The sequence below is a fragment of the Phenylobacterium sp. genome (assembly GCF_030645195.1).
In the GTDB taxonomy this organism is placed as follows: Bacteria; Pseudomonadota; Alphaproteobacteria; order Caulobacterales; family Caulobacteraceae; genus Phenylobacterium.
In genome coordinates this window covers 1-45,631 of record NZ_JAUSLW010000186.1, presented here as the reverse complement: position 1 = coordinate 45,631, position 45,631 = coordinate 1, and the positions used below count along the sequence as shown (strand labels likewise).

Annotated in this window: 42 protein-coding genes, 1 tRNA gene and 2 pseudogenes; 22 read left to right on the top strand and 23 right to left on the bottom strand. The window is 69.1% G+C overall.

What is annotated here, in order from left to right; genetic code table 11:
• Positions 1–255, bottom strand: a pseudogene (locus Q7T09_RS15795) (hypothetical protein); the annotation flags it as partial.
• A 342-nt stretch (positions 256–597) separates the two neighbouring features.
• Here Q7T09_RS15795 and Q7T09_RS15790 point away from each other — a divergent pair.
• Positions 598–2,292, top strand: a complete 1,695-nt coding sequence (locus Q7T09_RS15790) for an ATP-binding protein (RefSeq protein ID WP_304700959.1) — start codon at positions 598–600, stop codon at positions 2,290–2,292.
• Between the two features lie 63 nt (positions 2,293–2,355).
• Entirely contained in the window at positions 2,356–3,180 is an 825-nt protein-coding gene (locus Q7T09_RS15785) for a transglycosylase SLT domain-containing protein (protein WP_304700958.1), read from the top strand.
• Positions 3,181–3,280: 100 nt separating this feature from the next.
• On the opposite strand, the gene Q7T09_RS15780 is transcribed toward Q7T09_RS15785, so the two are convergent.
• The 3 genes from Q7T09_RS15780 to Q7T09_RS15770 form a co-directional block, all read right to left on the bottom strand.
• Complete coding sequence (locus tag Q7T09_RS15780) at positions 3,281–3,487, bottom strand: hypothetical protein (protein WP_304700957.1); 207 nt, start codon at positions 3,485–3,487, stop codon at positions 3,281–3,283.
• 103 nt (positions 3,488–3,590) lie between these two features.
• Positions 3,591–4,787 (bottom strand): CaiB/BaiF CoA-transferase family protein, encoded by a 1,197-nt coding sequence (locus Q7T09_RS15775; protein WP_304700956.1) that lies wholly within the window; start codon positions 4,785–4,787, stop codon positions 3,591–3,593.
• A gap of 55 nt (positions 4,788–4,842) precedes the next feature.
• Positions 4,843–6,657: an ATP-binding protein gene (locus tag Q7T09_RS15770; RefSeq protein WP_304700954.1), complete on the bottom strand. Its 1,815-nt coding sequence runs from the start codon at positions 6,655–6,657 to the stop codon at positions 4,843–4,845.
• 179 nt (positions 6,658–6,836) lie between these two features.
• Here Q7T09_RS15770 and Q7T09_RS15765 point away from each other — a divergent pair, with 179 nt between their 5' ends.
• Together Q7T09_RS15765 and Q7T09_RS15760 are read left to right on the top strand one after the other, a co-directional pair.
• Complete coding sequence (locus Q7T09_RS15765; RefSeq protein WP_304700952.1) at positions 6,837–7,985, top strand: DUF2336 domain-containing protein; 1,149 nt, start codon at positions 6,837–6,839, stop codon at positions 7,983–7,985.
• A gap of 44 nt (positions 7,986–8,029) precedes the next feature.
• The gene (locus Q7T09_RS15760) at positions 8,030–8,815 is read left to right on the top strand and encodes an NUDIX domain-containing protein (RefSeq protein ID WP_304700951.1); all 786 of its coding nucleotides are present in this window, start codon (positions 8,030–8,032) and stop codon (positions 8,813–8,815) included.
• Positions 8,816–8,938: 123 nt separating this feature from the next.
• Here Q7T09_RS15760 and Q7T09_RS15755 read toward each other — a convergent pair whose 3' ends face one another.
• From Q7T09_RS15755 to Q7T09_RS15745, 3 genes are all read right to left on the bottom strand, one after another.
• Positions 8,939–9,421: an Hpt domain-containing protein gene (locus tag Q7T09_RS15755; RefSeq protein ID WP_304700950.1), complete on the bottom strand. Its 483-nt coding sequence runs from the start codon at positions 9,419–9,421 to the stop codon at positions 8,939–8,941.
• Positions 9,422–9,498: 77 nt separating this feature from the next.
• Positions 9,499–10,281, bottom strand: a complete 783-nt coding sequence (locus Q7T09_RS15750) for an NAD kinase (protein WP_304700949.1) — start codon at positions 10,279–10,281, stop codon at positions 9,499–9,501.
• A 31-nt stretch (positions 10,282–10,312) separates the two neighbouring features.
• Complete coding sequence (locus Q7T09_RS15745) at positions 10,313–11,437, bottom strand: DUF2336 domain-containing protein (RefSeq protein ID WP_304700947.1); 1,125 nt, start codon at positions 11,435–11,437, stop codon at positions 10,313–10,315.
• 121 nt (positions 11,438–11,558) lie between these two features.
• Between Q7T09_RS15745 and glpK the strand changes: the two genes are divergently transcribed.
• On the top strand, positions 11,559–13,058 hold the full coding sequence (gene glpK, locus Q7T09_RS15740) for a glycerol kinase GlpK (RefSeq protein ID WP_304700945.1): 1,500 nt from the start codon (positions 11,559–11,561) through the stop codon (positions 13,056–13,058).
• Here glpK and Q7T09_RS15735 read toward each other — a convergent pair.
• The 3 genes from Q7T09_RS15735 to Q7T09_RS15725 are packed head-to-tail and all read right to left on the bottom strand — an operon-like array spanning position 13,055 to position 16,019.
• A complete protein-coding gene (locus tag Q7T09_RS15735; protein WP_304700944.1) occupies positions 13,055–13,831 on the bottom strand; it encodes a dienelactone hydrolase family protein in 777 nt (258 codons plus the stop codon). The genes glpK and Q7T09_RS15735 overlap by 4 nt on opposite strands.
• A 38-nt stretch (positions 13,832–13,869) precedes the next feature.
• Positions 13,870–15,264: an MmgE/PrpD family protein gene (locus tag Q7T09_RS15730; RefSeq protein WP_304700942.1), complete on the bottom strand. Its 1,395-nt coding sequence runs from the start codon at positions 15,262–15,264 to the stop codon at positions 13,870–13,872.
• Positions 15,261–16,019: an IclR family transcriptional regulator gene (locus tag Q7T09_RS15725; RefSeq protein WP_304700940.1), complete on the bottom strand. Its 759-nt coding sequence runs from the start codon at positions 16,017–16,019 to the stop codon at positions 15,261–15,263. The genes Q7T09_RS15730 and Q7T09_RS15725 overlap by 4 nt, the downstream gene beginning before the upstream one ends.
• 101 nt (positions 16,020–16,120) lie before the next feature.
• Between Q7T09_RS15725 and Q7T09_RS15720 the strand changes: the two genes are divergently transcribed.
• Entirely contained in the window at positions 16,121–17,704 is a 1,584-nt protein-coding gene (locus tag Q7T09_RS15720; protein ID WP_304700938.1) for a carboxylesterase/lipase family protein, read from the top strand.
• A gap of 31 nt (positions 17,705–17,735) precedes the next feature.
• Entirely contained in the window at positions 17,736–19,304 is a 1,569-nt protein-coding gene (locus Q7T09_RS15715; RefSeq protein WP_304700936.1) for a carboxylesterase/lipase family protein, read from the top strand.
• 32 nt (positions 19,305–19,336) lie between these two features.
• Here Q7T09_RS15715 and Q7T09_RS15710 read toward each other — a convergent pair whose 3' ends face one another.
• Positions 19,337–19,963: an HAD-IA family hydrolase gene (locus tag Q7T09_RS15710; RefSeq protein WP_304700935.1), complete on the bottom strand. Its 627-nt coding sequence runs from the start codon at positions 19,961–19,963 to the stop codon at positions 19,337–19,339.
• A 123-nt stretch (positions 19,964–20,086) separates the two neighbouring features.
• On the opposite strand from Q7T09_RS15710, the gene Q7T09_RS15705 reads away from it, so the two are divergent.
• The 3 genes from Q7T09_RS15705 (at position 20,087) to Q7T09_RS15695 (ending at position 25,528) form a co-directional block, all read left to right on the top strand.
• A complete protein-coding gene (locus Q7T09_RS15705; protein ID WP_304700934.1) occupies positions 20,087–20,857 on the top strand; it encodes a class II aldolase/adducin family protein in 771 nt (256 codons plus the stop codon).
• A 259-nt stretch (positions 20,858–21,116) separates the two neighbouring features.
• Positions 21,117–22,298, top strand: coding sequence for an efflux RND transporter periplasmic adaptor subunit (locus Q7T09_RS15700; protein ID WP_304700932.1), 1,182 nt, complete (start codon positions 21,117–21,119; stop codon positions 22,296–22,298).
• Positions 22,298–25,528, top strand: a complete 3,231-nt coding sequence (locus tag Q7T09_RS15695; RefSeq protein WP_304700962.1) for an efflux RND transporter permease subunit — start codon at positions 22,298–22,300, stop codon at positions 25,526–25,528. Before Q7T09_RS15700 ends, Q7T09_RS15695 begins: the two co-directional genes overlap by 1 nt.
• 481 nt (positions 25,529–26,009) lie before the next feature.
• Here Q7T09_RS15695 and Q7T09_RS15690 read toward each other — a convergent pair whose 3' ends face one another.
• Both Q7T09_RS15690 and Q7T09_RS15685 read right to left on the bottom strand, forming a co-directional pair.
• The gene (locus Q7T09_RS15690; protein WP_304700931.1) at positions 26,010–26,540 is read right to left on the bottom strand and encodes a cytochrome c family protein; all 531 of its coding nucleotides are present in this window, start codon (positions 26,538–26,540) and stop codon (positions 26,010–26,012) included.
• Between the two features lie 62 nt (positions 26,541–26,602).
• Positions 26,603–27,070, bottom strand: a complete 468-nt coding sequence (locus Q7T09_RS15685) for a YaiI/YqxD family protein (RefSeq protein ID WP_304700930.1) — start codon at positions 27,068–27,070, stop codon at positions 26,603–26,605.
• A gap of 155 nt (positions 27,071–27,225) precedes the next feature.
• Here Q7T09_RS15685 and Q7T09_RS15680 point away from each other — a divergent pair, with 155 nt between their 5' ends.
• Positions 27,226–27,414 carry a hypothetical protein gene (locus tag Q7T09_RS15680; protein WP_304700929.1) on the top strand — a complete coding sequence of 63 codons (189 nt, stop codon included), beginning with the start codon at positions 27,226–27,228 and terminating at the stop codon, positions 27,412–27,414.
• Between the two features lie 9 nt (positions 27,415–27,423).
• On the opposite strand, the gene Q7T09_RS15675 is transcribed toward Q7T09_RS15680, so the two are convergent.
• Both Q7T09_RS15675 and Q7T09_RS15670 read right to left on the bottom strand, forming a co-directional pair.
• Positions 27,424–27,762 carry a PilZ domain-containing protein gene (locus Q7T09_RS15675; protein WP_304700927.1) on the bottom strand — a complete coding sequence of 113 codons (339 nt, stop codon included), beginning with the start codon at positions 27,760–27,762 and terminating at the stop codon, positions 27,424–27,426.
• 105 nt (positions 27,763–27,867) lie between these two features.
• Positions 27,868–27,943 (bottom strand) — tRNA-Thr (locus Q7T09_RS15670).
• Between the two features lie 148 nt (positions 27,944–28,091).
• Here Q7T09_RS15670 and Q7T09_RS15665 point away from each other — a divergent pair.
• Both Q7T09_RS15665 and Q7T09_RS15660 read left to right on the top strand, forming a co-directional pair.
• On the top strand, positions 28,092–28,604 hold the full coding sequence (locus Q7T09_RS15665; RefSeq protein WP_304700925.1) for an SRPBCC family protein: 513 nt from the start codon (positions 28,092–28,094) through the stop codon (positions 28,602–28,604).
• Positions 28,605–29,071: 467 nt separating this feature from the next.
• The gene (locus tag Q7T09_RS15660; RefSeq protein ID WP_304700923.1) at positions 29,072–30,481 is read left to right on the top strand and encodes an amidase; all 1,410 of its coding nucleotides are present in this window, start codon (positions 29,072–29,074) and stop codon (positions 30,479–30,481) included.
• A 100-nt stretch (positions 30,482–30,581) separates the two neighbouring features.
• Here the strand turns inward: Q7T09_RS15660 and Q7T09_RS15655 are convergent, their stop codons facing one another.
• From Q7T09_RS15655 to Q7T09_RS15640, 4 genes are read right to left on the bottom strand one after another with little or no spacing between them, the layout of a single operon-like run.
• Entirely contained in the window at positions 30,582–31,373 is a 792-nt protein-coding gene (locus Q7T09_RS15655) for an ABC transporter permease (protein WP_304700922.1), read from the bottom strand.
• Positions 31,370–32,266 (bottom strand): ABC transporter permease, encoded by an 897-nt coding sequence (locus Q7T09_RS15650; protein WP_304700921.1) that lies wholly within the window; start codon positions 32,264–32,266, stop codon positions 31,370–31,372. The genes Q7T09_RS15655 and Q7T09_RS15650 overlap by 4 nt, the downstream gene beginning before the upstream one ends.
• Entirely contained in the window at positions 32,263–33,426 is a 1,164-nt protein-coding gene (locus Q7T09_RS15645; RefSeq protein WP_304700920.1) for an ABC transporter ATP-binding protein, read from the bottom strand. Before Q7T09_RS15645 ends, Q7T09_RS15650 begins: the two co-directional genes overlap by 4 nt.
• The gene (locus Q7T09_RS15640) at positions 33,423–34,526 is read right to left on the bottom strand and encodes a polyamine ABC transporter substrate-binding protein (RefSeq protein WP_304700919.1); all 1,104 of its coding nucleotides are present in this window, start codon (positions 34,524–34,526) and stop codon (positions 33,423–33,425) included. Before Q7T09_RS15640 ends, Q7T09_RS15645 begins: the two co-directional genes overlap by 4 nt.
• A 92-nt stretch (positions 34,527–34,618) precedes the next feature.
• On the opposite strand from Q7T09_RS15640, the gene Q7T09_RS15635 reads away from it, so the two are divergent.
• The 5 genes and pseudogenes from Q7T09_RS15635 to Q7T09_RS15615 all read left to right on the top strand — a co-directional run bounded on the left by Q7T09_RS15635 (position 34,619) and on the right by Q7T09_RS15615 (position 38,290).
• Positions 34,619–34,972: a DMT family protein gene (locus Q7T09_RS15635; RefSeq protein ID WP_304700917.1), complete on the top strand. Its 354-nt coding sequence runs from the start codon at positions 34,619–34,621 to the stop codon at positions 34,970–34,972.
• Complete coding sequence (locus tag Q7T09_RS15630; protein WP_304700915.1) at positions 34,973–36,112, top strand: aminotransferase class I/II-fold pyridoxal phosphate-dependent enzyme; 1,140 nt, start codon at positions 34,973–34,975, stop codon at positions 36,110–36,112. It begins immediately after the preceding gene.
• Positions 36,113–36,240: 128 nt separating this feature from the next.
• Positions 36,241–36,540 (top strand): annotated as a pseudogene (locus Q7T09_RS15625) (MerR family transcriptional regulator); the annotation flags it as partial.
• A gap of 111 nt (positions 36,541–36,651) precedes the next feature.
• Positions 36,652–37,614, top strand: a complete 963-nt coding sequence (locus tag Q7T09_RS15620; RefSeq protein ID WP_370689268.1) for a phosphoribosylaminoimidazolesuccinocarboxamide synthase — start codon at positions 36,652–36,654, stop codon at positions 37,612–37,614.
• A 10-nt stretch (positions 37,615–37,624) separates the two neighbouring features.
• On the top strand, positions 37,625–38,290 hold the full coding sequence (locus Q7T09_RS15615; RefSeq protein ID WP_304700914.1) for an HAD family phosphatase: 666 nt from the start codon (positions 37,625–37,627) through the stop codon (positions 38,288–38,290).
• A 16-nt stretch (positions 38,291–38,306) separates the two neighbouring features.
• Here the strand turns inward: Q7T09_RS15615 and Q7T09_RS15610 are convergent, their stop codons facing one another.
• Positions 38,307–38,729: a DUF1761 domain-containing protein gene (locus tag Q7T09_RS15610; protein ID WP_304700913.1), complete on the bottom strand. Its 423-nt coding sequence runs from the start codon at positions 38,727–38,729 to the stop codon at positions 38,307–38,309.
• 170 nt (positions 38,730–38,899) lie between these two features.
• On the opposite strand from Q7T09_RS15610, the gene metG reads away from it, so the two are divergent.
• Entirely contained in the window at positions 38,900–40,717 is a 1,818-nt protein-coding gene (gene metG / locus Q7T09_RS15605; RefSeq protein ID WP_304700912.1) for a methionine--tRNA ligase, read from the top strand.
• Positions 40,718–40,759: 42 nt separating this feature from the next.
• Here the strand turns inward: metG and Q7T09_RS15600 are convergent, their stop codons facing one another.
• Positions 40,760–41,860, bottom strand: coding sequence for a tetratricopeptide repeat protein (locus Q7T09_RS15600; protein ID WP_304700911.1), 1,101 nt, complete (start codon positions 41,858–41,860; stop codon positions 40,760–40,762).
• A gap of 61 nt (positions 41,861–41,921) precedes the next feature.
• The gene (locus Q7T09_RS15595) at positions 41,922–42,659 is read right to left on the bottom strand and encodes an EcsC family protein (RefSeq protein ID WP_304700909.1); all 738 of its coding nucleotides are present in this window, start codon (positions 42,657–42,659) and stop codon (positions 41,922–41,924) included.
• Positions 42,660–42,834: 175 nt separating this feature from the next.
• Here Q7T09_RS15595 and Q7T09_RS15590 point away from each other — a divergent pair, with 175 nt between their 5' ends.
• Positions 42,835–43,602: an SDR family NAD(P)-dependent oxidoreductase gene (locus Q7T09_RS15590; protein WP_304700908.1), complete on the top strand. Its 768-nt coding sequence runs from the start codon at positions 42,835–42,837 to the stop codon at positions 43,600–43,602.
• A 38-nt stretch (positions 43,603–43,640) separates the two neighbouring features.
• On the top strand, positions 43,641–43,937 hold the full coding sequence (locus tag Q7T09_RS15585; RefSeq protein ID WP_304700907.1) for a hypothetical protein: 297 nt from the start codon (positions 43,641–43,643) through the stop codon (positions 43,935–43,937).
• Here Q7T09_RS15585 and Q7T09_RS15580 read toward each other — a convergent pair.
• Positions 43,915–45,111, bottom strand: a complete 1,197-nt coding sequence (locus Q7T09_RS15580) for a TIGR03862 family flavoprotein (protein WP_304700905.1) — start codon at positions 45,109–45,111, stop codon at positions 43,915–43,917. The two genes, Q7T09_RS15585 and Q7T09_RS15580, sit on opposite strands and share 23 nt — an antisense overlap.
• Positions 45,112–45,209: 98 nt before the next feature.
• Here Q7T09_RS15580 and Q7T09_RS15575 point away from each other — a divergent pair, with 98 nt between their 5' ends.
• On the top strand, positions 45,210–45,347 hold the full coding sequence (locus tag Q7T09_RS15575) for a hypothetical protein (protein WP_304700904.1): 138 nt from the start codon (positions 45,210–45,212) through the stop codon (positions 45,345–45,347).
• Positions 45,348–45,631: the final 284 nt, after the last annotated feature.

The window sequence follows — 45,631 nt, the reverse complement described above, 5'->3', positions numbered from 1 at the left end:
GTGCAGATTGATCTCGGGCTTGGTCTCGACGACCGGCTTGGCGGGCGGGGTGTAGATCTCCACCTTGAAGCCCGGATCGGGGGCGACGACCGCCGGCTCCGGCGGGGCCTGGAACCGCTGGACCGCCAGGTAGGCCGCCAGCCCCAGATGGGCGGCGATGGAGACCCCGATGGCCGCCGTCATGGCCCGCGAGAGGTGGGGCTTGGCGTGCGGATCCCGCGGGTGTCCGGCGAGCAATGGGTGTTGGACGACCATGGCGACCTCCCTTGTTGTTCTTGTCACCGGCCCCAGGGTCGCGCGCCGATCGTGGCGGAGACTTGACCTTGGGGAAGCTAAACCGTGTCCGGCGGGAGGTGAGGTTGTGGCGCGGAACGGCTCGGCGCGCGACATAGTGTCGCAAGTATTCGAGACACACCATCTTGAGTATATCGCCCATTAACTTGAATTAAATCTCGCGTCGCCCATAGATGTGGGTCACGGCTGGGATTCGATCGGACAATGCTACTCAATAGCCGCCTGACGTTGCCGGCCTCGGAGCTTGCGTCAGTATATCGCCCGGTGGTTCGGGGATATCTACTTGCGGCCAGTGTCTATTATTTGATCATCTCCATCAGCCACCCGTTCTACGAGACGGGCTCGGCCTTGGTCACCCTGGTGGGGCTCGCGGCGGGGGCGTCGGCTTTCTGCCTGGCGGGCTATGCTTGGTGCAGCCGTCAGGATGTGAGCTATCTCAGCCTGGAAGGGCTGACCCTGGGCGCCAACCTGCTGATCATCGCCAATGTGGTGGCCTATCTCGCCCTGCATTTCGAGCCGCCCAAGCTGGTCTATTTCGTGATCATGGCCCTGGGCTTCGCCACTGTCGGCCCCAGCCGCCGCGTGCTCTACCCTTGCGTCGCCGCCGCCCTCGTCGCCCTGGTGGTGTTCGCCGGCGAGATCGGCCCCGGCGCGGCGGCGCAGTACGCCTTCGTCGGCCTGGCAGGCTGTTTCGGCGCCATCGGCCTGTCGACCATGACCCGCGGCGTGGTGTTCCGGGAGGTGCGCGCCAGGCTGGCGGCCGAGGCCCTGAACCGGCAGATCGAGCAGGAGCTGGCCACCAACGAGACCCTGCGCATCCAGGCCCAGCATCTGGTCCTGGTGGCCGAGGGCGCCAGCCGCAGCAAGACCGAGTTCCTGGCCACCGTGAGCCACGAGCTGCGCACGCCCCTGAATGGGGTGTTGGGCATGGCCCAGGCCATGGCCGGCGATCCCCTGTCCAAGTCGCAGCGTGCGCGACTGTCCATCATCCAGGACTCCGGCCGCGCCCTGCTGGGAATCATCAACGACGTCCTCGACGTGTCCAAGATCGAGGCCGGCCGCCTGGAGCTCTCGCCCTCCGCCTTCGATCTGGCGCGGTTCGCCGAGGACCTGGGCGCCCTCTATGGCGGCCTGGCCGGCGACCGGGGCCTGGCCTTCCACCTGGAGGTGACGCCGCCGGCGCAGGGCTGGCGATATGGCGACGAGGTTCGCCTGCGTCAGGTGATCTCCAACCTGCTGGCCAACGCGCTCAAATTCACCGAGGCGGGCTCGGTCACGGCCCGCATCGACGCCGAGGGGGACGTGCTCAAGGTCAGTGTCACCGACACCGGCCTGGGCATCGCCGCCGACCGCGCGCCGCGGCTGTTCGAGAAATTCGTCCAGGCAGACGCCTCCACGACGCGGCGCTTCGGCGGCACGGGCCTGGGCCTGGCCATCTGCCGCGACATCCTGGCCCTGATGGGCGGGGAGATCGACTTCACCAGCAGGCCGGGGGAGGGCTCCTGCTTCAGCTTCACCGTCCCGCTTCCCAGGACCGAGGCCCCCTCGGCCCTGGCGCCGGAGGAGGCCGATCCGCAGTTCGACGCCGCCCTGCGGGTGCTGGTGGCCGACGACAACCCCACCAACCGCCTGGTGATCCGCACCCTGCTGGAGCAGGTCGGCATCGAGATCGTCGCCGTCGATAGCGGCTCTTCGGCCATCGAGGCCTGGGAGACCGGCGCCTGGTCGGCGATCCTCATGGACATCCACATGCCGGGCATGGACGGTCTGGAGGCCACCCAGCGGATTCGCGCCCGGGAACAGGCGCTTGACCGGGCCCGCACCCCGATCATCGCGGTCACCGCCAGCGTGCTGTCCCACGAGACCGACGCCTATTTCGCCGCCGGCATGGACGACTTCATCGCCAAGCCCATCGAGCTCTCCCGTCTGCTGGCCATCCTCGCGGACTGTCTGAACAGAGGCGCCGGCGGCGGCCCGGCCCATGCCGCCGTGGCCTGACTGCGCGCCTGCGCCGCAGCATGGTTAGCGCGGCGTTAACCATGACGCGTCACACCAGGGACCATGGCGATCCAGGGTCTCAGGGGCGCGGTCGAAGCCGCCATCCAACGCGCGTCCAACGCGACGGGGGTCGACTTCACCTTCCTGATGAAGACCGCCAATCGCGAGAGCGGGTACAATCCCAAGGCCAAGGCCGCGTCGTCCTCGGCGGCGGGGCTGTTCCAGTTCGTCGAGCAGACCTGGCTCTCCACCCTCAAGCAGCACGGCTCGAAGTACGGCTACGCCCGCTACGCCGACCTGATCACCAAGGGCGCCGACGGCCGCTACGGCGTGAATGGGGCCGAGGCGCGCAAGGCGGTGATGGACCTGCGGCTTGATCCCCACGCCGCCTCCCTGATGGCCGGGGAACTGGCGTCGGACCACGCCTCCTATCTCAAGGGCCGCACGGGCCGCACGCCGACGGCGGGCGAGCTCTACGCCGCGCACTTCCTGGGCCCCCAGGGGTCGGCCCGGCTGATCGAGGCCGCCAACAGCCGCCCCGGCGCCTCGGCCGCCAGCCTGTTCCCCGACGCCGCCCAGGCCAACCGCTCGATCTTCTATCGCGACGGCCGCGCGGCGACCGTGGCCGAGGTCTATGCCAACCTCACCCGCACCGGCGGCATGGGGAAGGGCGTCGAGGCGCCCGCCGCGCCGGCCGATGACGGCTTCCTGCAATATGCCTCGGCCCGGCGCACCGAGCGGTTGAAGGAACAGGACGCCCTGGTGGACCTGATCCTGCGCGGTTCCCAGAGCCCCGACCGCGACGGCTCCAGCTCGCGCCTGACCGGCTCGATCTTCTCCAGCGAGATGCTGCGGGTGCTGTCGGACGCCCGCGACGGCAAGAGCTAGAGCTGACGCCCGGCCCTCGACCCTTATGGCTAACTGGGGCTCAGCTAGCCTCGTCAATCAGCGGACTCTCGGAAGGTCGCAGGCGGGTGGAGTGCGGACGTTACTTGAACAGCTTGAGAGATAGGTATTTCGCCGCGTTCAAAATGAGAGAAGAAGCGCCGACGATCGACAGGGAAACCAACGCGAACCGCTCAAAGCCGGACACATGCAGCTTGAGTTTCTCATTCATGCTGAAGGCAAAGACGACGTAACCAGCCCACAGCGCAATCGTCAGGGCGTATTTTCCGTACGCCAAAGCTACCTTCACGACTGCCCCTCATATCCTTGGTGCGCTTACTGTTGCGACTTTCCTCGATGACCGCAACGGGCCGGTTAGCGACCTTGACCTCCAGGCGTAACGGGAACGGGCGCTACCCCGCAGCCCCGCTCGCCATCATCGCGTCGATCTCGGCGTCGGAATAGCCGATCTCCCCCAGCACCACGCGGGTGTGTTCGCCGAGGCCCGGCGCCGCCGGACGCTGGGTCGCGGGCACGCCGGGGAACTGGGCCGGAGAGTTTGGCGAGCGGTAGGTTCCGCCGTGGCCGTCCTCCACCGCGATCAGGGCCCCGGCGGCTTCCACCTGCGGATCGGCGGCGACCTGCGCCGGGGTCTGGACAGGCGCCCAGACCAGGTCGGCCTCGTCCAGGCGTCGCGCGATCTCGGTGAAGTCGAAGGCGCCGAAGGCGGCCTCGAACTCGGCCACCAGGTCGCGGTTGTTGGCCTTGCGCGCCTTGCCGCCCATGAAGCGTTCGTCCTCCAGCAGCTCGGGCCGCCCGCAGGCCTTGGCCAGGGCCGGCCAGTCGGAGCCGCCGCCGCGCGGGTTCAGCACGAACCAGTGCTCGTCGCGGCTCTTGTAGAAGTTGGCCAGGGGATCGAAGGGGTCGGTGCGCGGACGGTTGGAGGCCAGCTTGCCGAACACCAGCTGCACCGCCAGGTCCGAGCCCACCACATAGGTTCCGGTGGCCAGCAGCGAGGTGGCCACCAGCCGGCCCTCGCCGGTCTTCTCGCGCTCATAAAGCGCCGCCAGGATCGCCGAGGTGGTGGCCAGCGAGGTGGTATGGTCACCCACCCCGGTGCGCAGGATGAAGGGGTCGGAGCCTTTGGGCGCGTGCATGCGCGCCACCCCGGCCCGCGACCAGAAGGCGGTGACGTCGAAGCCGGGCAGATGGGCGTCGGGCCCCTCCAGGCCATAGCCGGTGACCACGGCGTAGATCAGCCGGGGATTGGCCGCGCGCAGGGTCTGCTCATCCAGCCTGTACTTCTTCAGGGAGGCCGGCCGCACATTGGTCAGGAAGACGTCGGCCTCGGCCGCCAGGCGGGCCAGCGCGTCGCGCCCCTCTGGCTTGGCGATGTCCAGGACCACGGCGCGCTTGCCGCGGTTGTCCATGCCGAAGGTGGGATTGCCGGTCAGCTCGCTCTTGGCGTCGGCGAAGACGTGGCGCATCGGGTCGCCCTGCGGCCGCTCCACCTTGATCACCTCGGCGCCCCAGTCGGCCAGGATGCCTGCCGCGCCGGGCGCGGCGATGTAGGAGGCGAATTCGACGACCTTCAGACCCTTGAGCAGCACGCGCGTTCCCCACCTTGTTGGTTGGGGATCATAGTGGGGGAGGGCGGGCCGCCCCTCAAGCGGTGAGGCGCGCCTGCGAACCGTCCCGGCGGGTGACGGCGATGGCGTCGGCCACGGCGCGGGCCACGGCGGCCACGCTGACCGGCTTGCGCAGCACCGCGTCGGCGCCGGCGTCGACACATTCCTTGGCCTCGTCGGCGTCGCCGCCGATCACCGCCACGATGGGTACGCCGGACTTGGAGTCCCCGAGGCCGCGCACGGCCGCGATGGTGGCCGGGCCGTCCATGCCGGGCATGCGGCCGTCGATCATCAGCAGGTCGAAGTCGCAGATCTTGGCCAGGTCGAAGGCGCGGCGGCCGTCGACGGCGTGGACCACCTGGTGGCCCAGCTGTTCGATCACCGCGCGCAGCATGGCGGCGTTCAGCGCGTCGTCCTCGGCGATCAGCACCTTCAGGGTGCGGCGCTCGGCGGGGTCGGGCAGGGCGACCTCGGTGGTCTCGATCACCCGCTCGGCGGAGGCTTCGGGGTCATAGGGCAGTTCCAGGCGGAAGCAGCTGCCCACGCCCACGGCGCTGTGGGCCGTGAGGTCGCCGCCCATCAGCCGGGCCAGCTGGCGGGCGAGCGACAGGCCCAGGCCCGCGCCCGAGGTGCCGGCGCTGGTGCGCTCGATGCGGTGGAAGGGTTCGAAGGCGAGCTCCAGTTCGTCGGCCGCCAGACCCGGGCCGGTGTCGGCGATCTCGACGGCCAGCCGTCCGGCGGCGGTCAGCTCGACCCGGGCCTCGACCCGGCCGCGGACGGAGAACTTCACGGCGTTGCCGATCAGGTTGGCGATGATCTGGCGGGCGCGGTGGGCGTCGGCCAGGGCCGCGCCGGCCGATCCCTCGGCCAGCTCCGGGGCGATGTGCAGGGACAGCTCAAGCCCCTTGGCCGAGGCGTTGGGACGGTTGAGCAGCACCAGGTCGCGCAGCAGGGCCACGACGTCGAAGGGCCGGGCGTCCACCGACAGGCGGCCGGCCTCGGCGGTCTCGGAATCCAGGGTGGTGTTGAGCACCGAGATCAGGTCGTTGGCGGCGTCGAGGGCGGCGGTGAGTTGCTCGCGAGAGGGCGCCCCGCGGCCGTTGCGGCCGGCGGCGGCGGCCAGGACGTGGGCCACGCCGGTCAGGCCGTTGCGGATCTCGTGGCTCAAGGTGGCCACCAGGTCGGATTTGGACTGGGCCAGGCGCCGCGCCTCCTCGACCTTGCCGGCCCGGTCGGCGATCAGCATCTCGCGCTCGGCGGCCAGCGCGAACTGGCGGCGCAGGATGCGGTTGAGGATCAGGGCCAGGGCCATGGCCAGGGCCACGGCGCCCCAGGCGTTGCTGGCCAGGTCGCGGTCCTGCGGTCGCGAGAACAGGGCGATCAGCGGCCCGGCGGCGGCGGCCGGTCCCACGATCAGCAGGCTGGGCAGCCAGGGGGAGGCGAAGAAGATGATCACCACCGAAGCGGCCAGCGCCGTCATCAGCAGGGGTTCCCGCGCCGGGCCCGCGCCGTCGGAGAAGGCGGCGATCTGCGCCACGGCCAGGGCCCAAATCAGGGCCGCCAGGATCTGGATTCGGCCGCGCATCGCGGTGTTGGCGGCGGCCTGCGGGTCCTTCAACCAGTTAACCACGCCGTAGAACGCGCCCCAGGCGGCGGCGAAGATGGCGAAGGTGCCGGTCATCCAGACGGCGTTGACCGCGTGGCTTCCGGCCCAGACATAGGCCGGCAGGCTGACGGCGAAGACCGCGAGCGCATAGGGCAGGAGGGCGGTTTGCGCCTCCAAAGCCTGCTGGCTCACCGATTGTCCGCCCCTCGTGGGTTCGGCCGTCCGATCGTCTGTGGTCGTGGCCATGGGGCGCCTCGGGGGAGAAGTCGCCACGTAAGGTAGTGCGGCAGGGTTGGCGGGAGGTTACCCGACACCGTTAATCCACAGGTTCCGACGGAGCCTGCGAGGCAACCGATCATTAAGCCTAACCAGCCATTATGATTGTGAGGGACTCCGGTGATTCCGGATCGGGGACAGGTGCAGACATGGCGACCACGCGGGCGGCGCTGACGGACGACGACATTCGCACCCTGGTCAAGGGCGCGACCCCGGACGAGCGCGCCGTGGCGGCCCACAAGCTGTGCCGGAACATCGACCGCTATGAACTGACCGGGGAGGAGCGCGCCCAGGCCCAGGAGATTCTGCGGGTCATGGCCGCCGACGCCGCCGAGCTGGTGCGCCGGGCGCTGGCCGTCACCCTGAAGAACTCCACCGTCGTGCCGCGCGACGTGGCCCTGAAGCTGGCCAAGGACGTCGAGAGCATCTCGCTGCCGATGCTGTCGTCCTCGCCGGTCTTCACCGACGAGGACCTGGCGGAGATCGTCCGCCTCGGCGGCCCCGTGCGCCAAGTCGTCATCGCAAAACGCCCCCGCGTCTCCCAGACCGTCACCAACGCCCTCGTCGAGTACGGCGTGGAGCGCGCCGTGGAGGCCGCCTGCGCCAACGACAACGCCGACTTCGCCGACCGGGCCCTGGCCAAGGTCATCGAGCGCTTCGAGAAGTCCGAGCGGGTGCTGGCCGCGGTGGCCTATCGCAACGTCCTGCCCCTGGCCGTCACCGAGAAGCTGATCGACCTGGTGAGCGAGGAGGTCCGCGACCACCTGCTGAACCACCACGCCCTGTCGGCCGAGGTCGCCCTCGAGATCGCCATGGGGACCAGGGAGCGGGCCACCATCGACCTGGTGGACCAGGCCGGCCGCGCTCCGGACGTGAAGAGTTTCGTCACCCACCTGCACAAGCACGAGCGGCTCAGCGCCTCCCTGCTGCTGCGCTCCCTGGCCCATGGCCACATGACCTTCTTCGAGTGGAGCCTGGCCGAGCTGGCCAGCGTGCCCCACCACCGCACCTGGCTGATGATCCACGACGCCGGGCCGCTCGGCCTGCGCGCCATCTATGAGCGGGCGGGCCTGCCTGCGCGCCTGTTCCCGGCCTTCCGCGCCGGGGTGGACACCTTCCATTCCATGGAGTTCGACGGCGGCGCCAAGGACCGCGAGCGGTTCCAGGAACGCATGCTGCAGCGGTTCCTCACCCAGCCCGCCAACGCCGCCCGCGAGGACGTCGAATACCTGCTGGAGAAGATGGACCGCATCTCCCAGGAGGCCCGCAAGACCGTGCGCCTGTCCGAGACCGCCTGAAGCTGGTGCTTGCGCGGGAGGCCGCGGGCTTCCAAGCTGGCGGCATGACCGATATCGCCCCCGACGCGGACATCAAGCCCGCCGCCACCATCCTGCTCCTGCGCGACGCCCCCTCCTTCGAGGTGCTGATGGTCAAGCGCCACCACCAGATCGACTTCGCCTCCGGCGCCCTGGTGTTTCCCGGCGGAAAGTCCCACGCCGGCGACCATGACCCGGCCTGGGCCGACCACACCCTGGGCCATGTCGACTTCGACGCCGAGCAGCGCGGCCTGCGCATCGCCGCCATCCGCGAGGTCTTCGAGGAGGCCGGAATCCTGTTGGCCTCCCACACCGACGGTTCGTCGATGGGCGACCAGATCGCGCCGATGGACGTGCGCCAGGCCGTGGATCGCGGCGAACTGGCCTTCCTGGACGTCGTGAAGGACCTGGACGCCAAGCTCGACCTGCATGCCCTGACCATCTTCGCCCGCTGGATCACCCCGCCGCTGACGCCCAAGCGGTTCGACACCTGGTTCTATGCGGCGCTGGCGCCGGCCGACCAGCTGGCCGCCTGCGACGGACGCGAGACTGTGGACGCCGAATGGATCGAGCCGGGCGAGGTGCTGCGCCTGGCCCAGGCCGGCGAGCGCAAGGTGATCTTCCCCACCCGGATGAACGTGCAACTTCTGGCCGAGGCCAACAGCGCCGCCGACTGCGTGGCCCGCGCCCAGGGCCGCACCCTGGTCACCGTCCTGCCGAAGATCGAGGATCGCCCCGAGGGCCGCGTCCTGACCCTGCCGGTCGACGCCGGCTACGGGATCGTCGCCGAGCCGCTGGCCAATGTGATGTGAATTCCGCCTCCGTCGGGGGAGTGGGACCGCCGAAGGCGGTGGAGGGAGTTACGGCTGGGCCGCCCAAACCCCCTCAGTCAGCCCGGCGGGCTGACTGCTCCCCCGGAGGGGAGCAATCGATCCTTACAGCCCGGTCTCGGTGACGCGGGCCTCCAGGGCCTGGATCAGGGCCTTGCCGACGGGATGCTCGTCGGTCTTGATCTCGTCGCGGACGGCGGCCTTGATGGCGTCGATATGGGCGTCGATCAGGGCCATGGGCGCCTGCATGCGCTTGTCCTTGTCGTCGATCAGACGGCAGAGCGAGGCGCCGATGCGGGTGATCAGCGGAAACTCATAGGTGGTTCCCAGGCCCTTGAGGTCGTGGGCGCGCAGATAGAGGCCTTCCATGGTCTCAGGCGTCATGCCCTCGGACTTGATCCTCTGTCGGGCGGCTTCGAGCTTGGTCACTTCGTCGTTCAGCCATTGGGAGAAGTTGCCCGAGAGGCTCTTAAGGGCGGCTTCCGCCTTGGCGATGGCGCTGGGATCGATCGCTCCGAACCGGCCGCCCACCTTCAGGCGAAGGGTGTTGGGGACCTGGATCACCTGACCGGAATTCTCTTGGCTCACGACTCGGCTCCTGCACTTAGTCGATGAAAGCCTAGATCGGAGGCGTTAACAACGAATGAGGCGGGAACCTCCGGAGATCAAACGGAAAACTGCTCGGCGAGCACGCGTTCCTCGAGACTCCGTCCGGCGTCGAACAGCATGTGCATGCTGATGTCACGGGCCTCGGCGATATGCACCTCCAGCACGTCGCGGACCTCGAAGTTGTCGGCCACGGCGCTGACCGGCCGCTTGTCGGCCTCCAGGATCTCGAAACTCACCTTGGCGGTGTGGGCCAGCAGGGCGCCCCGCCACCGCCGCGGCCGGAACGCGCTGATGGGGGTGAGGGCCAGCACCTTGGCGTCCAGGGGGATGATGGGTCCGTGAGCGGAGAGGTTGTAGGCCGTCGAGCCGGCGGGGGTCGCCACCAGGGCGCCGTCGCAGGACAGTTCGGTCAGCCGCACCTTGCCGTCGATGGAGATTCGCAGCTTGGCGGTCTGCCGCGTCTGGCGCAGCAGGGAGACCTCGTTGATGGCCAGCGCCCTGTGCTCGTTCCGCTGGGCGTCGATGGCGATCATCCGCAGAGGATGGATCACGGCCCGCTCGGCCATGTTGATCCGCTCCAGCAGGGCGTCCTCGCTGTACTCGTTCATCAGGAAGCCGACGGAGCCGCGGTTCATGCCGTAGATCGGCTTCGGGGTCCCGATCTGGTCGTGCAGGGTCTCCAGCATGAAGCCGTCGCCGCCCAGGGCCACGATCACCTGAGCCTCGTCCATCGGGGCGTCGCCATACCGGGCGATCAGGGCGGCGCGCGCCTCCCGGGCTTCCGGGCGGTCGCTGGCCAGGAAGGCGAGGCGGGACACGAAGGGCTGGGCCTTGAACATGGCCCGAGGTGCGCGAGAAACGGCGGTCTTGTCAAACCCTGCCGGCGGCCTGGCGGAAGGCGGCGTTGGCGATGTCCGGCGCGAAGGGGCCAAAGGCGCCTGAGGCCCGGCGCTCACCCTCCTGGCCGCCGCCGGGGCGTCCGCCGTTCAGCTCACGGACCAGGGCCAGGATGGTGGGGAAGACGCTGCGGTCGATGCCGACGGCGGCGCAGGCCAGGGCCAGCAACTCGGGTCGGTCGGAATTCACCGAGCGCCGCACATGGCCGGGATCGAAGCGGCCCAGGGCCGCCAGGCCGCCGATGAACAGGGACAGCTTCTGCTCGCGCAGGGCCCGCAGCAGGTAGCCGGGGCGCAACTGGCCGGCGATGTCGAGCTTGGCCAGCAGGCGCTGTTCCATCTCCTCGCGTTCGCCCTCGCGCTCGGTGACCTCGTAGCGTTCGTGGTCCGAGGCCAGGCCGCCGTGGGCCTCGCGCACCGACTCGGCCAGGGCCGCGTCCATGGCCTCGGGATCCAGCCGGAAGCGGGCGACCAGGGCCTGGCGCAGGGCCTGGCCGACCCAGAGGTACAATTCGCGGGCCAGGTCGTCGGTGAGGGCCGGGTGCTTGGTCAGGGGCGAACGCAGGGAGGCGATGCGCCGCGAGGCCTGGACCAGGGTGGCGATCTCGCCCTCGCCGACCTCGGCGCTGATGTTGCCGGCGAGCGCGGTGAGCACCGCCGGCTCGTTCTGCTGGAGGATGGCGATCACCACCGGCAGGCCGAGATGGGGGCGGCGGGCCACCTCGATCTGGTGCTCGATGGTGGCCTCCACCAGCAGGCGCACGAGGTCCTGGTCCCGCAGCACCGGGCTGGCGGCGATGATCGGCCGGGCGATCTCGATGTCGTCCAGGGCCAGCACATTGATCAGGGCGGCGGGCGCCCAGGCGGCGGTGGCCAGCTTCTCGGCCAGACGGCGGCGGATGTCCCGCTCGGCCTCCACCACCAGGATCATGAAGATGGAGGAGAGCAGGGCCTGGACGGGCGCGGAGCTCATCACCGCCTCGGCGCCCTCGCCGGCGTCGCACAGGTCGACGATGGCCAGCAGCAGGCGCTCGCGGTCGTGAACCGCGCGGCTCCTGGCGAGACCTAGAATCTCCTCGGTCTTGGCGGCTACGCTCAAACTCGTTTCCTTGCCGGAATCGTTCGCGACGATTCTGCTCAGGACGGTATGAAAACATGGTTACAACCCGCTGAACACGCCTGCGGCGCATTGTGCAGCTTGAACGAGTTTGGGGGGCGAGATGGCCGAACCTTTGATCCTGGCCCTGGACCAGGGGACCACGTCCACCCGAGCCATCCTGTTCGACGCCCAGGGCCGCGCCCTGGCCGAGGCCGGCCGTCCCCTGGAGCAGTTCTATCCCGCCGACGGCTGGGTGGAGCACGACGCGAACGAGATCTTCGCCACCAGCGTCGCGGTGATGGCCGAGGCGATCGCCAAGTCCGGCCGGCCGATCGCCGACGTCACCGCCATCGGTGTCACCAACCAGCGCGAGACGGTGGTGATCTGGGACAAGGCCACCGGCGAGCCGATCCACCGGGCCATCGTCTGGCAGGACCGCCGCACGGCGGCCACCTGCGAACGCCTGCGCCACGCCGGTCACGAGCCCCGGGTCACCGAGATCACCGGCCTGCTGCTGGACCCCTATTTCTCAGGCACCAAGATCGCCTGGCTGCTGGGGGACATTCCCGGTGCGCGCCACAGGGCCCAGGCCGGCGAACTGCTGGTGGGCACCATGGATTCCTGGGTGATCTGGAAGCTGACCGGGGGCAAGGTCCACGCCACCGACGCCACCAACGCCTCGCGCACCCTGCTGTTCGACATCAAGCGCCAGCGCTGGTCTGACGAGATGCTGGCCCTGCTCGACGTGCCGGCCGCCCTGCTGCCCCAGGTTCTGGACTGCGCCGCCGACTATGGGGAGATCGACGCCGCCCTGCTGGGCCGCGCCATCCCGATCCGCGGCGTGGCCGGCGACCAGCAGGCCGCCCTCATGGGCCAGGGCTGCATCGCGCCGGGCGAGATGAAGGCCACCTACGGCACGGGCTGCTTCATGCTTCTGAACACCGGCGAGACCGCGCCCCTGTCGCGGGCCAAGCTGCTGACCACCGTGGCCGCGCGCATCAACGGGCGGACGACCTATGCCCTGGAGGGCTCGATCTTCATCGCCGGCGCCGCCCTGCAATGGATCAATGAGGGGCTGAACGTCCCCGGCGGCGGCGCGGCCATCGAGGCCCTGGCCCAGGGCGCCAAGGAGGACCACGGGGTGGTCATGGTCCCGGCCTTCACCGGCCTGGGCGCCCCTTGGTGGGACGCGGAGGCGCGCGGCGCGCTGTTCGGCCTGACCCGCGACACCACCCTGGCGGAGATCTCCCAGGCCGCCTTCGACGCCTGCGCCCTGCAGACCCGAGACCTGGTTGAGGCCATGCGCGCCGACGCGCCCAGCGCCTTCGGCGAGGCGGTGGAGATCCGCATCGACGGCGGCATGTCGCGCTCCTCCTGGTTCAGCCAGCGCCTGGCCGACCTCACCGGCGTGCCCGTCGGCCGAGCCACCTACCAGGAGACCACTGCGCTCGGCGCGGCTCTGTTCGCGGGGCTGGGCGCCGGGGTCTACGCCACGGTGGAGGAGGCCGCGGCCTCGCGCCCGGCCACCGAGCGCCACGATCCCAAGCTGGACGGCCATGGCCGCGAGGCCGCCTACGCCCGCTGGCTCGACGCCGTGGCGAGGGTGCGGACCGAGGGCTAGGGCCGCTCCAGGTGGCGCTTCCAGAAGGCCAGCCAGGCCTCGCGCTCGTGCGCCGGAATCTCGACGTGGCGGCCCGGATTGATGTGCATGGTCTTCTCGGGTGAGCCGAAGGCGTTGAACAGGGCCAGGCCCTGCTCGCGGGTCATCAGTTCGTCCTCCCACTGGAACACGAACATCAGCGGGATGCGGATACGCTCGGCGGCGGCCTTGTGGTCCTCGAGCCCCGGGAAGGCCCCAAACAGGCCGAAGGTGGCGCAGGTGATCCGCGGCTCCTCGGCCACGAAGGGCACGCCGAAACGGGTCCCCATGGACACGCCCCAATAGCCCACCGGCTGGCCCGCGCCGATCTCATCCAGCCCCTGGACGGCGTCCAGTGTGGCCTTCCACTCGGCCACGTGCTTCACCGCCACGGCGGCGTCCCGCGAAGGTCTCGGTTGCGCGGCGGGACGCTCGCCCTTCTGCGCCGCCCGACCGGTCTCGGCCGCCGCCGCCCGCGCCTTCTCCGCCTGCTCCCGGGTGATCCGGTCCCCGTGGCCCGGCGCGTCGATGGCGACGGTGGCGTAGCCCAGCTTCTGGGCATGGCCGATGGCCGCCGCCGTCAGGTTGGCCACCTTCTTGTGCTGCGATCCCCCGTGTCCCATGAGGATCAACGGCCGGGGCCCCTTGGCGCCCTGCGGTGTCCAGATGACGCCCGGCACGGCGTCGCCGTCGACAGTCAGCCGGAATTCGCGCCGGGTGACGCCGTCCTCGGTCTTCTCGCCAATGAATTCCATGGTCTCTCCCCTTGGAGCGGTGGCGGCCTTCGCGGCCGTCAGGTTGCGATCAGTTGGGCCAGCACGACGGCCTGAGGCAGGGTCTCGATGTCGGCCACGGCGGAGACCACTGCCTGCGCCCGCTCGGCGCCGAGGCGCGGCGTCATCAGCTCCAGCGCCTTGGCCTCCACCTCGCCGGGGTCCATCGGGTGCGACGGGAAGCCGGTGACGTGAGGGACGTAGACCTCACGGATCGCGCCGTCCTTCAGCCGGACGATGACACGGGCGGACTCGGTGCGTGGCTGTCCGGGCGGAGTCTCCTGGGCGGGGTCGTGAACCACATCGACCTTGGCCATGAGGGCGTGGACGGCGGCGTCGCCGCTCATCCGCTCCAGGGACTGGGCCGAGACGAAGTCGAGCCGGCGGTCGATGAGCATGATGGCCGTCAGATAGCGCAGGTTGAGGGCCGGCATGGCGGCGTCCCGGAAGGCTTGCCACCGTCCCGGCATCTCGATGCGCACGCCGTCCACGGCCTTGGCGTCGAGATCGGGCAGCAGATCCAGCAATCCCTTCACGGCCGGCTGGGTGGGCCCGCCGACGGGATAGCGCTTGTAGGCGGTGTGAATGAGCTCGGTCCGCTCCCCCAGCCCCTCGATCAGCCCGGCCCGGTCGGCGTCGCCGCCGGTGAAGATCGCCGAGCGCATCCAACCCTCGGGATGGTCCAGGCTGTCACGGACGCCGGTGAAGCCCGCCTCGGCCATCAGGGCCGCGTTCAGGCCGGCGCGCGCGCCCATGCCGGCGAAGACGAAGGACTTCTCCACGTGCTCGACGTCCAGCAGCCACTGCCAGGATCCGCCCGCCTGCTGCACGCAATAGGCGAGGGCATCGGGGATGCGGTCCTCCGCCAGTCCCAGGATCGACGCCGCCGCGGCGCCCGCGCCGAACACCGGCCCAATCCCGTGATTGGCGATCCCCGCGCGGCGCAGGTTGCCGATCCCCAGGGCCTTGGGCATCCGGCCGGCCAGTTCGTAGCCTGTGATCACGGCGCGCAGCACCGCCTGGCCAGACAGACCGCGCTGCTCGGCCAGGGCCAGGGCGACGCTGACCACCGCGGGACCCGGTTGCACGAAGGCCGAGGGGATGAAGTCGTTGATCTCGGCGCCGTGGGCGGCCATGGCGCTGGCGAAGGCCGCGTCGCTGAGGGAGGCCGTCGCGCTCGTGCCCAGGATCGTGGCCGCGTTCTGCCAGGCGTCGCCGGACTGGGCGATGGCGAAGTCCCGGGCCAGCCGCGCGGGCGCCAGGTCGCGGCAGGCGACGATGGAGGCCAGGGTGTCCAGGATGTGCAGCCGGCCCAGGCTCAGGAAACTCTTCGGAATCGCCGTGGTCTGGCTGCGGGCGATGTAGGCGCAGAGCGCCGGCCCGACCGGCGCCGCCTCGTCCAGCGCTGCGGTCAAAGCCGTCCCACCCGTTCGGCCATGCTGGCGCAGGTGGAGAGCAGGTGCTCGATGATCTCCCGGCGGCCCGCCTCGTCCACCCGCTCGGCGGGGGCCGAGACCGAGATCGCCGCGGCCGCCTCCGGGCCTCGGGTCATGATCGGCGCGGCGAAGCCGACGACTCCCGGCTGGTAGCCGGCCATGGCGTAGCCGCGCTCCCGAACCTGTTCCAGTTCCGCCGTCAGGGCCGCGACATCAAGCCGTCGCCTGTCGCCCAGGGCCACGGCGGTTCGCTCAAGCACGGCGGAGGCGTCGCTGGCATGGGCCAGGATCGCCTTGCCGCCGGCCGTCAGCGGGGCAGGGACTCGGCTGCCGATGCGGGTGGTGAAGCGGATCGGTCGCGGCGAGATCATCTTGTCGAGATAGAGGACATCGTCGTCGGCGCGGATCACCAGGCTGACGGTCTCGCCGGTGGCCCGCTGCAGCTCCTGCAGGAACCCCGACGCCGCCCGTTTGATCGGGTGCTCGGTGATGACATTGGCGCCCAGTTCCCAGAGCTTCAGGGTCGCGGAATAGCAGCCAGTCTCCGGACTCTGCTGCGCGAAGCCTAGGCCGATCAGCGCGGCCAGGATCCGGTGGGCGGTGCTCTTCTGGAGGCCCAGCCGCAACGCGACGGCCGACAGCCTCATGGGCTCCGACGACTGCGCCAGAACCTCGAGCACCGCGAAGGTGCGGGGCACCACGCCTTCCGCTATCGAGACCGGCTCCGCCGTCATCGGCTCTCTCCCCTTGGTTGACATGATCTGCCCTGGAGCCGACCATCGTGTCAATGGAACGGCGTTCCGCTAGGTGGAACGAAGGCAATTCGGAGCGGCTCATGGCAAGCGATGTGGCGGTGAACCCGGGCGAAAGCGTGCGGACCAGCGCCGTGGTGGAGACCGCCCAGGGCAAGGTTCGCGGCGAACTGTTCCGCCGTGTCTCGATCTTCCGCGGCATTCCCTACGGCGCGCCGACCGGCGGCGCGAACCGCTTCCGCCCGCCGCAACCGGCGGCGCCGTGGTCCGGGGTGCGCGAGGCGGTCCTCTATGGCCAGACTGCGCCGCAGACCCGCAGCACGCTGTCCGACGGCGGCTATCCCGGCAACAAGCCGGAGATGGGGGAGAACTGCCTGGTCCTGAACGTCTGGACCCCAGGGGCGGACGAGGCGCGCCGGCCGGTCATGGTCTGGCTGCACGGCGGCGGCTTCGAGGCCGGCTCGGGCTCGTCCATCCTCTATGACGGGGGCAACCTGGCCTCAAAAGGCGATGTGGTCTGCGTCAGCCTGAACCACCGGATGAACGTCTTCGGGCACCTGATGCTGCAGGACGCCCTGGGCGACGACTTCGCCGGCTCCGCCAACGCCGGGTATCTCGACATCGTCGCGGGCCTTCAGTGGGTGCGGGACAACATCGCGCGTTTCGGCGGCGATCCCGGCAATGTCACCATCTACGGCCAGTCCGGCGGCGGCCGGAAGGTCAGCATCTCCATGGCCGCCAAGGGCGCCCAGGGCCTGTTCCACCGGGGTATCGTCCAGAGCGGCTCGCACCTGCGGCTTACCCCGCGCGACCGGGCCAACGAACAACTGGACCGTCTGCTGGCTCACCTCGGCCTCAGCCGGGCCGACGCGCGCAAACTGCAGGATATGCCCTTCGTTGACCTGGTGAAGGCCAACCGGGCCCTGTTGCGCGAACATCCCTCGCGCTTCTCCCCCACCCTCGACGACGTGGTCTTCGACGCCCACCCGTGGGACCCGGCGGCGCCGGCCATATCGGCCGAGATCCCGATGATGATCGGCACATGCCGGACCGAGCTGTCCAACCAGGTGGGCAGCGCGGACGAGACCACCTTCAGCCTGGACGAAGCGAGCCTCGCGGAGCGGCTGAAGGGCTATCTGCCCGCCGAAGACGTGTCCGAGATCGTGGAAATCTTCCGCCGCGAAAGCCCCGAGGCCTCGCCCTCCGAACTGTTCTTCAAGATCACCACCGCGCGGGGCTACTGGCGCGACAGCGTCCTGCAGACCGAGCGCAAGGCGGCCCAGGGCGGCGCCGCCGTGTGGTCCTACCGGCTGATGTGGCGAACCCCCGTGGAGGGCGGGCGGCGCATCACGCCCCATTCCCTGGACCTGCCCTTCATGTTCGACAACGTCTCCAAGGCCCGCCACATGGTGGGCGAGGCCAGCGAGGAGACGGCCGCCATGGCGCGCCAGATGAGCCAGGCCTGGCTCGCCTTCGCTCGCACCGGCGATCCCAACACCTCGGCGATCCCGGCGTGGCGGCCCTACGACCTTGAGCAGCGTACGGTAATGCTGTTCGACACGGCCTCGACCAGCGCCAGCGATCCGCATCGCGAAGAGCGGCTGGCGATGGAATGCTACCCGACCCAGCAGCTCAAGGGGACGCTGCACCGGCAGCCGGCGGCCTGATCCCTGCGCTTCCTGAATTCCGGAGACGACCATGACCACTGACCTCAAGCCCGCGCCGCTCGCTGTCGGCGAAGCCAAACTCTTTCCCATCGTCGAAACCGCGGAAGGAAGGGTGCGCGGCCTGAGGTCCGGGCGCATCGCGGTCTTCAAGGGTCTGCGCTACGGCGCCGACACCTCCGGCGCGAACCGGTTCGCGCCGCCCCAGCCCGTGGAGCCCTGGGCCGGCGTCCGCGACGCCCTCGACTACGGCAATATCGCCCCGCAGATCCCGGGGGACCGGCGGCACGCCTATGCCGATCTGATCCTCAACGACGTGCAGCCCGGCGGCATGGGCGAGGACTGCCTGGTGCTGAACCTCTGGACGCCCGATCCCAATCCCGCGGCGAAGCGGCCGGTGATCGTCCGCTTCCATGGCGGCGGCTTCTATGGCGGCTCCAGCAACAGCCCCGGCGGCGATGGCGAGATGCTGGCGCGTTTCGGAGATTGCGTGGTGGTGACCGTGAACCACCGCCTGAGCGCGTTGGGCTATCTCTACCTGGGGGAGGAGGGGCCTTTCGCGGACTCCGGGGCCGCGGGCATGCAGGACCTGGTGGCGTCACTGAAGTGGGTGGCGCGAAACATCGAGGTGTTCGGAGGCGATCCGGCCCGCGTCCTGATCGTCGGCCAGTCGGGGGGCGGGGCGAAGGTCAGTCATCTCCTGGGCATGCCTGTGGCCAAGGGGCTGTTCTCCAGCGCGGGCGTGATGAGCGGATCGCGCCTCACCGCCATGACCCGGGATCAGGCGGCCCAGGCCGCCGACCAGCTGCTGCGCGTTCTTGGTCTGCGCACCGACCAGATCAAGGCGCTTCAGGCCGTGCCTTTCTCCACCTTGCTGGCCGCCCAGGCCGAGGTGGAGGCGGAGGATCGGTCGCGGGGAGAGGCCCCGCGCTCCTTCGCGCCCGTCCTTGGCCAGGCGATCCCGCACCATCCGTTCGCCCCTGGCGCGCCGGATGAATCCGCGGACATCCCCCTCGTCGTCTCGACCGCCCTGGATGAGCGGACCTATCGCGAAACCAACTTCGACATGGGCTGGGATGAGGTCCGGCAGAAGCTGGAGCGTCGCGTGGGCGCCGAGGCTGGCATGCTGCTGTCCGCCTATCGAGATGAGGACCCGCAAGCCACGGCCTTTATCGTCAACGCCCGGATCAATTCGGATACGTCGTTCCGGCTGGGGGCGACCAGCATGCTGGAGCGGCGCGTCGCCGCCGGCGGCGCTCCGACCTGGGCCTATCTGTGGGCCGGCCCAAGCCCGGCCTTCGGCGGCCGATATGGTGCCGTGCATGGCATTGATGTCGCCTATTCCATGCACGACATCCGCTTCCCCCTGGCCGGGCCGACGGCTGACAACCTGCGGCTGGCCGACGAGATTTCGTCGGCCTGGGTTTCGCTGGCGGCGACCGGGAGGCCGGACAATCCCCGAACGCCCGCCTGGGCGCCCTACGACCTGGCCGAGCGCAACACCCTCGTCTTCGGCCATCCCACACAATCGGTTGGCGATCCGCGCAGCTTCTTCCGAAAATATTGGGAGCAGCACGGCGCGAGCCGGCGCTCGGCAGGTTGAACGGCGTCACGGGGGCGGCGACCCTGCCGGCGTCAATTCGAGCCGGGCTGCGGGCCATATAGCGCTTCCAGGTCCCGAAGGTAGCCCGACCGGTCGGTGAACACCCGGGCGGTGAGGCCGCAGGCCTGGGCGGCCTCCACATTGGCGGCCTTGTCGTCGAAAAAGACCAGCTCCTCGCGGGGCAAGGGGATGTCGGCCAGCATGGCCTCGAAGAAGGCGGCCTGCGGCTTGGCGGCGCCCAGGCGGCAGGAGAGGTAGAGGCCGTCGAACCGGGCGCCGTAACCAAGACCCTCCTCCAGATGGGCGGCCCAGAAGGCGTCCTGGTTGGAGCCGACATAGCAGGCGATCCCGGCCGCCCGCAGCCGGCGGACGTCCTCCAGCATGGCGCGGTCCGGGGCGATGGCGCGGGCCCTCCAGTCGTCGAGGAAGGCGGCGGGTCCTTGCGGCCACCCGGCGGCCTCCAGGGCCTGGGCGCAGGCGGCGGTGAAGGCCTCGGCGTCGGCCAGGTCGCCGGCGCTCAGGCGCCTGCCATAGAGATCGGCGACGAAGGCCCGGGCCTGCGCCGCCGGCCAGACGCCGTCCTCGGCGGCGAAGGGCCCCGCATGCTGCAGCACCCCGTCGGCGTCGAAGATCACCCCGCTCAGCTTTCGTCCGGCCATGCCACGCTCCCCCGGGAGAGCCTCGCCCCAGACCGCCGCCGCCACAAGCCCGGCTTGACGCTGGGGCCCGGCGGCGCGACCCTGTAACCAACGATCACCAACGATCAGACGAGGGAGGCCGCCATGGCCGATGGTTCGCTTGCAGGCGTGAATTCTCTGAAGGGCAAGGTCAGCGCCGAGGAATGGGAAGCGCGCGTCGAACTCGCCGCCCTCTACCGGCTGGTGGCGCTGCACGGGTGGGACGACATGATCTACACCCACATCTCGGCCCGCATCCCGGGGCCCGAGCACCACTTCCTGATCAATCCCTACGGCATGTACTTCGAGGAGATGACCGCCTCCTCCCTGGTCAAGATCGACCTGGACGGCAAGATCCTTCAGGAGACCCCGTACTTCATCAATCCGGCGGGCTTCACCATCCACTCGGCGATCCATGCCGCGCGGGAAGACGCCAAGTTCGTGATGCACCTGCACTCCGACGACGGCGTCGCGGTCGCCGCCCAGAAGGAGGGCCTGCTGCCCCTGTCGCAGCACGCGCTCATCGTCCTGCCGCGGCTGGCCTATCACACCTATGAGGGCATCGCCCTGAACCTGGACGAGCGCGAGCGCCTGGTGGCCGATATCGGGGAAAAGACCCTGATGCTGCTGCGCAACCACGGCACCCTGTCGGTGGGCGAGAGCGCCGCCGACTGCTGGACGGGCATGTACTACCTGGAGCGCGCCTGTCAGATGCAGGTCAAGGCGCTGTCGGCGGGCCGCGAGAACGTGCTGATCGCGCCGGAGGCCGCCCAGACCGAGGTCAAGGGCCAGGTCATGCGCGGCATCGGCGGCAAGCTGGCCTGGCCGGGCGCCCTGCGTCGACTCGACCGCGAGCTTCCCGGCTACGACGCCTGACCGCGCACGGACGATCTTGGCGTAACGCCAGTCTGCGGGCGCCCCGGCGGGGCGCCCGTTTTCTTGGCGCTAACCGGTTGAATACAAGGCTCGCCCCCGCCAATTACGGCGAATAGGCGGTCCGTCTGCGTCCTATTTCCGGCCAGACACGTACAGCCATCGTTCTGTCACTGGACGGGCGCTAGGTACTGGCCATAAGACCGCGCGATAATTGAACCCCCTGGCCGCCCGCATTATCGAGGCGACGGAGTCCCCCCGCTTGCTACGACGCCATTTCTTCCTCGCCGGCGCGATCCTTGTGCTGATCCTCATGTTGATCGTCGGCGCGTACAAGCTGACCCTTGGCAAGAAGGCGGGCCCGGGCGGCCCTCCCGCGGCCACGGCTCAAGGCCCCGGCGGCGGCCAGGCTGGCGGGCAGGGCGGCGCCCGGGGTCCCGGCGGCATGGGCGCTCCGGCCGAGGTCTCGGTGGTCACCATCCAGGCCCGCCCCTTCACCGACACCCTCGACGTGATCGGTGTGGCCAAGGGCCGCCAGTCGGTCACCCTCACCGCGGCGGCCACCCAGCTGGTGGAGCGGGTGCGCTTCTCGCCCGGCCAGTCGGTGGGCAAGGGCGCGGTGCTGGTGGAGCTCAAGGCCACCGAGCAGGACGCCGGCCTGGCCCAGGCCCAGGCCAGCATGGTCCAGGCCCAGCGCGCCTATGACCGCTACAAGGCGCTGGGCCAGCGGGGCTTCGCCTCCAAGGCCATGATCGACCAGTACGAGGCCAACTATCTCTCGGCCAAGGCCAATGTCGCCGCCGCCCAGGCCCGCCAGGGCGACCGCCTGATCCGCGCGCCGTTCTCCGGGATCGTCGGCCTGTCCGACATCGCCCCCGGCGCCCTGATCAACCCCGGCGCGGCCATCGTCACCCTCGACGACACCAGCGCGATCCGCGTCGATTTCCAGGTGCCCGACCGCTACATCGCCTCGGTCCGCCAGGGCCAGGCGGTCACCGCCACGGTCGACGCCTATCCCGGCGAACATATCAGCGGCCGTATCGCCCTGCTGGACACCCGCATCGACGAGAAGACCCGCGCGCTCACCGCCAGGGCCGAATTCCCCAATCCCGACCGCCGGCTAAAGCCCGGCATGATGATGCGGGTGGCCATCGCCCAGGGCACGCGCATCGGGCTGTCGGCCCCGGAATCGGCGGTCTCTGTCCAGGGCGACAACGCCTTCGTCTACGTGCTGGCCACGCAGGGCGACCGCACCGTGGCCGAGCAGCGGCCGGTGGTCACCGGGGTGCGCCAGGACGGCTTCGTCGAGCTGAAGGACGGGGTCGCCGCCGGCGACCGCATCGTCGGCGACGGCCTCAACAAGGTGCAGCCCAACCAGGCCGTTCGTCCGGCCGGCCAGGGCGGCCAGCGCCAGGGAGCGGGCGGCGCCCGGCCCGCGGCATGATGCTGTCCGACATTTCCGTCCGCCGCCCGGTGCTCGCCGCGGTGGCGGCGATCATCCTGTGCGTGGTGGGCCTGGCCTGCTTCACTTCGCTGTCGGTCCGCGAGCTGCCCAGCGTCGACCCGCCGGTGGTCTCGGTCAGCACCACCTATCGCGGCGCCTCGGCCGAGGTGGTGGAGGAGCGGATCACCGAGGTGATCGAGCGCCAGGTGGCCGGCATCCAGGGCATCGACCGGGTCAATTCCTCCTCGCGGGACGGCACCTCGCGCATCAGCGTCTCCTTCGCCCTGGACCGCGACCTCGACACCGCGGCCAACGACGTGCGCGACGCCGTCAGCCGGGTGACCTCCCAGCTGCCGCAGCAGGCCGACCCGCCGCAGATCGCCAAGGCCAACGCCGACGCCTCGCCGATCATGTTCCTGGCGTTCTCTTCCACCAAGCTGAACCGGCTGCAGCTGTCGGACTACGCCAACCGCTATCTGGTGGAGCGGATCTCCACCATTCCCGGCGTCGCCCAGGTGAACCTCGGCGGCAGCCAGCTCTATTCCATGCGCATCTGGCTCGACCCCCAGGCCATGGCCTCGCGCGGCATCACCGTCGACGACGTCGAGACCGCGCTGAACGCCCAGAACCTGGAGCTGCCGGCCGGCGCCCTGGAGGCCCCCGCCAAGGACTTCACCATCCGCGTCGCCCGCGGCTATTCCACCCCCGAGCAGTTCCGCGAACTGCCGGTGACCGCCTCGCGGACCGCGGCGACCGCCTCCGGCAGCGTGGCGGGCGAGAGCGGGGCCTTGGGGTCCTCCGCCGCCGCCTCTGGCGTGGCCTCAGCCAGCGACGCCGGCTCCAACGCCTATGTCACCCGCCTGGGGGACATCGCCCGCATCGAGGAGGGGGCCGACGAGCGCCGTCGCACCTTCCGCTCCAATGGCCGCGACATGGTCGGCATCGCCATCACCCGGCAGAGCCAGGCCAACGACCTGGAGATCTCCAAGGGGGTCGCCGACCAGCTGCCGGAGATCAACAAGTCCCTGCCGCCCGGCACCAAGCTGGAGATCGCGGTGGACTTCACCGTCTTCACCAAGCACGCGATCCAGGAGGTCTGGATCACCATGGCGATCTCGCTGGCCCTGGTGGCCCTGGTGAACTTCGTCTTCCTGGGCACCTGGCGCGCCGCCATCATCCCCTCGGTGGTGGCCCCGATCTGTATCCTCTCGACCTTCATCGTGCTCGCCCCCCTGGGCTTCTCCATCAACCTGCTGACCCTGCTGGCCCTGGTCCTGGCCATCGGCCTGGTGGTGGATGACGCCATCGTGGTGGTGGAGAACATCCAGCGCCGCGTGGACGAGGGCGAACCCCCGGTGGTTGCCGCCCAGCGCGGCGCCCGCCAGGTGTTCTTCGCCGTGGTGGCCACCACCATCGTGCTGATCTCGGTGTTCGCACCGCTGATGTTCCTGCCGGGCTATATCGGCAAGCTGTTCGTCGAGCTGGCCGTGGCCATCACCGCGGCGGTGGCCTTCTCGGCCCTGCTGGCCCTGAGCCTCTCGCCGATGCTGGCGTCGAAGCTGCTGCGCCCGGCCAGGGGCGAGGGCTTCATCGCCCGCCATGTCGACTCCGGCATGGGCAAGCTGCGCAACTCCTACCACGCCTCCCTCGACGCCTTGCTGGGCCGCCGCGCGGCCTCCGTCTCCGCCGTGGCCCTGGTGCTGGTGCTGGCGGGCCTGGCCTTCGCCCTCTTCAACAGCCTGCCGCGCGAGCTGGTCCCCAACGAGGACCGCGGCCGCGTGGACATCAACCTCCAGGGCCCCGAAGGCGCCGGCTACGACTACACCCTGCCGGCCGCCCAGCAGGTGGAGGCCCGCCTCCAGGCCCTGCTGAAGGACGGGACCATCACCCGCTACACCCTGGGCGTCCCGCGCTTCGGCCAGAACCAGTTCAACACCGGCAACGCCAACGCGTCCCTGCCGGACGACGCCAAGCACAAGATCAGCTCCCAGGACCTGGCCGCCCAGCTCAACAAGGACTTCGCCAAGATCACCGCCATCCGCGCCATCGCCTCGGTGCGGCCGAGCCTGCAGCGTGGCGGCGGCCCAGGGGGCGGCGGCGGCAATGTCGACGTCATCGTGGTGGGCAACGAATATCCGGAGATCGAGCGCGCCATCCGGCCGCTGATGACCGCCGTCCAGGCCAATCCCGGCATGGCCCGGCCGCGCCTGGACTATGAGCCCACCTCGCCGCGCCTGCTGGTGGACCTGGACCGCGACAAGGCCGCCAGCCTCGGGGTCTCGGCCCAGTCCGTGGGCCGAGCGCTTGAGACCATGTTCGGCTCGCGCAAGGTCACCACCTACATCCGCGACGGCCAGGAATACGACGTCATCCTGCAGACCGACCGCGCCAACCGCCAGAACGAGAGCGACCTGGCCAGCCTCTATGTGCGGACCAATTCCGGGGCCACCATTCCGCTGTCCTCGGTGGTCACCACCCATGTGCGCGGCGACACCCCCGACCGGTCCCGTGTCGACCGCCTGCGGGCTATCACCCTGAGCGTCCAGCTCAACCCCGGCTACACGGTGGGCGAGGCGGTGACCTTCCTGCAGGCCGAGGTCGCCAAGCACCCCGGCACCACGGTGAAGTGGGGCGGCGCGGCCCGCGACTACCTCGAGGCGGGCGGCGCCGTGGGCCTGGCCTTCGGCATGGCCCTGCTGCTGGTCTTCCTGGTGCTGGCCGCCCAGTTCGAGAGCTGGATCCACCCGGCGGTGATCATGCTGACCGTGCCGGTCGCCGTGCTGGGGGGCCTGTTCGGCCTGCTGATCTCGGGCTCGACGATCAACACCTACAGCCAGATCGGGCTGATCATCCTGGTGGGGATCGCCGCCAAGAACGGCATCCTCATCGTGGAGTTCGCCAACCAGCTGCGGGACGACGGCCTGTCGATCCGCGAGGCGGTGATCGAGAGCGCCTCGCTTCGCCTGCGGCCGATCATCATGACCTCGATCTCCGCGGCGGCCGGCGCCATCCCGCTGATCGTCTGGGGCGGGGCCGGGGGCGAGAGCCGCAAGACCATCGGGGTGGTGATCTTCTTCGGGGCCATCTTCACGACCCTGCTGACCCTGTTCGTCGTGCCGATCTTCTACAACCTGCTGGCGCGCTTCACGAAATCGCCCCTGGCCACCTCCCGCCGCATCGAGGCCTTCGAGGAGGCCGAGCAGACCCGCGCGGCCAACGCCGCCGAGTAGGATCCCCGCAAGAGCCCTCCCCGCCGAGGCGAGGAGGGAGTTGCGTAGATGGGATGGTTGCGCCGGCGGCGACGGGGGCGTCGCACAGCCGGCGCCGGCATGGCCCTAGCGGGGAAGGCCATGCCCCTAGACCCGCCCTCACCAGGGGGGAGACGGGCGGGATAGAATGTCGCGGCTGAGATGCTCGACCAGACCCGACCCCAATATGGTGACGGCGCCTGAGATGCGCGTCAAGGTTGCCCAGGCGTCACCACACGTTTTCCGAGCCAACCTGTTATGTGGGGTTGAGGCGGGCCGCCCTGGGGTGGCGGCGGGCGCTCACGACGGCCTGGGATCGAGACGATCCCAGGCCATGATCGCAATGCGGGTTAGAGCGCGTCAGGCGGAAGTGGATACCGGTTCCGCCGTCCGACGTGCTCCAATATTTTGAATCTAGACCCTTCTTTCCGTTTCAGATGGGTCCATCTGAAACGGTCAGGGTCTAGTGCGACTCGCCTTCCTCGTGGGCCTTGTAGCCCGTCTCGACCTTCAGATAGGCGATCAGGTCGACCCGGTCCTTGGCGTCCTTGACGCCGATGAAGGTCATCTTGGTGCCGGGCATGAAGGTCTTGGGGCTGGTGAGCCACTGGTCCAGGTGATCGGCGTCCCAGGTGAAGGCCGCGGCCTTCACGGCGTCGGAATAGTTGAAGTCCGGCGCCGAGCCCGGCTTGCGGCCGAACATGCCGTAGAGGTTCGGGCCGGTCATGTTGGCGCCGCCGGGCACGATGGTGTGGCAGGACTTGCAGACGGCGAACACCTTCTTGCCGTTGGCCAGGTCGCCGGTGTTGTAGGGGGCCGGCAGGCTCTCCAGCAGCTCGTGCTTCTCCTCGTCGCTGGGCTCGGCCACGGCGGCGGCCGGCGCGGCGGCCTCGGCGTGTTCCTCGCTCTTCTCGCCCTTCTCGGCGGTCTTGCCGCAGGCCGACAGGCCGGCGAGGCAAACGGTGGCGACGAGCGTCAGGGCGAGGCGGCGCATGGGAAATCTCTCCTATCAGGGCGGCCGGCAAGCTACTCGAAGCCGCACCTTTGGCAAGCGCCTCAACCCCGTTTGCGCCGCTCCTTCTGGATGATCTCGTCCAGGGCCTGCAGGAAGCGCGACCGGTCGTTGCGGTCGAAGGGCTTGGGGCCTCCCAGGATGTCGCCGGTGGAGCGCAGCTGCTCCATCAGGGCCCGGTTGGCGATGGCCTGGCCGATGGAGTCGGCGGTGAAGGGCTTGCCGTTGGGGGTCACCGCGTGGCCGTGGGCCTGCAGCACGCGCTCGGCCAGCGGGATGTCGTTGGTCACCACCACGTCGCCGGGGGCCACGTGCTCGGCGATCCAGTCGTCGGCCACGTCGGGGCCGGCGTCGACGATCACCCGCGCGATCATCGGGGACTTGGGGATCATCATGAAGGCGTTGGAGACCACCCAGGTCTTCAGGCCGTAGCGCTGGGCGACCTTGTAGATCTCGTCCTTCACCGGGCAGGCGTCGGCGTCGATGAAGATCTCGATGGGCTTGTGCGTCATGGCCCGTGCCTATCGCCATCTTCGGGAAACCGACAGGGGGCGCCTGACTCGAACGCGCGACAAATCGCCCGGCGGTTGAATCCTTGTTCGTGACAAGCACACGATCCAGGCGCAAGCTCCCGTTCTCCACCATCTCTGTCGGACAGGAGGTTCCATTGGCGCCCGAGGTCTTACGAGCCCTCAATATCACCCACTTCGAGCGGCTGCTGATGTCGGAACGCGAGCCCGACCAACGCCGCGTCATCGAACAACTGCTGGCGGAGGAACGGCTCAAGCCGCTCAGCGCCTATCCGTGCGAGAACTCCGAGCGGCCGGGCGCCCACGACGCGAAGGGCGTCGCCTAGACCTGGAGGCTAGGTCTTCAGCGACAGCCAAGCGGCCTTGATCTGGGCGAAGGCGGGGTCGGTCTCGGTTTCCAGGCTGTGCTTCTGGTTGATCTTGCAGCCCACCATGTCGTGATTGCGCCACTTGGCCCGCACGATGAACACTTGGCCGTCCGGAACGTGCAGCACGGTCAGCGCCTTGGGCAGGGGCACCAGGGCCGGAATCTCCAGCTTCAACCCGCTGGCGCTGACGTCGCGCATCGTGGCGTCCCACCAGGATCCGAGGTTGGGACCATAGAAGACCCTCACCCGATCGCTGACGGGGGCGCGGGGTTCTATACGACGATCGATCCAGGCGGCTTCAGACATGGGCCTAGCTCATAGGCCAAGGATGCTAAATTTTTCTAAGCTTCGCCGTTTCCCGGCGGAATGCGACGAGGAGGCGCAGTTTGGCGCCGGATACAGGACCTGAATTGGTGCCGGATACAGGACTCGAACCCGTGACCTTCGGTTTACAAAACCGCTGCTCTACCAGCTGAGCTAATCCGGCGTCTGTCGTGGCCCGGGGCTGGGGCCGGGTCGCCATTCCTTAGCTGCTTCGCGGCGCGGGGGGCAACCGCTTCCGCCTGGGAGGGGTTTGACGTGGGTCAACGAGCCTTGCCGCGCGCTCCCCTAGGGTTGGGCCTAGGAGGTGACCCATGTCAGACGCTCAACTTGGCCCCGCGACCTTCTCCCGCGAGGGCCCGATGGTGGTGGCGACCCTGAGCCGCGAGATCGCGGCCGATCCCCAGGCGGTATGGGCCGCCCTGACCGCGCCGGAGAGCCTCCCGCAGTGGTTGGCCCCTGGGACGATCGAGTTGCGGCCCGGCGGCGCGGTGCGCCTGGACTTCGGCGACAGCGGGGTCGTCGTCGACTCGACGGTCAGCGCCGTGGAGCCCGGCCGCCTGCTGGAATATTCCTGGAGCGGCCCCGGCGAGCCTCAGCGGCCCGTCCGCTGGGAGATCGCCCCCCGCGGCGAGGCCGTCGACCTGACCCTGACCCTGAAGCTGCCGCCGGAGGAGGACGCCGGGCGCTCGGCGGCCGGCTGGGCGGCGCACCTGGAGATGCTGGCCTGCGCCCTGGCCGGGGTCCCCATCAAGTTCCCCTTCGAGGCCTTCAAGGCCACCCGCGACGCCTATCGCGACGTCGTGGGCGTGAAGGTCGACTACTAGAGCGTGACAGCCTGAAGTGGCTGCCGGTTCAGGCGCCCGTCACGCTCTAAACTTAAGAGGACGAGCCTGTTCATCCGTTTCAGGCGAGTCCACCTGAAACGGACAGGCTCTAGCGGCCAAGGAAAAGGCGCTCCCGGCCAAGCCGGAAGCGCCAACACCTGTCCCCCGACAGGTCAACCGTCGCTCACCGAGCGCCAGTCTCCAAAAACCTGACCGGGTTATGCCCAAGACTCGGGCCGACCGCAAACTGGTCTGGCGTCGCAGGGGAAAGAGAAAGCCCCGGCGCTCCTGTGAGGGAGCCCGGGGCCAGGGCGACGGCTCAAGTCGGGGGGGCGATTTGCCGTCGCCCCTTATCAATTCGCGGGCCCGAAGAGTGTTCCCAAGAAAAATGCCTTTCACGCGAATTTCTGTGTCGCCCCGGCCAAGCGCTCTGTGATCCTCTGGCCGCAACGACAGGGAGAGCGGCCATGAAGTTCGACGAGTATCGCCAGCACGACGCCGTGGGCCTGGCCGGACTGGTGGCCAAGGGCGAGGTTTCCGCGGGCGAACTGCTGGAGACCGCCGTCGAACGGATGGGGCAGGTCAATCCGGCCCTCAACGCTGTCACCCTCGACCTCGCCGACTTCGGCCGGAAGGAAGCCGCCGCCAAGCTGGAGGGCCCCCTGGCCGGCGTGCCCTTCCTGCTGAAGGACCTCGGCGCGACCCTGGCCGGGACGGTGACCTCCTCGGGCTCGGCCCTGCTGAAGGACAATGTGGCCGCCGCCGACAGCGCGCTCACCACCGCCTACCGCCAGGCCGGCCTGGTGATCTTCGGCAAGACCAACACCCCTGAATTCGGCCTGATGCCGATCACCGAGAGCGCCTTCCTGGGGCCCTGCCGCAATCCGTGGGACGTCTCGCGGACGCCCGGCGGCTCCTCGGGCGGGGCGGCCTCGGCGGTGGCGGCGGGCATCGTGCCGGCGGCCCACGCCAGCGACGGCGGCGGCTCGATCCGCACGCCCGCCTCGGCCTGCGGCCTGTTCGGGATGAAGCCGTCGCGCGGCCGGGTCTCCTTCGCGCCCCTGGGGGAGGGCTGGGGCGGGGCCTCGATCCAGCACGCCGTCACCCGCTCGGTCCGCGACAGCGCGCTCCTGCTGGACATCGCCTGCCGGCCGCAGCCGGGGGACCCCTATTATCTGGACGCGCCCGCCACCCCCTACGCCCAGGAGGTGGGCCGCGCGCCCGGCAAGCTGCGGATCGGTTTCACCACCGCGGCGCTGGCCTCCGACGCCCTGGATCCCGAATGCGTCCAGGCGGTGCTGGACGCCGCCCGGCTCTGCGAGAGCCTCGGCCACACGGTGGAGGAGGTGAGCGTGCCGGGGAACCTGGCGGCCATGCAGCAGGGCGCGGGCGACGTGATCGCCGCCAGCGTCGCGGCCACCTTTGATGCGGAGGCGCAGCGGCGCGGCCGTCCGGTCGCCGAGGACGAGGTGGAGATGCTCACCTGGGGCATGTACCGGCGGGGAACCGGGGTCAGCGGCGGGACCTATGTCCGCGGCCTGGCCGCCATCCACGCCTATGGCCGGGCGGTGGCCGGCCTGTTCGAAACCTACGACGTCCTGCTGCTCTCCACCCTGGGGACACCGCCCATCCCCATCGGCCACCTGACGGAGGACCTGCGGGCCTTCACCGAGCGGCTCTTCAAGTTCATGCCCAACACCCAGGCCTTCAACAACACCGGCCAGCCGGCCATGACCGTGCCGCTGGCCTGGTCGAAGGGCGGCCTGCCCATCGGCCTGCAGTTCGTGGGCCGCATGGCCGGCGAGGCGACCCTGTTCCGCCTGGCCGGGCAACTGGAAACGGCCAAACCCTGGTTCGACCGCGTCGCCCCGATCTAGAGCTGTTCCCGTTTCGAATGAATCGAAACGGAGCTCTAGATTCCTTGCTTGGTCGCTCTTCCTGATCGCCTGACTTGATCCAAGTCAGGCGGGAAACGCTCTAGGCGTCGCGACCGCGGCGCCGATTCTGGAACAGGTAGGCCGCGATCACCCCGGTGGCCACCAGACCTACCAGCAGGGTGGAGACCGCGTTGATCTCCGGGCTGACCCCCAGCCGCACCTGGCTGTAGATCCGCATCGGCAGGGTTGTGGCGCCGGGTCCCGAGGTGAAGCTGGCGATCACCAGGTCGTCCAGGGACAGCGTAAAGGCCAGCATCCAGGCCGCCGCCACGGCCGGCGCGATATTGGGCAGGGTGACGGCGAAGAAGGCCTTGAGCGGCGTGCAGCCGAGGTCGCGGGCGGCTTCCTCCAGGGCCTTGTCGAAGCTGATCAACCGGGCCTGGACCACCACCGTGACGTAGCAGAGGGTGACCGTGGCGTGGCTCACCGTCACCGTCCAGAACCCGCGCGGCAGGCCGAAGGCTACGAACAGCAGCAGCAGGGACAGGCCCAGGATCACCTCGGGCATCACCAGGGGGGCGTAGATCATGCCGGAGAACAGCAGCCGCCCCTTGAACCGCCCCGACCGCACCAGGGCCACGGCCGCCAGGGTTCCCAGCACCGTGGCCAGGCTCGCCGAGATCAACCCGACCCGCAGGGTCACCCAGATGGCGGCCAGCAGCTGGTCGTCCCGCAGCAGGGCTCCGTACCACTTGGTGGAGAACCCGCCCCAGACCGTCACCAGCCGGCTGGCGTTGAAGGAATAGACCACCAGCAGCACGATGGGCAGGTGGAGGAAGGCCAGGCCCGCCACCACCGAGGCGATGTTGAAGGCCGAGGGTCCGCGCTTCATCGGCCGGCCTCGATCATCTTGGTCTGCTGGCGTTGATAGAGGACGATGGGGATCACCAGGGTGGCCAGCATGGCGATGGCCACGGCCGAGGCGGCCGGCCAGTCGCGGTTGGCGAAGAACTCGGTCCAGATGGTCTTGCCCAGCATCAGGGTGCCCGAGCCCCCCAGCAGGTCGGGGATCACGAACTCGCCCACCATGGGGATGAAGCAGAGCAGGGCTCCGGCGCCCACGCCGGGCAGGGAGAGGGGGAAGGTCACCCGCCAGAAGGCCTGGGTCCGCGTGCAGCCCAGGTCGGCGGCGGCCTCCAGCAGGCTCTGGTCTTGCTTCTCCAGCACCGCGTAGAGCGGCAGCACCATGAAGGGCAGGTAGGCGTAGACCAGGCCGATATAGACCGCGGTGTCGGTGTTGAGCAGGTTCAGCTCGGGCAGGCCGAACTGGGAGAGGAAGGTGTTGAGCAGCCCCTCGGGCTTCAGCACCGCGATCCAGGCATAGACCCGGATCAGGAAGCTGGTCCAGAAGGGTAGGATCACCGCCATCAGCAGGGCCTGCCGCGTCGAGGCGGCGAACCGCGACATGCCGTAGGCGATGGGATAGCCGATCACCAACAGGATCCCCGTGGCCACGGCCGCGAACATCAGGCTGGAGAGGTAGGAGGCGATGTAGAGGCTGTCGCGGGTCAGCCGCGCATAGGTCTCGAAGTCCAGGGCGGCGAAGAAGGCCCGCACGCCGGCCCAGCCCGCGCTCCAGTCCACCCGGGGCGCATAGGGCGGCATGGCGAGCGCGGTGTCCGACAGGGACAGCTTGGCCACCAGCAGGAACGGAAACAGGAAGAAGACCCCCAGCCACAGGAAGGGGGCAAGCGCCGCCAGGCCGGTCCTGGGGCGACCCTTCATCGGGTCAGCACCACGGCGGCGTCGGGGGCGAAGGTCAGCCAACAGAGGTCGTCGCAGGCGATGGGCCGGGCCACCAGGCGCGAGGCGTTGGCCCGGGCGGCGCGCACGGTGCGGCCGCTCTCCAGCTCCACCACATAGGTGGTCCAGTCGCCGAGATAGCCGTAATCGGCCACCTTGCCGGCCATGCGGTTGGGGCCCTCCTTGGGCGGGTCGAGATGCAGCTGGATCTTCTCGGGCCGCACCCCCAGCCAGGCGGTGGAGCCCACGGCCAGCCGGTCGTCCTCCAGGGCCTCGAAGCCCACTGGGCAGTCGGGGGTGGCCAGCGTGACGCGCTTGCCGTCGGCGGCGGTCACGGCGCCCTCGAACAGGTTTACGTCGCCGATGAAGTCGGCCACGTAGCGGGAATTGGGGGTCTCGTAGACCTCGGCGGGCCGGCCGATCTGGACGATATGGCCCTCGCGCATCACCGCGATGCGGTCGGCGGTGACCATGGCCTCCTCCTGGTCGTGGGTGACGATCAGGAAGGTCATGCCCAGGCGCTGCTGCAGGGCGATCAGCTCGAACTGGGTCTCCTCGCGCAGCTTCTTGTCGAGCGCCGCCAGGGGCTCGTCCAGCAGCAGCATCTTGGGGTTGGGGGCGATAGCGCGGGCGAGCGCCACCCGCTGGCGCTGGCCGCCCGAGAGCTGGTGGGGCTTGCGCCGCGCCAGGCCCTCCAGCCGCACCAGGGCCAGCATCTCGGTCACCCGGTCTGCGATCTGGCCCTTGGGCGTTCCCTGCTGCTTGAGGCCAAAGGCGATGTTCTGCTCCACCGAGAGGTGGGGGAAGAGGGCGTAGGACTGGAACATCATGTTCACGGGCCGTTGGTGCGGCGACCGGCCAGCCAGGTCCTCCCCGGCCAGGGTGATGCGTCCGGCGTCCGGGGTCTCGAAGCCGGCCAGCAGGCGCATCAGGGTGGTCTTGCCGCAGCCCGACGGACCCAGCAGGGCGAAGAACTCGCTCTCATAGATCGACAACGAGACATCGTTCACCGCCGTCTCGTTCCCGAAACGCTTGGTCACACCCTCGAACCGCACCAGGGGCTCTAGGGAGGGATCGGCCCAGGGAGCGAAACTGGAACGGACGGCGCCGATGTTCAGGCGCGGCCGGCGAGAGGTGCTCATTGACCTGTCTGCACCCGTGTCCACTGGCGGTTCACGTCGCGCAGCAGCGGCTGCGCCTTGGAGGAGGTGACGAACAGGGTCAGCAGCTGGTCGGGTGTCGGATAGACGTTGGGATTGTCCCGCACATCGGGGGCCACCAGGGCGGTGGCCGCCTTGTTGGCGTTGGCGTACTCGGTGAAGGTCGAGGCCCGGGCGATCACCTCGGGGCGCAGCATGTAGTCGAGGAACTTGTAGGCCGCGGCCGGGTTCGGGGCGTCCTTGGGGATGGTGAAGACGTCGAACCAGACCTGGCTGCCCTCCTTGGGCACCACATAGTCCAGGTGCACCTTGTCGCCGGCTTCCGCCGCGCGGCTCTTGGCCTGCAGCATGTCGCCGGAGTAGCCGACAGCGATGCAGATATCGCCGTTGGCCAGGGCCTCGATGGATTCCGAGGAGTGGAACTTGCGGATGTAGGGACGGGCCTTGAGGAACATCTCGGTAGCCGCCTGATAGTCCTCCAGCGCCGTGGAGTTGGGATTCTTGCCCAGATAGTTCAGGGCCACGGCGTACATGTCCTCCGAGGCGTCCAGCCAATAGACCCCGCAGTCCTTCAGCTTGGCCAGGTTCTCCGGCTTGAAGACGATGTCCCAGCTGTCGATGGTCACGCCGGGCAGACGCTTGGCGATGGCGTCCTTGTTGTAGCCTATGCCGATGGTGCCCCACATGTAGGGGACGCTGTATTTCGCGCCCGGATCGAAGGGTTCCATATAGGCCATGATGTCCGGCCACAGGTTGGAGAGACCGGTCAGCTTGGACTTGTCCAGCGGCTGGATGGCGCCGGCGGTGATGTAGCGGGGGACATTGTGGTTGGAGGGGACGACCAGGTCGTAGCCGGTGTTTCCCTGCAGCACCTTGGTCTCCAGGACCTCATTGGAATCAAAGGTGTCGTAGACGACCTTGACGCCCGTCTCCTTGGTGAAGTCCTTCAGGATCGCCGGGTCGATATAGTCCGACCAATTGTAGATGTGCAGCGTTCCAGGGCCGCCCTGACCGCAGGACGCCAGGACCAGCGCCATCATCCCGACCGCGGCCGTGCCCAGCCGCTTTCCCCAATCCGCCATCGCGTTCTCCCCCATGCGTCACCCAAGGTTATAGGGCTGCGAACCGCCGCGTTAAGTGCGAAATCAACGATCCCCCGGCCCGGAGCCCCCGCATGCCCATGACGACGGCGGCCATCGCCCCGATCCTCCTGCTGATCGCCTCCAACATCTTCATGACCTTCGCCTGGTACGGGCACCTGAAGGTGGAGCACCGGCCGATCTGGCTGCTGATCCTGGCCAGCTGGGGGATCGCCTTCTTCGAATACTGCCTGGCCGTCCCGGCCAACCGGATCGGGCGCGGTGTCTACGATCCGATGGAGCTGAAGGCGATGCAGGAGGTGATCACCCTGCTGATCTTCGCCATCTTCTCCGTGACCTATCTGGGGGAGCGGTTCACCTGGAATCACGCCATCGGGTTCCTGCTGATCGCCGCCGGGGCCTTCTTCGTTTTCAAGGGACCGCTCTAGATGCCCGCCCAGATCGATCCCTTCCACGCCATCGGCATCAGCACGCTGGCCCACCGGCTGAAGGCCGAGGGGGCCTCGATCATCCACATGGAGTTCGGCCAGCCCTCCACCGGCGCGCCGAAGGCGGCCATCGCCGTGGCCCACGAGATGCTGGACACCGACCGCGGCGGCTACTGGGAGAGCCCGGCCCTGCGCGCCCGCATCGCCCGGCACTACCAGGAGACCTATGGCGTCACGGTGGCGCCCGAGCGGGTGATCCTGACCTGCGGGGCCTCGCCGGCCCTGGTCCTGGCGCTCGCCTCCACCTTCAATCCCGGGGACCGGGTGGCCCTGGCGCGGCCGGGCTATGTCGCCTACCGCAACACACTCAAGGCCCTGCATCTGGAGCCGGTGGAGATCGCCTGCGGCCCGGAGAGCCGGTTCCAGCTCACCGCCGCCCACCTGGCGGCCCTGGATCCCGCGCCGGCCGGGGTGATCGTCGCCAGCCCCGCCAATCCCACCGGCACCATTATCGAGGCCGCCGAACTGGAGGCCATCGCCCAGGTCTGCCGGGAACGCGGCATCCGCATCGTCTCCGACGAAATCTATCACGGCCTCAGCTATGTGGACCCGGCGCGGTCGATGCTGGAGTTCGAGCCCGACGCCCTGGTGGTGAACAGCTTCTCCAAATATTTCAGCATGGTGGGCTGGCGTCTTGGCTGGCTGCTGGCGCCGGAGCGGGACCTGTCGCGGGCGCGGGCCTATGTCGGCAACCTGTTCCTCACCGCGCCCTCGCTAAGCCAGCACGTCGCCCTGGCGGCCATGGACGAACGTGAGGAGCTCGAGGAAAACGTGGCGGTCTACCGCGCCAATCGCGACCTGCTGCTGGCCGCCCTGCCCAAGCTCGGCCTGACCCAGATCGCGCCGCCGGACGGCGCCTTCTACATCTATGCCGACATCGGCCACCTGACTCGCGACAGCCTGGCCTTCTGCAAGGACCTGCTGCGCGACACCGGTGTCGCGACCGCCCCAGGGCTCGACTTCGATCCCGTCGAGGGCGGCCACTTCATCCGCTTCAGCTTCGCGGTCTCCACGCCCTTGATCGAGGAGGCCATCAGCCGCCTGATTCCGTGGTTCGCCGCGCGGGCGGGGAAGGCTTAGGGCGCGTCCGGCAGGCAAGCTGCGGGGGCTTGGCGGGGCGGCGAGCCGAAGGGGTTGGAAAATAGGGCTTGAGCCGGACCCTGGGTCCGGCCTGATAGGTGGGCGCGTCCAACGGAGACGCTGATAGCATGAGCGAACGCTTCCTCAGTCCCAGCGAGACGGCGCGCCGCCTCGGGGTCGGCGTGCGAGCCCTGCGCCTCTACGAGCGGAGAGGGTTGGTGGGCCCGGGCCGGACGCAAGCCGGTTGGCGCGTCTATGGTCCTGAAGAGATCGAACGCCTGCACCAAGTGCTGACGCTCAAATCCCTTGGGCTGTCCCTGGCCCGCATCACCCAGCTGCTCGACGGGCGGGCGGCGGACCTGCCGGCGCTTCTGGCCCTGCAGGAGGATGTGCTCACCACCCGCATCAACGACCTGCAGCGGGCCCGCAAGTCGGTGCAGGCGGCGCGGACGAAGGTCTCGCGTGACGGACGGCTCTCCCTGGAAGATCTCATCGACCTGGTTCGCGAGACCACCCTGTCGACGCTGGAGGAGGCGAGGCTGGCGGCCAGCGCCCATCAGGTGCTGCGCGACGCGATCGATCCGGCCCTTCCCGGGCTTTACCGTGGCAAGGTGCGCGACAACTACGACCTGCCGGACGGGCGACGGATCCTCGTCACGTCTGACCGCCTGTCGGCCTTCGACCAAGTGCTGTGCTGCGTCCCCTTCAAGGGCCAGGTGCTGAATGGCGTCGCCCGATGGGCCTTCGAGCAGACCGCCGACCTGTGTCCCAACCACGTGCTGGACTATCCCGACCCAAACATCGTCGTCGGCCGCCGCCTCAAGATTTTGCCGGTCGAGATTGTCGTGCGCGGCTACCTCGCGGGTACGACCAGCACTTCGATCCTGACCATGTACCGGGCTGGCCGCCGGGAAATGTACGGGCGCCGGCTGCCTGACGGCCTGGCCGACAATCAGGCGCTTGAGACCGCGATCATCACGCCCACAAGCAAGGCTGCCGATGGCGGCCATGACGTGCCGTTGACCCCGGACGAGATCGTGTCGCGCGGCCTGCTCAGCCAGGCGCAGTGGCGCCAGATCAGTGAAACCGCCCTGGCCCTTTTCGCCCGCGGCCAAGCGCTGGCCGCCGAGCGCGGCCTGATCCTCGCCGACACAAAGTACGAGTTCGGCTTGGATGCAGAAGGCGCCCTCCGTCTCGCAGACGAAATCCACACACCTGACTCCAGTCGCTACTGGCGGGCCGACACCTATCCGCAGCGGTTCGCCGCCGGCGAGGCCCCCGACAGCTTCGACAAGGACGTGATCCGCGCCTGGGTCGCCGCGCGATGCGACCCCTACCGGGACGAAGTGCCCGAAATTCCCCCAGAGCTGATCTGGAAGACCGCCCTGACATATGTGGAAGCTCACGAGCGGATCACCGGTCGTGCGTTTGAGCCGCCAGGGCCAACACCGCCGGTGCACGAGCGCGTCCTGGCGGCCCTAGGGGATTTCCACGCTCACTGAGGCGCACGCCATGACCTTGCCGCACCGGCCACTCGCCGTGATCTTCGACATGGACGGCCTGCTGTTCGACACTGAGGCGCTCTGGAACGCCGCGCTTCTGTCGGCCGCCGCAGAAGCCGGACATCAGATTCCGGACGCGGTCTACAACGGCTCCATCGGCCTGCGGCGCTCGCAATGCGGCCCCCTGTTCCGATCGCACTTCGGTGAGGATTTCCCCTTCGAGGACTTCCACGCCGACTGGCGTCGCCATTTCTGGCGGATCGCCGAGAGTGGGCCCGCCCTGAAGTCGGGCGTCACGGGCCTGCTGGATCTCCTGGACCAGCTTGGCCTGCCGCGCGCCATCGCCACCTCGTCATCCCGGGCGACCGTCGACCGCCATCTGTCCGCCCACGGCCTGGCCGCTCGTTTCCAGCAGCTCGTCTGCCGGGGCGACTATGAGAACGGCAAGCCCGCCCCCGATCCGTTCCTGAAGGCCGCCGAGCGACTGGGGGTCGAGCCTCGCCTCTGTCTGGCGCTGGAGGACTCCCATGTGGGCGTCCGGTCGGGAGCCGCCGCCGGCATGATGACGGTCATGGTTCCCGACCTGCTGGAGCCCACCCCGGAGATCGGCGGCCTCTGCGTCTTGGTCGCGCGGGACCTCCTTCAGGTCCGAGATCTGGTCCTCGCCCACCGATGAGAGCGGTCGCGCCGCCTCAGGCCGCCTTCGCCCGTCGCGGCATCAGTCCCAGGACCGCGCCGGCCACCAGATAGCTCACCAGCTGGTAGCCCATATTGATCAGCACCAGGTTCGGGGCCAGGCCCATGTAGAGGTATTCAATGGCCATGGTGGTGAAATTGAAGAAGAACCACACCGCCGCGGCCGCCCCGATGCCGGCCAGGGAATTGATGCCCATGCGCGCGAAGACCCAGGCCAGGCCGATCACCAGGATCAGGGTGTTCACCACCCCCAGGCTCTGGGTGACCGCCATGTTGGTCATGTCGGGGTCGCGTCCGATGGAGTTGCGATAGGCGGCGCTCCAAGCCTCGCCCAGCAGCGGGCCGTACCAGAGGAAGCCCAGGCCCTCCAGCAGGACAACGCTGATCAGCACGGCGATCCAATTGATGTTCTTCAACATTTGTCTCTTCCCTTGCTACGTCGCGGCTCTGTCGACCGCGTCCCATACCGACGTTATGCTGAAGCTTGCCGTAGGGAAAGGCGAGGGGGACTTGCGCGGGCGGCTTGGGGAAACCAGATGGGGCGCCCTATAAGCCGCGCTTCCCGCAACTCCTCATTTCGAGTCCGCCCATGTCCCGCATCCTCATCACCTCGGCCTTGCCCTACATCAACGGGATCAAGCACCTGGGGAACCTGGCGGGCTCCATGCTGCCGGCCGACGTCTATGCCCGCTTCCAGCGGGCGCGGGGCCGTGAGACGCTCTACATCTGCGCCACCGACGAGCACGGCACTCCGGCCGAGCTGGGCGCCGCAGCCCTGGGCCAGGACGTGCGGTCCTACTGCGACGAGCAGCACCAGATCCAGCGCGACCTCTATGCCGGGTTCGGCATCAGCTTCGACCACTTCGGCCGTTCGTCCTCCGTGCAGAACCGCACCCTGACCCAGCGCTTCGCGCAAGGGCTGTGGGAGGCCGGCTTCATCGAGGGCCGGGTCACCCAGCAGGTCTATTCGAACGCCGACAAGCGTTTCCTGCCCGATCGCTACGTGGTCGGCACCTGCCCGCACTGCGGCTACAACGCCGCCCGCGGCGATCAGTGCGACAACTGCACCCGCCAGCTCGACCCCGTCGACCTGATCCACCCGCGCTCGTCGGTCTCGGGCTCGGACGACATCGAGATCCGCGACTCCCTGCACCTGTTCCTCAAGCAGACCGCCTTCGACGGGAAGCTGCGGGAATGGATCACCGACAAGAAGGGCAAGTGGCCGGTGCTGGTCACCTCCACGGCGCTGAAGTGGCTGGACGAGGGGTTGCAGGACCGCGGCATCACCCGGGACCTGGAATGGGGCGTGCCGGTCAACGCCGCCGACTGGGGCCCCAATCCGGCGGGCGAGCGGCCCGACGTGGCGGGGCTGGCCGGCAAGGTCTTCTATGTCTGGTTCGACGCCCCCATCGAGTACATCGGCGCCACCTGGGAATGGTCGGCGGCCAAGCCGGGCGCGGACCCCGCCAGCGAAACGGAGTACGAGAGCTGGTGGCGCGGCCCCGGCGCCGACGACGTCAACTATGTGGAGTTCATGGGCAAGGACAACGTGCCCTTCCACACCGTGGGCTTCCCCTGCACCCTGTTCGGCTCCAACGAGACCAAGAACGCCGACGGCTCCTGGCGGCCGTCGTCCAACGCGCCCTGGAAGCTGGTGGACACCCTCAAGGGCTTCAACTGGCTGAACTATTACGGCGGCCGGTTCTCCACGACCCACCAGCGGGGCGTGTTCATCGACGCGGCCTTGGAGATCCTGCCGGCCGACTACTGGCGCTGGTGGATCATGGCCAATGCGCCGGAGAGCAGCGACACCATGTTCACCTGGGAGCAGTTCCAGGCCCAGGTGAACGCCGACCTCGCCGACGTGCTGGGCAACTTCGTCAACCGCATCCTGAAGTTCACCGAGACCCGCTTCGAGGGCGTGGTCCCCGAGGGCGGCGAGGCCGGACCGCTGGAGGAGAAGCTCCACGCCGACGTCGCCGCCAAGCTCGCCGAGCTCAACGAGCAGATGGAGGCCATCGACTTCCGCAAGGCGACCCAGGCCCTGCGGCAGCTCTGGGTGCTGGGCAACCAGTACCTCACCGAGGCCGCCCCCTGGACCGCCATCAAGACCGACCCGGTCCGCGCGGCGGTGGCGGTGCGCACCGGCCTGAACCTGGTGGCCCTGTTCGCCAAGGTCTCCGAGCCCTTCATCCCCTTCGCCGCGGCGAAGATCGCCGGCGGGGTGGGGGAGGCCTTCCCGGGCGCCTGGCCGACCGGGGAGGGCGCCGCGCTGCTCGACATCCTGCCCGCCGGCCGCAAGGTCGAAGCCCCCGAGGTGCTGTTCAAGAAGATCGAGAACGACCAGGTCGCCGCCTGGCTGGACCGCTTCGGCGGTCCGGAGCCCGTCGAGTCCGAGGCCGAATGAGCCACCCGAAGTCCGATTGCGCCGTACGTCAGAGTCTCGCGCCTAGCCGGGCCTTGCCCAAGCTGCGACGCCGGCGTCGAAGTAAGGCTTTCCAACAGCGGGATTGATAGCCGTCGCTGCGTCGATGTCCGCCTTGGCTTCGGCGCCTAGGCCCAACTCGTGCCGCGCAGCCCCCCGCAGGAACAGCGCGTCGGCATCTTTGGGATCAAGCCGAAGGCCGCTGTCCGCATCGGCGAGCGCTAGATCCAGCGACCCCATACGCAGGTGGACAAAGGCTCGCGTTGCCCTCGCGGGCGCGCTCTCCGGCTGAAGGCTGACGGACCGATCACAGTCCTGCAGCGCGAGGGGCAGGTCGCGTCCCATCAAGGCGCGAACCCAGCATCTGTTGTTCAGATTGGTTGGATCGTCACTCCCGAGGGAGAGAGCTTTGTCATAATCGGCGAGCGCGGGTTCAAGCTTGCCAAGCCTGGAATAGACGTCAGCGCGAAGGCCGTAAGCCTCGCCATAGGTCCCGAGCAACCTGATGGCCTGGGTGTAAGCCTCGATGGCGCCATCACTGTCGCCCATCTTCTCGAGGATCTGCCCTCTCACCCGACGGGCGAGGGGTTCGGTCTTCAGCCGATAGGCATGATCAACGTCGCTCAGCGCCTGATCAAATTGCCCGAGCGCCATGTGTGCGATGCCACGATTGATGAGAGCGAGGGGGTAGATCGGCCTCAGGCTCAGCGCTTGGTCGTAGTTGGCGATCGCCGTGTCGTGCCGCCCAAGCTCATTGTAGGCGTTACCGCGATTGTTGAACGCGGAAGCCCGCGTCGGGTCGAGGCCGATGGCGGCGTCGAAATCCACGATGGCGCGCGGGTAGTCTTGCTTTTGCAGGTAGATGACGCCGCGATTGGAGTAGGCGGCCGCGAGGTTGGGGGATAGCCGGATAGCCTCGTCGAGATCGCGCAGCGCCCCGTCGTTATCTCCCGCGAGCACCAGTTTGGCGGCGCGGTTCACCAGGAATTCCGGATCCGATGCGCCTGAGGCCGATGTCGCTGAGATAGCCAAGGCAAGCGCCATTCCGATGCTCGCGAGCCGTGGTGTCATCGATACCCGACGCGGCGAACCATTGATGCCATGAGGCAAGCTGAAGACTTTCATTCGGTCAGTTTGCAACCGTTCCGGAAGCGGTCAATGGCGTAGCTTGCGTGGCACGTGACCTTTAGGCCTTGGCGAACCACCGCATGCGGTAGGCGTTCATCGCTGTCTCGCCGAGGCGGTCCAGCAGGCGGTAGTTGACGATTGCGCCCACCGGGGCGCCGATCACCGGGATCAACTGGGCCAGCTTGGCCAGGTCGATATAGTCGCGGTACTCCTGCTGGAAGCGGCGCCAGTCGAGGCTCTCCAGGCCGCCATCCGCCATCGCCTGGGCGCTGTTCCAGTCGGCCAGGGTGGCGTAGGCCTCGGGCCGCCGTGAGGCGCTGGAGAAGGCCAGGCTGAAGATGCGCAGGATGTAGAGCCGCTCGGCCAGGTCGTCGCCGGAGTGGCCGTAGATGGCGGCCAGGTCGAACAGCAGCTTGATCTTCAGCCCGATCAGCACCGGAAAGTCCGCCGCCGCCAGCAGGAAGCCGCCGGCCCCCACCACACCGCCCTCGGCCGCCGCGGTGGTGCGCCAGGCCATGATCTTGTCGCGGGCCTGGGCCTCGCGGGCGCGAAGGGTGGCGCCCTCCACCGGCGGCGGGCTAGTATAGTCGGCGCCGGTGAGCATCGCCCGGGTCATCTGTTCGATGGCGCCGGTGATGACGGCGTGGGCCTTCTCCGGGATCAGGGCGTTGATGCGGTCCTGCACGGCCCGGGCGGCCTTGTCCAAGGCCCCGGCGGGCTTGAGCACACGCTCGCGCCAGGCGGCCATCTCGGCCAGGACCTGGGCGTCATAGGCGACGTCGGAAATCTCGCTCATGGCGCCGGTGTGAACGGGAGATGGCGAACCCGCAAGTCCGCGCGCGGCGCCATACCTGATGCTCGAAAACTTGCCCTGACCCGGCGGAAAGCCCTCGCCACCCGCGCCAAGCCTCGCCATAAAGCCCGCTTTCAACGGCGCAGCGACGTCGGCTCTTTGTTTGCGAGGAAACCCATTGCGCAATCTGTTCAGCGTTGAAGGCAAGGTCGTTCTGGTCACCGGCGGCAGCCGCGGCATCGGCGAGATGATCGCCCGGGGCTATGTGGAGAATGGGGCCAAGGTCTACATCTCCTCGCGCAAGGCCGAGGTCTGCGACCGGGTGGCCGAGGAGTTGTCGGAGTTCGGAACCTGCATCTCGCTGCCCTTCGACCTGGGCGCCATGGCCGGCATCGAGGGCCTGGCCGCGGCCATCGCCGAGCGGGAGCCCAGGCTGGACGTGCTGGTGAACAACGCCGGCGCCACCTGGGGGGCGCCCATCGACGAGTTCCCCGAGAGCGGCTGGGACAAGGTGGTGGACCTCAACACCAAGTCGGTCTTCTTCCTGACCCAGAAGCTGCTGCCGCAGCTGCGCGCCGCCGCCACCCACGAGGATCCGTCCCGGGTGATCAACATCGCCTCGGTGAACGGCATCGAGCCCCCCGGCCTGGAGACCTATTCCTATTCCACCTCCAAGGCCGGCTGCATCATGCTGACCCGCCACCTGGCCAAGCGCCTGGCGCCGGAGAACATCCTGGTCAACGCCATCGCGCCGGGGCCCTTCCCCAGCCACATGATGGCCGCCACCCTGGCCCGCGCCGGAGACGCCATCGCCAAGGCCAATCCGCGGGGCCGTATCGGCACCCCCCAGGACATCGCCGGCGTGGCCATCTTCCTGTCCTCGCGGGCCAGCGCCTACACGACGGGGACCACCGTGCCCTGCGACGGCGGCTCGGCCGAATTCTAGGCTAGGCCGCCCGCCGTATCGGCCCTATCAGGGTCGGCATGGCGGGCGGTTGGCTGATCGGCGTGATGGTGCAGGCTCCGGAAGAGAAGACCTTCCTGCGGCACTATTTCGCCGTGGGTCACGAAGACCGCGCCAAGGCCGAATGGACCGGCGTCGACCATGCGCTCAAGGCCGGGATCGTGGCTTCCAGCCCGGTGGCGGGCCTGGAGCCGGTCCAGGCCATCAGCCAGGTTCCGGCCAGCCTGATGAAGACCCTGGGCCTCGCCGACGGTCAGGTCCGGGCCCTGGGGTGGAAGTACCCTCGCCGCTGGATCATTCCCCACCTGGCGGTTTAGCCAGAATGGCCCGGGCCGCCGCGACGCCGGTGGCGAAACAGGCCTGCAGCAGATAGCCGCCGGTGGGCGCCTCCCAGTCCAGCATCTCGCCGGCCACATAGACGCCCGGCCGGGCCTTCAGCATCAGATCCTCGTCCACCGCGTCGAAGCGCACCCCGCCGGCCGTGGAGATGGCGCGGGCCAGGCCCTGCGTCCCGGTCAGCCGGATCGGAACCCGCTTGATGGCGGAGGCCAGGTCGGCGGGCAGGGCGACGCCGTGGGCCTCCCGCAGCAGGCTGATCTCCAGGGGCGAGAGGTTGGCGGCCTTGCGCAGGAAGGTGGCCGTGGACTGCGCGTCCCGGGGCCGGTCTAGGCGGGCGGCGAGCTGCTCGTGGCTCAGGCCGGGCCTCAGGTCGATCTCCACGGTCGCCGACCCCGCCTGGGCGATGGCCGCGCGCAGGTCGGCCGAGAGGGCGTAGACCGCGCCGCCCTCGATCCCGTATTCGGCCACCACCGCCTCGCCGCGCAGGGTGCGGCGGCCGTGGGACAGGGCGATCGCCTTCAGCGGCTGGCCCGCGAAGCGCTCGCGGAACATCGGGCTCCAGTCGACGGTGAAGCCGACATTGGCCGGTTCGAAGGGCGCCAGGGCCACCCCCTGCGCAGCCAGGGTCTGGGCCCAGGCGCCGTCGGAGCCCAGCCTGGCCCAGCTTGCGCCCCCGAGCGCCAGGACCGTGGCGGCGGGCCGCGCGGTCTCGCCACCCGCGAACACCAGGTCGCCGGCCGCGTTCCAGCCGCGCCAGTCCATGCGGGTGCGGAAGCTCACCCCCTGGCGATCCAGCCGCGCCAGCCAGGCGCGGAGCAGGGGCGAGGCCTTCAGGCTCCTGGGAAACACCCGGCCGCTGGAGCCCACGAAGGTGGGCTGGCCAAGATCTTCGGCCCAGGCCGTCAGGTCTGCGGGCGCGAAGGCCTCCAGCAGGGGGCGAAGATGCTCGGCCGCCGGGCCATAGCGGCCGACAAAGGCGCGAAAGTCCTCGGAGTGGGTGAGGTTCAGGCCGCCGCGCCCGGCCATCAGGAACTTCCGCCCTGGGCTCGGCATGCGCTCATAGACGGTGACCGCCCGCCCGGCGCGGCTCAGCACCTCGGCGGCCATCAGGCCCGCCGGCCCGCCGCCGATCACCGCAATCGTCTCGTCCATGGCGGGTGTTTAGCCGAGGCGGCGGCCGGCGTCCGCAATCTGTCGCCTCAGGGACGGAGGAGTGTGCGATGGTGGGAGTCTAACTCAGGGGCCTCGACATGAAACCGCCAGCCAAGGGCCAGCCCCGCATCTATGCGCCGCCAACCCCCAAGGTCGCCCGCCTGAAGCCCGGCAAGGTGCTGACCGCCGCCGAGAAGGCGGCCTTCCTGGCCTCCCGGCCCGACCTCAAGACCTGAGGCCCGCGACCACAGCCGGAGAGTCCCCGGGGGACATGGAACGGGGGCTCTCCGGCCTTGGCGACTGGAGGTGGGGCTCGTCGCCGATGGGGGAACGAGCCAAGGCCAAGCTTTGTTCCCGGCGGAGATGAACAAGCGGCGCCGGCGCCCGTTCAGCGTGGGTTCAAGCCCGCGGCGGCATTGTTCATCCCAAGGCCGGACGTCATTTCCCGTCCCTCAACGCGACGTCCGGTCCCCGGCGCGCCAGGCTCCCTCCCGGGCTTGGCGCGCCGTTCTGCGTTCAG

What these genes read in the sequence shown, in the direction of transcription:
- Q7T09_RS15785 (WP_304700958.1), top strand. Translation starts at nt 2,356, where the DNA reads ATGGCGATCCAGGGTCTCAGGGGCGCGGTCGAAGCCGCCATCCAACGC.
- Q7T09_RS15770 (WP_304700954.1), bottom strand. Translation starts at nt 6,657, where the DNA reads ATGGCCACGACCACAGACGATCGGACGGCCGAACCCACGAGGGGCGGA.
- Q7T09_RS15765 (WP_304700952.1), top strand. Translation starts at nt 6,837, where the DNA reads ATGGCGACCACGCGGGCGGCGCTGACGGACGACGACATTCGCACCCTG.
- Q7T09_RS15760 (WP_304700951.1), top strand. Translation starts at nt 8,030, where the DNA reads ATGACCGATATCGCCCCCGACGCGGACATCAAGCCCGCCGCCACCATC.
- Q7T09_RS15750 (WP_304700949.1), bottom strand. Translation starts at nt 10,281, where the DNA reads ATGTTCAAGGCCCAGCCCTTCGTGTCCCGCCTCGCCTTCCTGGCCAGC.
- glpK (WP_304700945.1), top strand. Translation starts at nt 11,559, where the DNA reads ATGGCCGAACCTTTGATCCTGGCCCTGGACCAGGGGACCACGTCCACC.
- Q7T09_RS15735 (WP_304700944.1), bottom strand. Translation starts at nt 13,831, where the DNA reads ATGGAATTCATTGGCGAGAAGACCGAGGACGGCGTCACCCGGCGCGAA.
- Q7T09_RS15725 (WP_304700940.1), bottom strand. Translation starts at nt 16,019, where the DNA reads ATGACGGCGGAGCCGGTCTCGATAGCGGAAGGCGTGGTGCCCCGCACC.
- Q7T09_RS15720 (WP_304700938.1), top strand. Translation starts at nt 16,121, where the DNA reads ATGGCAAGCGATGTGGCGGTGAACCCGGGCGAAAGCGTGCGGACCAGC.
- Q7T09_RS15715 (WP_304700936.1), top strand. Translation starts at nt 17,736, where the DNA reads ATGACCACTGACCTCAAGCCCGCGCCGCTCGCTGTCGGCGAAGCCAAA.
- Q7T09_RS15710 (WP_304700935.1), bottom strand. Translation starts at nt 19,963, where the DNA reads ATGGCCGGACGAAAGCTGAGCGGGGTGATCTTCGACGCCGACGGGGTG.
- Q7T09_RS15705 (WP_304700934.1), top strand. Translation starts at nt 20,087, where the DNA reads ATGGCCGATGGTTCGCTTGCAGGCGTGAATTCTCTGAAGGGCAAGGTC.
- Q7T09_RS15695 (WP_304700962.1), top strand. Translation starts at nt 22,298, where the DNA reads ATGCTGTCCGACATTTCCGTCCGCCGCCCGGTGCTCGCCGCGGTGGCG.
- Q7T09_RS15690 (WP_304700931.1), bottom strand. Translation starts at nt 26,540, where the DNA reads ATGCGCCGCCTCGCCCTGACGCTCGTCGCCACCGTTTGCCTCGCCGGC.
- Q7T09_RS15685 (WP_304700930.1), bottom strand. Translation starts at nt 27,070, where the DNA reads ATGACGCACAAGCCCATCGAGATCTTCATCGACGCCGACGCCTGCCCG.
- Q7T09_RS15675 (WP_304700927.1), bottom strand. Translation starts at nt 27,762, where the DNA reads ATGTCTGAAGCCGCCTGGATCGATCGTCGTATAGAACCCCGCGCCCCC.
- Q7T09_RS15665 (WP_304700925.1), top strand. Translation starts at nt 28,092, where the DNA reads ATGTCAGACGCTCAACTTGGCCCCGCGACCTTCTCCCGCGAGGGCCCG.
- Q7T09_RS15660 (WP_304700923.1), top strand. Translation starts at nt 29,072, where the DNA reads ATGAAGTTCGACGAGTATCGCCAGCACGACGCCGTGGGCCTGGCCGGA.
- Q7T09_RS15655 (WP_304700922.1), bottom strand. Translation starts at nt 31,373, where the DNA reads ATGAAGCGCGGACCCTCGGCCTTCAACATCGCCTCGGTGGTGGCGGGC.
- Q7T09_RS15650 (WP_304700921.1), bottom strand. Translation starts at nt 32,266, where the DNA reads ATGAAGGGTCGCCCCAGGACCGGCCTGGCGGCGCTTGCCCCCTTCCTG.
- Q7T09_RS15645 (WP_304700920.1), bottom strand. Translation starts at nt 33,426, where the DNA reads ATGAGCACCTCTCGCCGGCCGCGCCTGAACATCGGCGCCGTCCGTTCC.
- Q7T09_RS15640 (WP_304700919.1), bottom strand. Translation starts at nt 34,526, where the DNA reads ATGGCGGATTGGGGAAAGCGGCTGGGCACGGCCGCGGTCGGGATGATG.
- Q7T09_RS15635 (WP_304700917.1), top strand. Translation starts at nt 34,619, where the DNA reads ATGCCCATGACGACGGCGGCCATCGCCCCGATCCTCCTGCTGATCGCC.
- Q7T09_RS15630 (WP_304700915.1), top strand. Translation starts at nt 34,973, where the DNA reads ATGCCCGCCCAGATCGATCCCTTCCACGCCATCGGCATCAGCACGCTG.
- Q7T09_RS15615 (WP_304700914.1), top strand. Translation starts at nt 37,625, where the DNA reads ATGACCTTGCCGCACCGGCCACTCGCCGTGATCTTCGACATGGACGGC.
- Q7T09_RS15610 (WP_304700913.1), bottom strand. Translation starts at nt 38,729, where the DNA reads ATGTTGAAGAACATCAATTGGATCGCCGTGCTGATCAGCGTTGTCCTG.
- metG (WP_304700912.1), top strand. Translation starts at nt 38,900, where the DNA reads ATGTCCCGCATCCTCATCACCTCGGCCTTGCCCTACATCAACGGGATC.
- Q7T09_RS15600 (WP_304700911.1), bottom strand. Translation starts at nt 41,860, where the DNA reads ATGAAAGTCTTCAGCTTGCCTCATGGCATCAATGGTTCGCCGCGTCGG.
- Q7T09_RS15595 (WP_304700909.1), bottom strand. Translation starts at nt 42,659, where the DNA reads ATGAGCGAGATTTCCGACGTCGCCTATGACGCCCAGGTCCTGGCCGAG.
- Q7T09_RS15585 (WP_304700907.1), top strand. Translation starts at nt 43,641, where the DNA reads ATGGCGGGCGGTTGGCTGATCGGCGTGATGGTGCAGGCTCCGGAAGAG.
- Q7T09_RS15580 (WP_304700905.1), bottom strand. Translation starts at nt 45,111, where the DNA reads ATGGACGAGACGATTGCGGTGATCGGCGGCGGGCCGGCGGGCCTGATG.
- Q7T09_RS15575 (WP_304700904.1), top strand. Translation starts at nt 45,210, where the DNA reads ATGAAACCGCCAGCCAAGGGCCAGCCCCGCATCTATGCGCCGCCAACC.